This is a genomic window from Phocaeicola plebeius (assembly GCF_003437535.1).
Lineage (GTDB): Bacteria > Bacteroidota > Bacteroidia > Bacteroidales > Bacteroidaceae > Phocaeicola > Phocaeicola plebeius_A.
Genome location: NZ_QSQT01000017.1, coordinates 1 through 57,671 on the forward strand (window position 1 = coordinate 1; position 57,671 = coordinate 57,671).

55 protein-coding genes and 1 pseudogene (1 of these 56 running past the window's edge) are annotated in these 57,671 nt (G+C 45.6%); 47 read left to right on the top strand and 9 right to left on the bottom strand.

Annotation, left to right across the window (positions count from 1 at the left end; genetic code table 11):
- The 4 genes and pseudogenes from DXD04_RS09795 to DXD04_RS09810 all read left to right on the top strand — a co-directional run.
- Positions 1–322 (top strand): annotated as a pseudogene (locus DXD04_RS09795) (hypothetical protein); the annotation flags it as partial.
- A complete protein-coding gene (locus tag DXD04_RS09800; RefSeq protein WP_117672997.1) occupies positions 319–1,512 on the top strand; it encodes a DNA-methyltransferase in 1,194 nt (397 codons plus the stop codon). The pseudogene DXD04_RS09795 and the gene DXD04_RS09800, both read left to right, overlap by 4 nt.
- Before the next feature lie 389 nt (positions 1,513–1,901).
- On the top strand, positions 1,902–3,554 hold the full coding sequence (locus tag DXD04_RS09805; protein WP_117672999.1) for a hypothetical protein: 1,653 nt from the start codon (positions 1,902–1,904) through the stop codon (positions 3,552–3,554).
- Between the two features lie 137 nt (positions 3,555–3,691).
- Positions 3,692–4,678, top strand: coding sequence for a M28 family metallopeptidase (locus DXD04_RS09810; RefSeq protein WP_117673047.1), 987 nt, complete (start codon positions 3,692–3,694; stop codon positions 4,676–4,678).
- Positions 4,679–4,682: 4 nt separating this feature from the next.
- Here DXD04_RS09810 and hcp read toward each other — a convergent pair whose 3' ends face one another.
- The gene (hcp, locus tag DXD04_RS09815) at positions 4,683–6,335 is read right to left on the bottom strand and encodes a hydroxylamine reductase (protein WP_117673001.1); all 1,653 of its coding nucleotides are present in this window, start codon (positions 6,333–6,335) and stop codon (positions 4,683–4,685) included.
- 114 nt (positions 6,336–6,449) lie between these two features.
- Between hcp and DXD04_RS09820 the strand changes: the two genes are divergently transcribed.
- A complete protein-coding gene (locus tag DXD04_RS09820) occupies positions 6,450–7,073 on the top strand; it encodes a Crp/Fnr family transcriptional regulator (protein WP_117673003.1) in 624 nt (207 codons plus the stop codon).
- 3 nt (positions 7,074–7,076) lie between these two features.
- Here the strand turns inward: DXD04_RS09820 and DXD04_RS09825 are convergent, their stop codons facing one another.
- Positions 7,077–7,835: a PP-loop family protein gene (locus DXD04_RS09825; RefSeq protein WP_117673005.1), complete on the bottom strand. Its 759-nt coding sequence runs from the start codon at positions 7,833–7,835 to the stop codon at positions 7,077–7,079.
- A gap of 233 nt (positions 7,836–8,068) precedes the next feature.
- Between DXD04_RS09825 and DXD04_RS09830 the strand changes: the two genes are divergently transcribed.
- From DXD04_RS09830 to DXD04_RS09890, 13 genes are all read left to right on the top strand, one after another.
- Positions 8,069–9,487 carry a tetratricopeptide repeat protein gene (locus tag DXD04_RS09830; RefSeq protein WP_117673007.1) on the top strand — a complete coding sequence of 473 codons (1,419 nt, stop codon included), beginning with the start codon at positions 8,069–8,071 and terminating at the stop codon, positions 9,485–9,487.
- A gap of 15 nt (positions 9,488–9,502) precedes the next feature.
- A complete protein-coding gene (locus DXD04_RS09835; RefSeq protein WP_117673009.1) occupies positions 9,503–9,967 on the top strand; it encodes an NfeD family protein in 465 nt (154 codons plus the stop codon).
- A 42-nt stretch (positions 9,968–10,009) separates the two neighbouring features.
- On the top strand, positions 10,010–11,011 hold the full coding sequence (gene floA / locus DXD04_RS09840) for a flotillin-like protein FloA (RefSeq protein WP_022052745.1): 1,002 nt from the start codon (positions 10,010–10,012) through the stop codon (positions 11,009–11,011).
- A 47-nt stretch (positions 11,012–11,058) separates the two neighbouring features.
- A complete protein-coding gene (locus tag DXD04_RS09845) occupies positions 11,059–11,937 on the top strand; it encodes a nucleoside phosphorylase (RefSeq protein ID WP_117673049.1) in 879 nt (292 codons plus the stop codon).
- Positions 11,938–12,009: 72 nt separating this feature from the next.
- On the top strand, positions 12,010–12,501 hold the full coding sequence (locus DXD04_RS09850; RefSeq protein WP_117673011.1) for a GAF domain-containing protein: 492 nt from the start codon (positions 12,010–12,012) through the stop codon (positions 12,499–12,501).
- A gap of 72 nt (positions 12,502–12,573) precedes the next feature.
- A complete protein-coding gene (gene mnmE, locus DXD04_RS09855) occupies positions 12,574–14,004 on the top strand; it encodes a tRNA uridine-5-carboxymethylaminomethyl(34) synthesis GTPase MnmE (protein WP_117673013.1) in 1,431 nt (476 codons plus the stop codon).
- A gap of 388 nt (positions 14,005–14,392) precedes the next feature.
- On the top strand, positions 14,393–15,898 hold the full coding sequence (locus DXD04_RS09860; RefSeq protein ID WP_117673015.1) for a class I SAM-dependent DNA methyltransferase: 1,506 nt from the start codon (positions 14,393–14,395) through the stop codon (positions 15,896–15,898).
- A gap of 10 nt (positions 15,899–15,908) precedes the next feature.
- Positions 15,909–16,640 carry a hypothetical protein gene (locus DXD04_RS09865; RefSeq protein WP_117673017.1) on the top strand — a complete coding sequence of 244 codons (732 nt, stop codon included), beginning with the start codon at positions 15,909–15,911 and terminating at the stop codon, positions 16,638–16,640.
- Positions 16,641–16,644: 4 nt separating this feature from the next.
- Positions 16,645–17,808 carry a restriction endonuclease subunit S gene (locus DXD04_RS09870; RefSeq protein WP_117673019.1) on the top strand — a complete coding sequence of 388 codons (1,164 nt, stop codon included), beginning with the start codon at positions 16,645–16,647 and terminating at the stop codon, positions 17,806–17,808.
- Between the two features lie 225 nt (positions 17,809–18,033).
- Entirely contained in the window at positions 18,034–19,356 is a 1,323-nt protein-coding gene (locus tag DXD04_RS09875) for an AAA family ATPase (RefSeq protein WP_117673021.1), read from the top strand.
- 6 nt (positions 19,357–19,362) lie between these two features.
- A complete protein-coding gene (locus DXD04_RS09880; protein ID WP_117673023.1) occupies positions 19,363–20,016 on the top strand; it encodes an RloB family protein in 654 nt (217 codons plus the stop codon).
- A gap of 4 nt (positions 20,017–20,020) precedes the next feature.
- Entirely contained in the window at positions 20,021–23,149 is a 3,129-nt protein-coding gene (locus DXD04_RS09885; protein WP_117673025.1) for a type I restriction endonuclease subunit R, read from the top strand.
- Positions 23,150–23,182: 33 nt separating this feature from the next.
- The gene (locus tag DXD04_RS09890; protein WP_117673027.1) at positions 23,183–23,524 is read left to right on the top strand and encodes a hypothetical protein; all 342 of its coding nucleotides are present in this window, start codon (positions 23,183–23,185) and stop codon (positions 23,522–23,524) included.
- Positions 23,525–23,765: 241 nt separating this feature from the next.
- Here the strand turns inward: DXD04_RS09890 and DXD04_RS09895 are convergent, their stop codons facing one another.
- The 3 genes from DXD04_RS09895 to DXD04_RS09905 form a co-directional block, all read right to left on the bottom strand.
- Positions 23,766–25,133, bottom strand: a complete 1,368-nt coding sequence (locus DXD04_RS09895; protein WP_181977478.1) for an MATE family efflux transporter — start codon at positions 25,131–25,133, stop codon at positions 23,766–23,768.
- Positions 25,134–25,257: 124 nt separating this feature from the next.
- The gene (locus DXD04_RS09900) at positions 25,258–26,436 is read right to left on the bottom strand and encodes a MalY/PatB family protein (protein ID WP_117673031.1); all 1,179 of its coding nucleotides are present in this window, start codon (positions 26,434–26,436) and stop codon (positions 25,258–25,260) included.
- A gap of 12 nt (positions 26,437–26,448) precedes the next feature.
- Positions 26,449–27,315, bottom strand: a complete 867-nt coding sequence (locus DXD04_RS09905) for a DUF3737 family protein (RefSeq protein ID WP_117673051.1) — start codon at positions 27,313–27,315, stop codon at positions 26,449–26,451.
- A gap of 257 nt (positions 27,316–27,572) precedes the next feature.
- Between DXD04_RS09905 and DXD04_RS09910 the strand changes: the two genes are divergently transcribed.
- From DXD04_RS09910 to DXD04_RS10045, 28 genes are all read left to right on the top strand, one after another.
- Positions 27,573–28,703 carry a site-specific integrase gene (locus tag DXD04_RS09910; RefSeq protein WP_004310193.1) on the top strand — a complete coding sequence of 377 codons (1,131 nt, stop codon included), beginning with the start codon at positions 27,573–27,575 and terminating at the stop codon, positions 28,701–28,703.
- 133 nt (positions 28,704–28,836) lie between these two features.
- On the top strand, positions 28,837–29,610 hold the full coding sequence (locus DXD04_RS09915; RefSeq protein ID WP_004310192.1) for a hypothetical protein: 774 nt from the start codon (positions 28,837–28,839) through the stop codon (positions 29,608–29,610).
- A gap of 176 nt (positions 29,611–29,786) precedes the next feature.
- Positions 29,787–30,185: a helix-turn-helix domain-containing protein gene (locus DXD04_RS09920; protein ID WP_004322056.1), complete on the top strand. Its 399-nt coding sequence runs from the start codon at positions 29,787–29,789 to the stop codon at positions 30,183–30,185.
- Positions 30,163–31,269, top strand: coding sequence for an AAA family ATPase (locus DXD04_RS09925; protein WP_005777412.1), 1,107 nt, complete (start codon positions 30,163–30,165; stop codon positions 31,267–31,269). Before DXD04_RS09920 ends, DXD04_RS09925 begins: the two co-directional genes overlap by 23 nt.
- Before the next feature lie 106 nt (positions 31,270–31,375).
- The gene (locus tag DXD04_RS09930) at positions 31,376–32,263 is read left to right on the top strand and encodes a toprim domain-containing protein (protein ID WP_004310189.1); all 888 of its coding nucleotides are present in this window, start codon (positions 31,376–31,378) and stop codon (positions 32,261–32,263) included.
- 235 nt (positions 32,264–32,498) lie between these two features.
- On the top strand, positions 32,499–32,951 hold the full coding sequence (locus DXD04_RS09935; RefSeq protein WP_032497462.1) for a hypothetical protein: 453 nt from the start codon (positions 32,499–32,501) through the stop codon (positions 32,949–32,951).
- Between the two features lies 1 nt (position 32,952).
- Positions 32,953–33,276: a DUF4134 domain-containing protein gene (locus tag DXD04_RS09940; RefSeq protein ID WP_004310187.1), complete on the top strand. Its 324-nt coding sequence runs from the start codon at positions 32,953–32,955 to the stop codon at positions 33,274–33,276.
- Positions 33,277–33,336: 60 nt separating this feature from the next.
- Positions 33,337–33,714: a DUF4134 domain-containing protein gene (locus DXD04_RS09945; RefSeq protein ID WP_004322059.1), complete on the top strand. Its 378-nt coding sequence runs from the start codon at positions 33,337–33,339 to the stop codon at positions 33,712–33,714.
- Between the two features lie 11 nt (positions 33,715–33,725).
- Positions 33,726–34,019, top strand: a complete 294-nt coding sequence (locus DXD04_RS09950) for a hypothetical protein (protein ID WP_004310185.1) — start codon at positions 33,726–33,728, stop codon at positions 34,017–34,019.
- Positions 34,020–34,129: 110 nt separating this feature from the next.
- Positions 34,130–36,841, top strand: coding sequence for a TraG/VirB4 family ATPase (locus DXD04_RS09955; RefSeq protein ID WP_004310184.1), 2,712 nt, complete (start codon positions 34,130–34,132; stop codon positions 36,839–36,841).
- Entirely contained in the window at positions 36,841–37,479 is a 639-nt protein-coding gene (locus tag DXD04_RS09960; protein ID WP_004322062.1) for a hypothetical protein, read from the top strand. The genes DXD04_RS09955 and DXD04_RS09960 overlap by 1 nt, the downstream gene beginning before the upstream one ends.
- Positions 37,480–37,483: 4 nt before the next feature.
- Positions 37,484–40,015, top strand: a complete 2,532-nt coding sequence (locus DXD04_RS09965) for a hypothetical protein (RefSeq protein WP_004322063.1) — start codon at positions 37,484–37,486, stop codon at positions 40,013–40,015.
- Entirely contained in the window at positions 40,012–40,737 is a 726-nt protein-coding gene (locus DXD04_RS09970; protein ID WP_004322064.1) for a hypothetical protein, read from the top strand. Before DXD04_RS09965 ends, DXD04_RS09970 begins: the two co-directional genes overlap by 4 nt.
- Before the next feature lie 210 nt (positions 40,738–40,947).
- Entirely contained in the window at positions 40,948–41,718 is a 771-nt protein-coding gene (locus DXD04_RS09975; RefSeq protein WP_004310179.1) for a DNA-methyltransferase, read from the top strand.
- Between the two features lie 68 nt (positions 41,719–41,786).
- On the top strand, positions 41,787–42,557 hold the full coding sequence (locus DXD04_RS09980; protein WP_117673033.1) for a DUF5045 domain-containing protein: 771 nt from the start codon (positions 41,787–41,789) through the stop codon (positions 42,555–42,557).
- A 14-nt stretch (positions 42,558–42,571) separates the two neighbouring features.
- Positions 42,572–43,705 carry a hypothetical protein gene (locus tag DXD04_RS09985; protein WP_117673035.1) on the top strand — a complete coding sequence of 378 codons (1,134 nt, stop codon included), beginning with the start codon at positions 42,572–42,574 and terminating at the stop codon, positions 43,703–43,705.
- A gap of 29 nt (positions 43,706–43,734) precedes the next feature.
- Positions 43,735–44,124: a hypothetical protein gene (locus DXD04_RS09990; RefSeq protein WP_004310176.1), complete on the top strand. Its 390-nt coding sequence runs from the start codon at positions 43,735–43,737 to the stop codon at positions 44,122–44,124.
- 6 nt (positions 44,125–44,130) lie between these two features.
- Entirely contained in the window at positions 44,131–44,745 is a 615-nt protein-coding gene (traK, locus tag DXD04_RS09995) for a conjugative transposon protein TraK (protein ID WP_004310175.1), read from the top strand.
- A gap of 12 nt (positions 44,746–44,757) precedes the next feature.
- Entirely contained in the window at positions 44,758–45,129 is a 372-nt protein-coding gene (locus DXD04_RS10000; protein WP_004310174.1) for a hypothetical protein, read from the top strand.
- A gap of 14 nt (positions 45,130–45,143) precedes the next feature.
- Positions 45,144–45,626 (top strand): DNA N-6-adenine-methyltransferase, encoded by a 483-nt coding sequence (locus DXD04_RS10005; RefSeq protein ID WP_004310173.1) that lies wholly within the window; start codon positions 45,144–45,146, stop codon positions 45,624–45,626.
- Positions 45,627–45,636: 10 nt separating this feature from the next.
- Entirely contained in the window at positions 45,637–46,782 is a 1,146-nt protein-coding gene (traM, locus tag DXD04_RS10010; protein WP_004310172.1) for a conjugative transposon protein TraM, read from the top strand.
- A 12-nt stretch (positions 46,783–46,794) separates the two neighbouring features.
- On the top strand, positions 46,795–47,130 hold the full coding sequence (locus tag DXD04_RS10015; protein WP_004322067.1) for a hypothetical protein: 336 nt from the start codon (positions 46,795–46,797) through the stop codon (positions 47,128–47,130).
- 49 nt (positions 47,131–47,179) lie between these two features.
- On the top strand, positions 47,180–47,779 hold the full coding sequence (locus DXD04_RS10020) for a hypothetical protein (RefSeq protein ID WP_004310171.1): 600 nt from the start codon (positions 47,180–47,182) through the stop codon (positions 47,777–47,779).
- A gap of 12 nt (positions 47,780–47,791) precedes the next feature.
- Positions 47,792–48,637: a conjugative transposon protein TraN gene (traN, locus tag DXD04_RS10025; protein WP_004310170.1), complete on the top strand. Its 846-nt coding sequence runs from the start codon at positions 47,792–47,794 to the stop codon at positions 48,635–48,637.
- Positions 48,634–49,146 (top strand): hypothetical protein, encoded by a 513-nt coding sequence (locus DXD04_RS10030; RefSeq protein ID WP_004310169.1) that lies wholly within the window; start codon positions 48,634–48,636, stop codon positions 49,144–49,146. Before traN ends, DXD04_RS10030 begins: the two co-directional genes overlap by 4 nt.
- A 21-nt stretch (positions 49,147–49,167) precedes the next feature.
- Positions 49,168–49,824 carry an Lcl C-terminal domain-containing protein gene (locus DXD04_RS10035; protein WP_004310168.1) on the top strand — a complete coding sequence of 219 codons (657 nt, stop codon included), beginning with the start codon at positions 49,168–49,170 and terminating at the stop codon, positions 49,822–49,824.
- A gap of 13 nt (positions 49,825–49,837) precedes the next feature.
- The gene (locus tag DXD04_RS10040; RefSeq protein WP_004310167.1) at positions 49,838–50,575 is read left to right on the top strand and encodes a DNA-directed RNA polymerase subunit alpha C-terminal domain-containing protein; all 738 of its coding nucleotides are present in this window, start codon (positions 49,838–49,840) and stop codon (positions 50,573–50,575) included.
- Between the two features lie 3 nt (positions 50,576–50,578).
- On the top strand, positions 50,579–52,765 hold the full coding sequence (locus tag DXD04_RS10045; protein WP_004310166.1) for a type IV secretory system conjugative DNA transfer family protein: 2,187 nt from the start codon (positions 50,579–50,581) through the stop codon (positions 52,763–52,765).
- Positions 52,766–52,882: 117 nt separating this feature from the next.
- Here the strand turns inward: DXD04_RS10045 and DXD04_RS10050 are convergent, their stop codons facing one another.
- The 4 genes from DXD04_RS10050 to DXD04_RS10075 all read right to left on the bottom strand — a co-directional run bounded on the left by DXD04_RS10050 (position 52,883) and on the right by DXD04_RS10075 (position 56,076).
- Positions 52,883–53,239 (bottom strand): hypothetical protein, encoded by a 357-nt coding sequence (locus tag DXD04_RS10050; protein WP_004310165.1) that lies wholly within the window; start codon positions 53,237–53,239, stop codon positions 52,883–52,885.
- A 33-nt stretch (positions 53,240–53,272) separates the two neighbouring features.
- Positions 53,273–53,545, bottom strand: coding sequence for a hypothetical protein (locus DXD04_RS16690; RefSeq protein WP_004310164.1), 273 nt, complete (start codon positions 53,543–53,545; stop codon positions 53,273–53,275).
- Between the two features lie 7 nt (positions 53,546–53,552).
- On the bottom strand, positions 53,553–53,828 hold the full coding sequence (locus DXD04_RS10060; protein ID WP_004322070.1) for a hypothetical protein: 276 nt from the start codon (positions 53,826–53,828) through the stop codon (positions 53,553–53,555).
- A gap of 508 nt (positions 53,829–54,336) precedes the next feature.
- Complete coding sequence (locus DXD04_RS10075) at positions 54,337–56,076, bottom strand: ParB/RepB/Spo0J family partition protein (RefSeq protein WP_181977477.1); 1,740 nt, start codon at positions 56,074–56,076, stop codon at positions 54,337–54,339.
- 554 nt (positions 56,077–56,630) lie between these two features.
- Between DXD04_RS10075 and DXD04_RS10085 the strand changes: the two genes are divergently transcribed.
- On the top strand, positions 56,631–57,671 hold the 5' portion of the coding sequence (locus DXD04_RS10085) for an ATP-binding protein (RefSeq protein WP_005777343.1). The gene runs 279 nt beyond the window's last position; 1,041 of the gene's 1,320 nt are visible here — the first part of the coding sequence; its start codon is at positions 56,631–56,633; its stop codon lies beyond the right edge, outside the window.

Genomic DNA, 57,671 nt, shown 5'->3' on the forward strand with positions numbered 1-57,671 from the left:
GACTGAACGGATATCACCGGAAATGCTGAACGGGTATCCGCCGGAATATGCAGATGAAGAAGCGCTTTTTGATGCTTTATTGCATACTCCAGCACATTTTATTCTTTCAACATGGCATCATAATGAATATAGAAATAATGAAATGATTAACAGATTCTGGAATCATTTTAATGTGGAAACAAAAGATCACTTTTACCACGGAGGAGGACGTTTGGAAAACCGCCATGCCATAGTTGAAGCATTAGTTTTTAATTTTGAACTTCAAGAGCATGCTGAAGTTCAAATAGAAAATGCACAACAGGAACTAAATTTTGCCGTATGATGAATAAGAATCTAACAGAAGAATATAAGGATTTTATTTTACTCCATGGTGATAACCTAGAGCAAATAAATCAGATTAACCACAAAGTGGATATGATTTTTGCAAATCCTCCCTATTTTCTTTCTAAAGGATGTTCATTACAAATAAATGGAATATGGAAAAATTTTGAAAAAGGAGAATGGGATAGAGAGCGAGATTTCGAAGCAATAAAAGCCTTTAACTACAAATGGCTATCTGCATATCGCAAAGTCTTAAAAGATGACGGAACTATATGGGTATGTGGTACCTATCATAATATATTCTCCGTAGCATCTTGCATGGTCGAACTTGGTTATAAAATTCTTAATATAATAGTATGGCAAAAATCCGATGCAAGGCCCACACTTTCTCGAAACTATTTTAATTTTACGACTGAATATATTGTGTGGGCAAGAAAGCATAAGCATATTCCTCACTATTTTAATTGTAATTTGATGGAGATGTTAAACGGGGGAACTCGTATGTCAGATGTATGGAAAATACCGTTTGTTGCTTCTTGGGAAATGCAATGTGGTGCACATCCTACACAAAAGCCTCTTCGCCTTCTTTATCGTATCATTTTGTCTTCCACCCGTGAAGGAGATACCATACTTGATCCTTTTGCCGGTAGTTGTACAACGGGGATTGCGGCAAATCTGCTTAATCGTAAATTCATTGGTATAGAACAAAATAAAGATTTTTTGAAATTAGGCATACGCCGTAAGGAAGAAATTAATTCTCCATTAACTGCTGACAAATTTCTAAAGAAAATGGCAGAAAACCCGGAAGAAATTATGGTAATGATAAACCATGCACGAAAGGAACTGAAGCAAAAAATGATAGAAAAAGGAATTTGTTACCTTCGTGCGGGCGATTCTAAAGGTTCATTGCTTGTCACCCCTGGATTTGAACGCATGCAATACGTTTTGCTTCATACCAATGGAAAAGATTGTCAGCTTTTTAAATTAAAAAACAGAGGAACATTTCAAATTTGGACAGCTGATACATTGCGTCAATATGGCTTTTCACCTACACATGCTCCATATTATGTTGTACTTTTTTTCAATTCTAAGAATCCGATAAAAATTATACATCAGCCAAACCTGAAGGAAGGCTCTTTTACTTACAAAGCAAAGATTCGTCCGCTAAGTGATTTTATCGGCATTAAATAGAGGCCGCTTCCCCTCAAAAAGACAACTTAGTTCTACTTGCTATTTTTACACTTCCGAAATCGTCATTTCGGAAATGGTGATTTGGCTGCGTAAATATGCAATACCTGAAAGCACTTTCCACAATTCTTTCCGTCAGGCTAAGGATGTATAGGCAGAAGATGTAAGCGTCCATCGTCAACGGCTACTTATTTCCTCAAAAGGCCGATGACTTTTCATTTTCAGATCTCTGATAATAGATTTCAAGGCAAGATGTTAAAGCATATAAAAACGAGTGATGTGATTTAAACAATTTACAACTCTAAATTGTAGATTATTTAAGATTGAAACTCTTGTTCGATTTATTTACCTCACTTCAGAGAATAATCACTTTTATATGAATTAATATCAGTATGAAAATCTCAAAACAAATTTCCTATTTTTGCGTTTTAACCGTTATTTTGATTGCATGTCACAGAAACATAGAAGATGAATTCACCACGGTTACCCCAGATGAATTATATTCGCTATTTAGTTTTGACACACAAAAAGATGTATATGAGAATTTACAGTTACTCAATTCTTTTAGCACAGAAAAACAGTATCATGTAAACCGGAAAACCATAGTTGTCAGCAACTGCATACCAGATAACATTGATGCATCACAAGGTCGATTCAGCTTAACTGTGACAGGTACGGTAAATTACACACCATTTCAAGAGATACTGAATTTTAAAGGATTTAAAATAGAAACTCCAGATGAAAGGAATAAGAATGAAGATGAAAAAAATGAGAGTGATGATAAAAGGAATGAGAGCGAAAATGAGAGCGGGAACAGTGAAGACGCTCAGACGGCAAGCCATACTATCACAAAGGAAGAACTCAAAAGTATTTTTATCTTCGATACAAATCAAACTGTGACAGTTGTGCTGGCCGATTTGGAACAGTTTAACGGAGAAAAACACATCAATGGGAAATCGATTTTTATCGATAAAATTATAGTCCAGCAGCAGGATACCCAGTCAGGCACTTTTACCTTGTTGGTTACAGGTAATGTAAATGGCCAGAAAGATTTTGAGGAAACACTTGATTTTGCCGGGTTCGCCCTGGAGAAGAAAGAAGAACCTGTTAACAAGCCGACTGACTACAACATGACAAAAAGAGCAAGTATACAAATTGCTCATGACAAAAATATTTATGAATCAAACTTTGACACATTCTATCGGGAAAATAATTCCGATGAGTTTGCGCTTCAACTCAAGGACTTTATAACTATCAGTTCTTCAAATAACGACGGAATACCATATGCATATACCCAGGATGACATGCAAAACACTTTGCTCACTGATATAAGATATGATTATCGGGATAAGAAATTATGCCTCAAGGTAAAATATAAGAATGATATTAGCCCGGAACTGTATATACCTTTTGATTGTAACGAATATTATAAGACTTTTGTTACTGTCAACCAGTCAGAAGCAAGGAAGTATTATCAAAGTGGTATATTGCATTATTTGGAAGAAATAGGTGATGGAGGATATTTGTTCAGCAAATTGTTAATTGCACGGACAGGCTTTCTGGTTCAATACCAATCAGCTTCGGCTTTTAGTCAAGGTATTAATTATACTGCCAAACTGCTAAGCTCCAACCATCAGGAACTTGCCCAATTTGATATGGTAATCAGTGGATTCAGGGATTTGAATAATTTGAAGAATGAATTGATAATCACCGGAGGAGAATACTCCGATTTTATTCAAGAAAGACTCAAAAGAAACGCAAATCTGGATGAATTAATAAGGAATACGTTCAAAAACAATATAAGCAATCTTCATTTTCTTATTAATAACACCCGACTGCTTTATTCCGATTCCGACCATTCATTATACAATAATGAAAACAAGCCACTCTACTTCAATGATGTATATATAGAATATCAATCAATTGTAAAAGAAACAGATGGCAGTTTTACGATGCTTGTAAAATTGTCATCGGTAAACGGAAGGATCCTTGACGAAATCATTCCAATAAAGCGTTTCTTATTAAGCAGTGACTTAAATAACTAAGAAGGATTTCATTATTGAAACAACACGCCGGGTATTTCTAGATAAATAATAAGATTGTTCGAAAGCGTTTGTGAAATTCAGAAGTTCTGCCTATTTTTGCTCTCATTATGAAAAAGACAGTCACTTCTCTCCTACTGATGTGGGCGATAGGCTCATGCAGTACATCTTTCCTTCAGGCACAGACCGCCGTAGAAAAAGGTCTGAAGAGTATCAATCGCCCTTCTGCCGAGGCCATTGTAGGCTTTCTGGCCGATGATGCGCTGCAAGGACGTGAAGCCGGCATGATTGGCTCGCGCGTGGCAGCCCGCTACCTGGTTTCCTGTCTTCAAGAAGCTGGCATCGCTCCTCTGTATGATGATTCATATTACCAGCCTTTTGAAGCCTGTGCCAAGGAACGGCAGCAGAAAGGCCGTTGGCAGGTACACCCTGATTCCATTGCCCAGTTGAAGCAGGGTACGCACCGCTCGCTCCGCATGGCTAATGTGTTAGGTATGATTCCGGGAGAACGGACCAATGAGTACGTAGTGGTAGGCGCGCATTTCGATCATCTGGGTATTGATGAAACACTGGCAGGTGACAAAATCTACAACGGAGCCGACGACAATGCGTCGGGTGTATCGGCCGTGATGCAGATTGCCCGTGCTTTTCAGACCAGTGGCAAAAAGCCCCTGCGCAACGTCATCATCGCATTTTGGGATGGAGAAGAGAAAGGACTTTTAGGCTCTAAGTATTTCATGCAGCACTGCGATTTTGTAAAGGATATCAAAGGTTATCTGAATTTCGATATGATTGGCCGGAACAATCGGCCGGAACAACCTGAGCACGTGGTGTACTTCTATACGGAAGCACATCCGGCACTGGGTCAGTGGCTCAAGGATGACATTGCCCGTTATGGGTTGAAACTGCAACCGGATTACCGCCCGTGGGACCGTCCGGTGGGAGGAAGCGACAATGCTTCGTTTGCTGTACACGACATTCCCATCATCTGGTATCACACTGACGGACATCCGGATTACCACCAGCCTTCTGACCATGCCGACAAGCTGAACTGGGAGAAGGTGGTGGAAATTACCAAGGCTTCTTTCCTCAATGCCTGGAACCTGGCTAACGAGAAATCGTATTAAGCCGTCATCCTATACCGAACAGTTTCATGTCCGCTTCGGGGGTAGTAATGCCTCCGATGCCGAACTGTTCTACCAGCACTTTGGCTACGTTGGGCGAAAGGAAGGCCGGAAGCGTAGGACCCAGGTGGATATGCTTCACGCCCAGGCTCAAGAGGGCCAGCAGGACGATGACCGCCTTTTGTTCGTACCAGGCAATGTTGTACATGATGGGGAGTTCGTTGATGTCGTTCAACTGGAAGACTTCCTTCAGCTTCAGGGCAATGACGGCCAGTGAGTAGCTGTCGTTACATTGTCCGGCATCAAGCACACGGGGAATTCCTTGAATATCGCCTAACGGAAGCTTGTTGTAACGGTACTTCGCGCAACCGGCCGTAAGGATGACCGTATCTTTCGGAAGTGCCTGAGCAAAGTCGGCATAGTAGTCGCGGCTCTTCATGCGTCCGTCACATCCGGCCATGACCACAAACTTGCGAATGGCACCGCTCTTTACAGCTTCTACTACCTTGTCAGCCAATTGCATTACCTGATTATGAGCAAATCCGCCGATAATCTCTCCCTGCTCCAGCTCTACAGGCGGCTGGCATTGTTTGGCCAGTGCGATGACCTCTGAAAAATCCTTGTGGCCGTCGGCATCCGTGGCAATATGCTTGCATCCGGGATACCCCGTCGAATTGGCCGTAAACATCCGTTCCTTATAAGTCGCATTTTCCAGTGGCGGCACGATACAGTTGGTAGTAAATACGATCGGGCCGTTGAATGCCGTAAATTCTTCGCGCTGCTTCCACCAGGCATTTCCATAGTTCCCTACAAAATGCTTGTATTTCTTGAAAGCCGGATAATAATGCCCCGGGAGCATTTCACTATGCGTGTACACGTCTACTCCCGTACCTTCAGTCTGACGCAAAAGCTCCTCCAGGTCGTGCAAGTCGTGTCCGCTGATCAGGATACCCGGATTCTTCCCTACTCCGATGTTTACCTTTGTCAGTTCCGGATGTCCGTAGCGGGTGGTGTTGGCACGGTCCAGCAAGGCCATTACCTGTACTCCGTGCTGCCCGGCCTCAAGTACCAGAGCCACTAGCTCATCCGCTCCCATTGTCTGTGTGGTGATACGCGCCAAAGCCGATTGCATAAAGGCATGAATGGCCTCGTCGGCAAATCCCAGACGCATGGCATGTTCGTGGTAAGCTGCCATTCCTTTCAGTCCGTACATCAGCAGTTCTTTCAATGAGCGAAGGTCCTCGTTCGGTTCTCTCAACACTCCTACGGAAGCTGACTTGGACAGGTATTCTTCCTCCTTACCGTTCCATGTCAGTTCATCCGCTTCCGGTAGGACGATACCTGCTTCCACGGCACGTACCTTCAAACGATCGCGCAGTTCCAGTCCCTTTCTCACACGAGCCAGGATACTTTCATCGTCAAAATTGGCATTGGTAATTGTAGAGAAAAGTGCGTCGGTGACAAACTCATTCGTACCGGCTTCCACTTCGTATCCCTTCGTGCGCAAGGTATCGGCAGCCACCGATACGCCACGTACCACAAAGAGCAACAAATCCATGTAGCGTGCAGTGGTATCTTTCTTTCCGCATACTCCTCTCAACACACATCCAGTGCCTTTAGCCGCTTCCTGACACTGGTAACAAAACATATTTCCTTCCATATTCTTTCTTGGGTTATTATTGATTTTTCATTAAGTTTGCGCAAAGATGAGGAATCCTGCAGGGGATTTCTGTCACCTATGTGACACACAACCCAAAGAAAAGTTAAAAGAAAGATGCATACCGAAATTTTGAACCGAATGAGCCTGTTTGAAGGCTGTGACCCGGAGGCACTTTATCAGTTACTCCGTGAAGCCCCAAACAGTCTGCGCACATATAAGGAAGGAGAATTCATTGCCCGCCAGGGTGACGTGTGCCGTTCCTTGTTTATTCTGATAAAGGGACACGTGAGGACACAAATGGAGAATGCCGAGGGCAAGCAACTCACTATCGACTGGATTAAGGCACCCGATATTTTAGCACCGGCTTTTATCTATGCTTCAGAGAATCGCTTTCCGGTGAATGTGGAAGCCACGGAACTTTGTGAGGTACTTGTCATGGACCGGACACGTTTTGAGGAGTTCATGCATGCCCAGCCGGCTGTGATGCGGAATTTTATTGCCACGATATCCGATCGGAGTCTGTTCCTGAGCCGAAAACTGAACGAGTTTGCCTTGCAGAGCTTGAAGTCACGCCTGCTGAACTACCTGAAAATGCACGGAGGCATCCACAACCAGCAGGAAGTAGCCTTTATTTTAGGAGTGGCACGTCCGTCACTAGCCCGTGCCTTGTCAGAACTGATTGCCGAAGGAAAAGTCACCATGTCCGGCAAACAGGTGATTCTTCACTCTACCGACTGACATTTATTTGAGTGAATCGTCTTCCTCTACCGGAAGCATATCGTGCTGGATGTTGTTCATGCTTCCCCACAAGCTATAGCGAGCCTCCGGATTCATGGCTTCCAGGCGTGCCAGCACCTCTTTCATATCCGAACGGTGAGAATCTTTCTCGTACGGGCAGTTCTTCACCTGCTTGCGGAAACCACGGAGAGCGGCCATCTCCTTTAGGTCGGCTTCGTGTACCAGACACATGGGGCGGATAATGGTCATGTCAAACTTGCGCATCACCAGGCGCGGCGGCATGGTGCTGAATGCTCCCTGAAAGGTCATGTTCATCAGCAGGGTTTCCAATATGTCGTCCATGTGATGTCCCAAAGCGATTTTGTTGCATCCCTGCTCTTTGGCCACAGTGAAAAGAGCCTTACGACGATTCCATGAGCAGAGAAAGCATGGCGACTTCCGTGTATCGGTCGACGGATCGAATTCCGTTTCATAACACACGTAGGGCACTCCCAAACTTTCGGCATATTCGAGCAGGTAAGTCTGGTCGGATTCGTATGCAATGTTCTTCATCACCACGTGCGCCGCCACCACCGAAAACTTAGGCTTGTAGATGCGCGAACGCTGGGCCAGCAACTCCAACAAGGCCAGCGAATCCTTTCCTCCCGAAAGGCCCACCAGAATACGGTCGCCCTCCTCTATCAGCTTGTAATTCATCACTCCTTTCATAAACCGCTGGTTGATGCGGCGCATCAGGCGGTCTTCTTCCGTCATTTTTCCCATATCGTATGTTGTTAAAACGGCGACGAATTTACGAAAAAACGCCCGAACCGCAGGTCCTCGTTACAGATTTTTATCAAGTCAGCCGGATCGTACGCTTTGACAATAGCACATTATTTACTACATTCGCAAAAATAAACACACAAAAGTTCTGACTGAATAAAAAATAGCGGAACAGAAAATGGCATAATTCCAAGAATATTCCTACATTTGAGAAACTTTTAGACACAGAAACGATGAAAAAAAGATATTTGCTTCCTCTGCTGGCTCTTTGTTGCGCAGGAGGAACTTCTGCCCAAAGCTTAAGCCAGGCCCAGAAATGGTTCAACAATAAAGAATTCGATAAGGCCAAACCCGTGTTCAAGCGCCTGGTGAAACAGTCCCCTTCGAATGCCAATTACAATTTTTGGTACGGCGCATGCTGTTACGAGACCGGCGAACTGCAGGAATCACTTCCTTATCTGGAAAAGAGTGCCGAACGTAAAGTAATCAACGGTTATCTTTACCTGAGTAAAGCGTATGCCGACCTCTACCGTTTCGACGAAGCCATTGAGAATCTGGATGAACATATCTACTGGCTGGAAAGAAAGAAACGTGACGTTTCTGAAGTGGAAGGCTTGATGGAGCATTACCGCATGGGCTCCCGCATGATAAGAGGTGTAGAGAATGTAGCTGTTATTGATAGTTTTGTAGTTGATAAAGCGAATTTCCTTGAAGCTTATAAAATTCACGAAGAATCCGGAAAAATCGGTCTGACAGGAGAAAACGACTGTACGGAATTTACTAACGGTATGAAGGATAAGAAAATCCTCTCCCACCGTTTGCCGGGAACCAACCAGAAAGTGCTGTACACCAGTGCTACATTAGGTGGCGACTGGAGTGTTCCTGAAAAGGTCAAAGGACTGGAAGACCTGGATACTGACCTGAACTATCCGTTCATGAACTCCGATGGTATTACCTTGTATTTTGCAGCCAAAGGTGAAGCCAGCTTAGGCGGATACGATATTTTCATCACCCGCTATGATGCAGAGGATGGAAGCTACCTGAAACCCGATAACATGGGATTCCCGTTCAACTCTCCTTTCAACGATTACATGTATGCCATCGACGACTTCAACGACTTAGGCTGGTTTGCTTCCGACCGCTATCAGCCGGAAGGAAAAGTCTGCGTGTACGTGTTTGCCCCCAACAATTCCAAACGGGTGTACGACTATGATACGACCGACCCAGCTTTGCTGACCAATGTAGCTATGTTGAACGGTATCCGCCATACGTGGAACGATGCCGATAAGGTACGTATCGCTAAACAGCAATTGGCACAGGTGATGTACGGAGGCAATGAAACTCAAAAAAAAGGTGATTTCCGTTTCGTGGTGGACGATAACGCCATCTATCACACCCTTGGCGATTTCCGTTCGGCCGATGCACGGAAGAAATTTCAGTTGCTCCAGCAGAAGGAAAAGGATTTGGATACGATGATTGATGCACTTGACAGAGTACGGGCCAAGTACGCTTCTGGTAATCAGAGCACAAAAGGCCAGCTGACTCCCGGCATACTGGACCAGGAAAAACGGGTGAAGGAATTGCGCGAGGAGATAGATCGTCTGACCCTCGACATCCGGAACACGGAAATCCGCAAGCTCAAGAATCCTTAATATATTCACATAACCATGGAAACACTGATTATCATTGCACTCATCGTAGGCGGATTGATACTTTTTGCCATAGAGGTCTTCCTGATTCCCGGCATCAGCATAGCGGGAATCGGGTCGGCGGTATGCGTTCTGTATGCCATCTATTCCGCTTTTACATCGCTCGGTTCGGAGGCTGGATTCATTACCTTAGGAGTTTCCCTGTTGGGCATCATCGGCGTGACGTGGTGGTTCATGCGCTCTAAGACCGTAGACCGCCTGTCGCTGAAGAAAACGCTCGACTACCGCCCCTCACCTTTTGAAGGAATGGACCTGAAACCAGGTGACAAAGGCATAAGTGTTACCCGCCTGACCCTGATAGGTAATGCCGACTTCAACGGACACATCATCGAGGTACAATCGGCCGACGGATTCATCGATGAAAAAACGCCGGTAGAAATTGTCCGTATCAACGAAACTACTGTTTACGTGAAGCAGGCCTAATCCCCTTCTCCCTTTTTGTATTCACTTTTAAATCTAAGTTATATGATTAATCCCGCTTATCTTCCGTTTATACTGGCCGGAGGTGTCATCATCTTTCTGGTCATATTCTTTCACTACGTGCCTTTCTTTCTCTGGCTTTCGGCCAAGGTGTCGGGTGTAAAGATTTCGCTCATCCAATTGTTCCTGATGCGTATCCGTAACGTGCCGCCTTACGTCATCGTGCCTGCCATGATTGAAGCCCACAAGGCCGGACTGAGCACCATTACGCGCGACGAGTTGGAAGCTCACTATATGGCCGGCGGACACGTGGAAAAGGTGGTACATGCGCTGGTATCGGCATCAAAAGCCAACATCGACCTGTCTTTCCAGATGGCCACCGGAATCGACCTGGCCGGACGCGACGTGTTCGAAGCTGTACAGATGTCGGTTAACCCGAAAGTAATTGACACCCCTCCTGTGACCGCTGTAGCCAAAGACGGTATCCAGTTGATAGCCAAGGCTCGTGTAACCGTACGCGCCAACATCCGCCAATTAGTGGGTGGTGCCGGTGAAGACACCGTACTGGCCCGTGTAGGCGAAGGTATTGTCTCCTCCATCGGTTCCTCCGAAAACCACAAATCGGTACTCGAAAACCCCGACTCCATCTCCAAACTTGTGTTGCGTAAGGGACTGGATGCCGGTACTGCCTTCGAAATTCTTTCCATTGATATTGCCGACATCGATATAGGCCGTAACATCGGAGCTTCCTTGCAGATAGACCAGGCCAACGCCGACAAAAACATCGCTCAGGCAAAGGCTGAGGAACGTCGTGCTATGGCTGTTGCCCTGGAACAGGAAATGAAAGCCAAAGCTGAAGAAGCTCGTGCTAACGTGATTCAGGCAGAAGCAGAAGTGCCTAAAGCCATGGCAGAAGCCTTCCGCACCGGCAACCTCGGTATCATGGACTATTACCGGATGAAGAATATTCAGGCCGACACCGACATGCGGAGCAGCATTGCCCGCCCTGATTCACACCCGGCCGGACATGAACCTATCGGCAAATAAAAAGACAGAAACAAAACACTTAACTTGCTAACTAAAAACAAATGCGTATGAAAAAGTATTTTCCTCCTTCAGAACTGATCATCAATGAAGATGGTTCGGTGTTCCACCTCCACGTGAAACCAGAACACCTGGCAGATAAAGTCATCCTGGTAGGCGACCCCGGACGTGTAGCTCTCGTAGCCTCTCATTTCGACACCAAAGAATGCGAAGTAGAAAGCCGTGAGTTCCGTACCGTGACCGGTACCTATCAGGGCAAACGCATCACGGTAACCTCTACCGGTATCGGATGCGACAACGTAGACATCGTAATGAATGAACTCGACGCACTGGCCAACATCAATTTCCAGACCCGTGAAGAAAACGAAACCTTCCGTCAGTTGGAAATTGTGCGTATCGGTACCTGCGGCGGTTTGCAACCTTATACGCCTGTAGGCACCTACATCTGTTCCGCTATCTCCGTGGGATTTGACGGGCTTCTGAACTTCTACGAAGGACGTAACGCGGTGTGCGACCTGCCCATGGAACGTGCCCTGCTCAACCACTTAGGTTGGACGGGCAATCTCTGTGCACCGGCTCCCTATGTGATTCATGCTAACGAAGAACTGGTAGACCGTATCGCCGGTACAGACATGGTACGTGGTGTGACAGTAGCCTGTGGCGGTTTCTTCGGTCCGCAAGGACGCCAGCTCCGTATTCCACTGGCCGACCCGCACCAGAACGAGAAAATCGAGAGCTTCGAATATCAGGGTCGCCGCATCACCAACTTCGAGATGGAAAGTTCCGCACTGGCCGGACTGGCACGTCTGCAAGGCCATAAAGCTACCACCGTGTGCATGGTCATTGCGAACCGAGTAGCCAAGGAAGCCAACACCGGATACAAGAACAAGATTGACGATCTGATTAAAGTCGTACTTGAAAGAATATAACAAACTTATTATGAATCAACAGGTTCTCTTCTTCGGGAGAGAACCTGTTTTTATGTCTGAAAACTCACTCATATGGAAGCAAGTTTTAAATCCACCCTTACCGACAAGCGTCAGCGATACGCTCAGTTCCTCGAACAGTTCGCCCCTCTGATTGAAGGCGAGAAAAACGAAATCAGCGTACTGGCCAACACCAGTGCCGCCCTGAAAGAAGCCTTCGGATTCTTTTGGGTAGGCTTCTACCTCGTACACGAAGGCGAACTCCACCTTGGCCCGTTTCAGGGCAGCGTGGCCTGCTACCGCATCAAGAAAGGACGCGGCGTATGCGGCACCGCCTGGGCTGAAGCCCGTACCCAACTCGTGCCCGACGTAGATAAGTTCCCCGGCCACATTGCCTGCAGTTCCCTCTCCCGTTCCGAAATCGTCGTGCCGATGATAGTCGCAGGAGAAGTGCGGGGCGTGCTCGACATCGACAGCGACCAGCTGGCTACATTCGATGAAACGGACCGTGAATACCTCGAAAAAGTAGTCGACCTGCTGGTGAAAACCCTCTACCAGCCCGCATAAATCTGTCGGCTACGCTTCCGGATGTAACTCGAAAACCGTATCTTTGCAAGGATTTTAAAAAGACATACACACGTGAACATATTACAAACTGAAGATACCATCTGTGCCATTGCCACCGCTCAGGGTGGAGCCATCGGCACCATCCGCGTGTCGGGGCCGGAAGCCATCACCCTCACCGACCGCGTCTTTAAGCCCGTTTCCGGCAAACCATTAGCCGGACGCGCACCTTATACTCTCACCTTCGGCTATATCCTCACGCCCGAAGGAGAAATCATCGACGAAGTGCTGGTCAGCCTTTTCCGTGCCCCCCACTCTTACACTGGTCAGGATTCCACGGAAATTTCCTGCCACGGATCGAGCTATATCCTCCAGCAAGTGATGCAGCTCCTTATCCGCCAAGGATGCCGTGCCGCAGGACCGGGTGAATATACCCAGCGTGCCTTCTTGAATGGCAAGATGGACCTGAGCCAGGCCGAAGCCGTGGCCGACCTCATTGCATCCACTTCCGCCGCTACCCACCGCATGGCCATGAACCAGATGCGTGGCGGATTCAGCCGTGAACTGGCTGTCCTGCGTGACAAGCTGCTCCACCTCACCTCCCTCATGGAACTAGAACTCGACTTCAGCGACCACGAGGAACTGGAGTTTGCCGACCGTTCGGAACTGGAAGACATCGCCCGTCAGATTGAGCAGGTTATCCATCACTTGGTAGATACGTTCAGCGTGGGCAATGCCCTGAAAAACGGAGTGCCCGTGGCTATCGTCGGCGAAACAAATGCCGGTAAGTCCACCCTGCTGAATGCCCTCCTGAACGAAGAACGTGCCATCGTGAGTGACATCCACGGTACCACTCGCGATGTAATTGAAGATACCATGAACTTGGGAGGTATCACCTTCCGCTTCATCGATACCGCCGGTATCCGCGAAACAACCGACACCATCGAAAGCTTAGGCATCGAACGAAGCTTCCAGAAGCTGGATCAGGCCGACATCGTGCTTTGGGTTATTGATGCCACTTGTGCCGAAGAGCAATACCGTCAGTTGGCCGACAAGATTCTTCCTCGCTGCAAAGGTAAGCACCTGGTGATTGTGCTCAACAAAGCGGACTTGCTTTCATCGGCTGATTCTTCAGCAGATAAACAACTCGCTCGCCTGAAAGCGGCTCTCCCCGACTTGCCGGAGGATGCTTGTGTGCTTTCCCTTTCGGCTAAGCAGAAAGAGGGACTTTCTCAGCTTCAGAAGCAGTTGGTGGACTTTGCCGCCCTGCCTGACCTGTCGCAGAACGATGTAGTGGTGAGCAACATCCGCCACTATGAAGCACTGAGCCGTGCGCTGGAAGCTATCCACCGCGTACAAGACGGGCTGACCATGCAACTCTCCGGTGACCTGGTTTCACAAGACCTTCGCGAATGTCTTTATCACTTGGGGGAAATCGTGGGCGGCACAATTGAGACGGATGAGGTGCTGGGGAATATTTTTAAGCACTTTTGTGTGGGTAAGTAATTGTCTGTTTTCAAGCGAATATAGATATAAAGGCTACTGATTTCCAGTAGCCTTTTATCATTTAGAAAGAAGAGTTGATATAATCAAATCACTTTTCAAAAAACAAACTCCTGTATATTCTTTAAAATATAGTTAAATTTACCTCGACACGTACGTGACGAGGTCTTGACACGTTCGTGCTGATGTCTCGTCACGTTCGTGTCGAGACCTTGACAGCTACGTGTCGAGGTATTTGGGTATAGGCGCAATCACATCTGCGTCTATGGCACATAAAATCTTTTATCCTATCTTCTTCAATGTGCCATAATATTTTTACCTTTGTATGGTTTACCTGCACATTGAGCGCAGACATGAAAAATTTTATCACCGAAAAAAATAATACAACCTTATGGCAAAGAAAAATAATACAGCAGATATTGGCTTTGAAAAAGAAATATGGAAAGCAGCCGATTTACTACGAGGAAACCTCGATGCTTCAGAATATAAATCCGTAGTTCTGGGACTTATTTTCCTGAAATACATTTCTGACCGTTTCGAGGCCAAATACAATGAGCTTGTAGAAGAAGGCGACGGCTTTGAAGAAGACAAAGATGAATACACTTCCGAAAACATTTTCTTTGTACCGCAGGAAGCACGCTGGGCTGTAGTAGCAGAAGCCGCACATACCCCCGAAGTAGGTACAGCCATAGACAATGCCATGCGCCTGATTGAAAAAGAGAATCCACGCCTGAAAGGCATTCTGCCCAAAAACTTTGCCCGCCCCGAGTTGGATAAAAGACGACTGGGCGATGTGGTAGACCTTTTCACCAACATTCAGATGAAAGAACACGGCGATTCAAAAGATATTTTGGGCCGTACATACGAATATTGTCTTTCAAAGTTTGCCGAGGCTGAAGGCAAACTGGCCGGAGAGTTCTACACCCCTGCCTGTATTGTCCGCACGCTGGTAGAAGTGTTGCAGCCCTATAGCGGCCGCGTATACGACCCCTGCTGCGGTTCTGGCGGTATGTTCGTACAGTCTGCCAAGTTTATCAATGAACACCAAGGAAACATAAACAACATCTCTGTATTCGGACAAGACAGCAACCCTACCACATGGAAAATGGCACAAATGAACTTAGCCATTCGCGGTATAGAAGCCGATTTAGGCAAGTTTGCAGCCGATACCTTCTTCGATGACCAGCACCCTACCCTTAAAGCCGATTACATCTTGGCCAATCCGCCTTTCAATTTGAGCGACTGGGGAGCCGATAAGTTGCAGGATGATGTACGCTGGAAATACGGTATTCCCCCTTCAGGCAATGCCAACTTTGCATGGATTCAGCACATGATTCATCACCTCTCCCCCCACGGACGCATCGGCATGGTGCTGGCCAATGGTGCCCTTTCTTCGCAATCAGGCGGTGAAGGCACAATCCGTGAGAATATCATCAAGGCAGATTTGGTAGAATGTATTGTGGCAATGCCTTCTCAATTATTCTATACCACCGGTATCCCCGTATCCCTCTGGTTCCTCAACCGCGCCAAGAAGCAAACGGGAAAAATTCTGTTCATCGATGCCCGCCAGATGGGAACAATGGTGACCCGCAAGCTGCGTGAACTGACGGAAGAAGACATTCAGCGTATCGCTAAAACGTACAATGATTTTCAGGCAGGAGTATTGGAAGATGAAAAAGGATATTGTGCAGCAGCTACCCTTGATGAAGTAGCCAAGCAGGACTACATACTTACCCCGGGACGTTATGTGGGCATAGCCGAAGCGGAAGACGACGGCGAACCGTTCCTGGAAAAAATGGAGCGACTCACTTCAGAATTGTCTGAAATGTTTGAGAAGTCGCACCAATTGGAGGAAGAGATTAGAAAGCAGTTGGGGAGTATTGGGTTTAAGATTTAATAGCTAGCCTATGAACTTGGATTTATGTACGATTGATTGGACTGCTATCGGTTCAATAGCTACTGTTATAGCCATGATTATAGCCTACCGAACTATTTATATATCGGTGAAGCAAAATAAAGACAACCAAAAGTTTCAAACCTTGTTGGTTCAACGTGAAATTGAGCAAAAAAGATTAGACGAACTGGTTGACAACATTATGATAATCAATGACTCTATACAGCCCATTGTTGTTGCTGATTATTCAGTGAAATTAACAAAAGGGATTTTCACAGAAGACGACAGACATTTTATAGATGAAATGGCAGCAAATGATATATCCAACAATAATAGGCTTAGTGTTCAATTAATCAAGTATGATAGAAATGAATCTGCGAAAAAAGTATTGATGATATTAAGTAATATGCGTCAGAAATATGGTGAATGGGTTAGAGATTTATCTATTCTCAATTTGTACAAAACAAATTACATAATTTTCCCGGATGAATTAAGAAGAATAATTCTAACTATGGCTAATATGTCAAAAGAAATTGCACCTAAGTATGAAAAAGATATTCATTTTATAATTAATGAGAAAAACAATGACTTGAACAAGGCAATAAACTTAATGAATATTTTCTGCTATACTATTTCTTCTTATTTAAATGAACAGAAAAAAATATTTGAAGATGAGTTATGTGCGTTTGTCAAGGAAGAACAAAAAAGAATAGATAGTATGATTTTTCATGATTTAATAAGATGAATAAATGGAAGAATGGAAAGAATATAGATTGGGTGATATTGCAACTATAAAAGGAGGCAAACGACTGCCTAAAGGAGTAAACCTAATTAAGGCTCCTAACAATCACCCATATATAAGAGTTCAGGACTTGGGGCATGAAAAAACTTTAGAGTTAAACTCATCTTATGCATATGTTGACGATGAAACTCAAAAGTTTATCTCAAAATATATAGTAAATACAGGAGATATTATCATGTCAATTGTAGGAACAATAGGTTTAATTGGCATAGTAGGAAATACATTAAACAACGCAAATCTTACAGAAAACTGTGTTAAAGTAGTTAATGTATCCAATATTGAGAAAGAATATCTTTACTATTTCTTGATTTCAACATATGGACAATCAGAGATGAGCAAAGGCATTGTTGGTGCAGTTCAGTTAAAATTACCCATAAAAAATATACAAAATATTAGTATTAAGGCTCCTAATTTAATAATACAAAAGAAAATCTCAAATATCCTACAATCTCTCGATGAAAAAATTGAACTAAACTGCCGCATAAATGAAAATTTAGAGCAACAGGCACAAGCATTATTCAAGTCTTGGTTTGTAGATGGGACAAATATTGAACTTAATTATCATGAACTGGGAAATATAACATCTATAACAGCAGGAGGAGATAAACCATCTATTTACTCGAAAGAATTAACAGAAAAATACTATACACCAATATATTCTAATGGAATCGAAAACGAAGGTTTATATGGCTACACAGATTTTGCTAAAATAAATAGTTCAAGTATAACTATATCTGCAAGAGGTACAATTGGGTATATATGTTTACGAACAAAACCTTATGTTCCTATAGTTCGATTAATTTCAGTCATTCCGAAAAAAGAAGAACTATCGGCTGAATATTTATACCTATGGGCATTAAGACAAAACTTCAGTGCTACTGGAACAACTCAACAGCAACTGACTGTTCCTAATTTAAAAAAAATATCAATTGGAATTCCGGCAAAAGAAATACTAAAAAAATTCAATAACATAGTGATTCCTATTTTTCAGTCAATAGAAAAGAATAAAGATGAGAATAAGAACCTTGCTCAGCTTCGTGACACCCTTCTCCCCAAACTTATGTCAGGTGAACTAAAGCTCAGTGAAATAAAAACGAAATTATATGAATGAACAAATACATTACTACATTTCTTTTGTGGAATGTTTTGAAAAACTATTAATAAAGGATTTTAATTCATAGTAAATATAAAATATTCTTCGACTTTTCACATTCAATCGAGCAGTATAACCACGTCATATATTACAAGTTTTTTGAAATAATTTGACAAGGACGCTATTTTAAACGAATTAAATTTCTATATTTGCATATAAAAATTGATATAATTCGTCAGATCCATGATACTAAGAGTAACTATAGAAAATCTGTATTCTTTCATGGAAGAAACTGAAATCAGTTTTGTAGCCGGCAAGAGTACACTACATTCAGAACAAGTAAGCAGGGCAGAAAAACGTGATGACATTTCTGTATTGAAGGCAGGTATCATTTATGGAGCCAACGCTTCAGGTAAAAGCAACATCATTAAATCTGTTTCCATGATACAGAAAATTGCTTTGTCTGGTATTCCTAAAAAGTATGTAGAGCCATTTAAACTGACAGCAACCAACAACAGGCCATCAAAGGTAGAACTTGAATTTAAGGTCGGGAAAAAGTTTTTTGCGTATGGAGCAGAATTTACCATAAGGGGAATAGTGGAAGAATGGCTTTATGAAATTACAAGCCGTGCGGACAGAGAGATTTTCACACGAAAAGTTACAGCAGAAGGGAATGAATTTACATTCGGAACGGTTAACGGTGATACAGAGACTTTACAGCTGCTGAAATTTATCAGCCAAAGTACACCGATAACAGATAGTTTTCTGTCTGAATATATAAAGCGCAACGGAAAAGGATTGCCTCTGATAAACGACGTATATGGCTGGATGAAAGAAAGTCTGAAAATTATTTTCCCGGATTCACGTTATGAAGGTATATCTATCCGTGCGGAAAAAGACAAGGACTTTGCTGTGGCTACAAAATCTTTACTGGAGTATTTCAATACAGGGATTGTAGATATTCGTCGTATAAAGGTCAGTAAAGAGGATGTGGATTTGCCAAAGGAACTGATAAGTGAACTTTTATCGGAAGCAGAACCTAATAAGAACTTTGTAATAGCATCGCCAACGGATTCTACCATTTATTTCTTTGAAACAGACTCGGATGGAATAACCGTTATATACAAGCAGAATGCGATACATAGAACAGAGAACAATGATGAAATTCCGTTCGAAATGAGTGAAGAATCGGATGGCTCTATCCGTTTGTTGGATTTCATTCCCATGCTGATTGACCTGCGTTTGAACGAATCGGTTTATCTGGTTGATGAGATAGACAGAAGTATGCATCCTATGTTGTCAAAGAAACTATTGGAATATTATTTCAAACATCTTTCCAATGAGCGTGACACACAATTAATATTCTCAACACATGAATCAAACTTACTGGATTTGGATTTGATTCGTGCTGACGAAGTATGGTTTGTGGAAAAAGGACATGAAGGAGCATCTCACCTCACTTCGCTTGCCGAATACAAGCCCAGAGAAGATATTCGTAAAGGTTATTTACAAGGCAGATATGGTGCAATACCTTTCTTTGCGCCTGTCAGCAGTCTAAAATGGTAAACAACCATGAGAAAACGAAAAGATTTTAAAAGGCGTGAAGGCGTAAAGTCTGCAAGGTTAGTGGTTATTGCAGCCGAAGGCAGGAATACCGAGAACATTTACTTCGAGTCTATGAAGGTATCATTGTGTACCTCTGATGTTCATGTGGAAGTTCTGCATCGCGACTCCAACGAATCAAGTCCGGAGAATGTTTACGAACAGATTCGTAAATTTATGTCGGAGTACAACATTGAAGATGACGACCAGTTATGGATTGTGGTAGATAAGGATAAATGGAAAGACAAAATGCTATCAGCTGTAGCACAATACTGTACTCAAAACGACAATTTACGTTTTTGTGTCAGCAACCCATGTTTTGAACTGTGGCTACTATTGCATATAGAGAATATTGCTACATATAATGAGGAAGAAATGGCAGCTCTAAAAATGAATAGAAAAGTCAACACCCAAAATACATGGCTAAAGAAACGACTGAAAGATTTGACCGGACATTATCGCGAATCAGATTATGATGCCATGGCTCTTTTGTCGCATGTTGATATAGCCATAGAAAGGGCTGAAAAATTAGATACAACCCCTACAGATAGGTGGCCTCAAAGTGTTGGTACCAGGGTTTATTTATTAGCGAAAAGTATAATAGGTAGAAAAGACAATATATAAAGCCATGTCATTCACAGAAGACAATTACGAAAAAGCCGTGACAGCTCTCTTCGAACAGATGGGCTATACGCATCTTTATGGTCCTGACATAGAGCGTGATTACTATGTGCCGTTCTATGAAGAACAGCTTATGGAAAGCCTGAGCAATGTGAACAGAGGAAAGCCACAAACGGCAATAAATGAGGCTGTAGCCAAACTGAAGAGCATTGATACCGGAAGTCTGACACAGAAAAACGAGCTGTTTATGGACTATCTGCAACATGGCATAGAAGTTTCCTATTTTGACGGTAAAGAGCAACGGAATGACATTGTCTATCTGATAGACTTCGCACACACTGAGCGCAACGACTTCCAGGTGGTGAACCAATGGACTTTTGTGGAGTACTCCGAAAAGCGGGCAGACATCATCATCTTCATAAATGGACTTCCCCTTGTGGTTATGGAACTGAAGTCTCCTTCACGCGAAGAAACGGATGCATCGGAAGCCTATTTACAGCTACGCAATTACATGAAAGAAATTCCATCACTCTTCATCTATAATGTGTTCTGTGTAATGAGTGACATGGCATGCTCAAAGGCCGGAACGCTGACAAGCAAGGAAGACCGCTACATGGAGTGGAAGACCAAAGATGGTGATTATGAAAGCACGGACTTTGCCGATTATGATACTTTTTTCGAAGGCATCTTCCAGAAAGAGCACCTTTTAGATATTATCAAGAACTTTGTCTGCTTCTCGAAAGACGAAGCAGGAGCCGCAAAAATTCTTGCCGGGTATCATCAGTATTTTGCAGTAAAGAAAGCTATTGAGCGAACGAAAATCGCTGTACAGAATGACGGTAAGATTGGCGTGTTCTGGCATACGCAAGGTAGCGGAAAATCGCTTTCCATGGTGTTCTATGCTCACTTGTTGCAAAGTGAACTCTCCCAGCCTACCATCGTGGTAATTACAGACCGCAACGATTTGGACGCCCAGCTCTATACTCAGTTTGCCAAGTGTAAGGATTTCTTGCGCCAAGTGCCCGTACAGGCCAAAAGCCGCGAAGACCTGAAGGCTCTGCTGGCCGGGCGTGAAGCAAACGGAATTGTATTCACCACCATGCAGAAATTTGAAGAATCGGCCGAGCCTTTGTCGCTCAGGAAAAACATTGTGGTGATGACCGACGAAGCACACCGCGGACAATACGGATTTGAAGAGAAAATCCGCATGACCAAGAATGAGAAAGGAGAAGACATTGCCAAGCATGTCATAGGTACTGCAAGGATTATTCATGACTGCCTGCCGAATGCATCGTACATTGGTTTTACAGGTACGCCCATATCTACAAAAGACAGGGATACGGTTGAGGTTTTCGGTAACTATATCGATGTGTACGACATGACTCAGGCGGTGGCTGATGGCGCCACTTGTCCGGTATACTATGAATCGCGCGTAATCAATCTGAACCTGGACGAAGCCACATTGAGAGCCATTGACTCGGAATATGATTTACTTGCCGAGGAAGGTGCTACGGATGAACAGATTGAGAAGAGCAAAAAGGAAATGTCGCACCTGGAAGAGATTTTGGGTGCTCCGGAAACAATCGATTCGCTGTGCAGGGACATTCTGAAGCATTACGAAGAAAACAGACAATATGAGCTGACGGGCAAGGCTATGATTGTGGCCTATTCACGCCCTATCGCAATGAGTATTTACCACAAACTGCTTGAACTGCGTCCTAACTGGACGGAAAAGGTGAAGGTGGTAATGACCGGCAGCAACAAGGACCCTGAAGAGTGGCATGATATTATCGGTAACAAACAGTATAAGAAGGAACTCGCCAAGCGTTTCAAAGACAATGAGGACCCGATGAAGATTGCCATTGTAGTGGATATGTGGCTAACCGGTTTTGACGTACCATCATTGGCTACAATGTACGTGTACAAGCCCATGAGCGGACATAACCTGATGCAGGCCATTGCCCGTGTAAACAGGGTGTTCAACGGGAAAGCGGGCGGACTGGTGGTAGACTACATCGGCATAGCTAAAGCTTTGAAAGAGGCTATGCACGATTATACCCGTCGAGACCGCAAGAACTTTGGAAATCCAGATATTAAGGAAACGGCCTTACTTAAATTCAGGGAAAAATTAGAGGTTTGCCGCGATTTATTCCACGGCTACGATTACAGCAATTTCCAAACAGCATCCGATCTGGAATGTGCTCAAATCATAAAAGGCGGGGTGAACTTCATCATGTCGCCAGCCAAGCAGGAACAGCACCAGATGTTCCTGAAAGAAGCACTGCTTCTGCATAACTCTCTTACCCTGTGCCGAAGCTTGTTAGACGAATCACAGCGATACGAAGCGGCATTCTTTGAAGCAGTCCGTACCCTACTCTCACGAATGACGGGAAAAGGGAAGGTATCCAAACGCGAAATTAATGCAAGAATTGGAGAGTTGCTCAAACATAGCATCAAGAGTGAAGGAGTGATTAATCTTTTCTCTGATGTAAAGGCTGAATTCTCTCTGTTTGATGCGGCATTTCTTGACGATATATCCAAAATGAAGGAAAAGAACATAGCCGTTGAACTGCTGAAAAGGTTATTGGCAGAACGAGTGACCTTGTATCAGAAAACCAACATCGTGCAGGCTGAAAAGTTCTCTGACCTGCTGAATCGTTCCTTATCGAACTACCTGAAAGGACTGCTTACGAATGAAGAGGTAATACAAGAACTTTTGAAATTGGCAAAAGAAATTTCATCCTCCGAAGCTGCCGGAAATGACCTTGGGCTGACACGTGAAGAAAAGTCTTTCTACGATGCCTTGACCCAGCCTCAGGCCGTACATGATGTATATACCAATGAGGAACTGGTGGCCATGACCAAGGAACTGACGGAAATTCTCCGGAAGAACCGTACCATTGACTGGCAGAAAAAGGAATCAGCCCGTGCCGGCATGCGCAAAATGATCAAGCGTCTGCTGAAGAAGTATCATTACCCACCTGAAGAAGCAGCAAATGCGCTTGAGACCGTTATTCGCCAGTGTGAGCAATGGACAGACAATGAAATGCCTGCAAATGAGCCGAAAGTATATCACTTTCATGAGAGTGATTATCCTATGGCTGCGGAAGAAAGGGTGGAATATAATAAAAAATAAGATTTTACCAAACACAATAAAAGACGACTAAATATGAAATGGATTACATCTACAACTATCAAACAATGGGCAGATACAAGGTCTGCACAAGGATTGTTACCAGAATTAATATTACGATTGATAAGAGCAACCTTAACCAACACAAGTAATATTAGATTTTCCAATGGAGACGCAGTTCATTTAACAGGTTGGGACGGCGTAGTAGAATCGGCTGATGCAATCTTTAATATTTCTCCCGGAATTTCACTTTGGGAATGTGGGGTTAACGCAAATCCCCTTCAAAAAGCGAATGAAGATTATAATAAACGGACAAAGGATCCATTAAAATATGACAAAGCATCTGCCACATTTGTATTCGTAACACCACGAATATAGGATAAAGCTACTGAATGGGTACAAGAAAAGAAGCAATCAAAAGAATGGAAAGATATAGTTCACATTTGCCCATTTTGAACGAGAATAACAGGCAAACAAAAAGACAAGAAATGAAACCGACCACCGGATACGACTTTACCATATTCCGATGATCGGTGTTTTTTTTGATATAAAGTCTTCTGAGAACTGATGCCACAGCCTTGTCGTTTACCTGGGTTGCCGGTTCGGTAATTCTCATCAATTACGTCTTATCGCATTTCAGCCATCGTCCACGTTTCAGACGTACAAGGAAGATAAATCCACGAAAACACAGTTCTACGCACATGGCAATCCATACGCCTTGCAGTCCCAGTGTCGGGGCGAGCCAGGCAGCCAGAGTCAGACGTACAGCCCAAATGCTGAATAAGTTCATCAGGCATGGAACCAGTGTATCGGCTGCTCCGACAAAGACACCGTATGCAACAATAGAGGCCGCAAACATCGGCTCAGCAAAAGCTTCGATGCGTAAAGCCATTACCCCCAGCTGACGGATTTCCTCCACAGGAGTCATCATCCCGATAATCTGAGGGGCGAACAGATACATAAGGATACCCATTACGCCCATGATGGCCATTCCCATCAGTACGGTAATATGGGCAAAGCTGCGGGCCAGCTTCTTCCGCCCGGCTCCGATGCTCTGGCCGACAAGAGTGGTGGCCGCATCCGCAATTCCGTAGCCGGGCATATAACAAAGACTTTCGGCCGTAATGGCAAAAGAATTGGCTGCAATGGCAAAGACTCCGAGTGGCGCTACAATGACTGTCGTCAGAATCTGTGCCCCGCAAATGACCACATGTTCTATTCCCATCGGGAAACCGATACGGAGTGCTTTCCTGAACGTGTCAGCTTTCAGTCGGAAATGGCTTTCCCGGATGTGGCAGCTCAGTTTCTCTGAGCGTGTCAGCAGATACCAGAGCAACACACTGGCGACGACGGTCTCTGCGGCAGCCGTACCCAGGGCAGCACCGCTCACACCAAGTCCGGCTCCCGGGATAGTGAATTGCATGCCTGCTATGCTACATCCGCGTGTCGGGAAAATCAGAAAAAAGTTGAATACCACATCCAGTACGCACATGATGACGCCCAACAAACTGGGAATGCGCATATTTCCGCTACAACGCAGCATGCCGCCTGCCAGAAAAATCATTTGCAGGACAGGCAGGAAAATAGAAAATATGAAGAAATAAATGGAAGCATCCCGACGGATGGAAACATCGCCTCCCAGCCATGCCGGCAGTGAGGAGCTGATGCTCGCGCCCAATATGGCCAGCAGCAGACTGAAGACCAGTGTGCCGGCAAGTGACTGCAGCAGAATCATACGTGCTCCCTTCAGGTCGCCTGCTCCGACTTTGTGGGCCACCTGTACAGAGAATCCGGTAGCGGCAGCCGTACAGAGTCCCCAGAAAAGCCATGTAGTGGTCGATACCAGTCCGATGGAAGCAGATGCCTCTGCACCGATACGTCCCACCATGGCTGCATCGATATACTGCATGATGATGGAAGACAGCTGTGCTATAATGGCCGGAACGCTGAGTTCTACGGTCAGGCGCAGCTGCTGTCGCAAGGTCATCGGACGGCCGTCACGGATAAGGTCAAGCAACACATCTGTTTTCTTTTTTGCAGCCGGATGCTCCTTGGATTGCTCCGGTAAGGCTCCATTTGTGTCCGTTTCAGGTAAGTTACGTTTCATCGGGTCATTCTTCTGTTGTTAAGGCATCGACAAAGCCCTTGAAACGCGACAGGGCATCCTGTAATACCGAACGCGGACAGGCAATGTTCCAGCGCAGGAATCCTTCTCCTTCGGCTCCGTACATGGTACCGCTGTTGAGCCAGAGTCCGGTAGTTTCCAGCAGACGGGTCTGCAAGGTATCAGACGGCAAATGCAGTGCCCTGCAGTCTGTCCACACCAGATAGGTTCCTTCCAGCTTTGTCACCGGTATTTCAGGCAGGTGGGTACGGAAGAATGCACACAGATAGTCATAGTTGCCCTTCAGATAGTCCAACAACTCAAGAAGCCAGTCCTCACCTTCATTATAAGCGGCGATGGCAGCCTCAACCCCGAAAGGATTGACATCGCACACCTCGTTAATGTTGATGGCACGGTCTATCCGCTGGCGCACGGTCTCATCGCGGGCTATAATGCTGGCTATCTGCAATCCTGCAATATTAAAGGATTTACTGGGTGATACGCAGGTCACGGAATTCCACAAATGCTCCTCACTGACAGATGCATACGGTATATAGGTATATCCGGAGAAAACAAGCTCACAATGTATCTCGTCCGATAGAACGGTCACATTATTCTGCAGACAAATCTCTCCTATCCGGCACAGTTCCTCACGGGTCCATACACGTCCTGCAGGATTATGCGGGTTGCACAAAAGCAGCAACTTTACGCCCGGTTCTTTCACTTTACGTTCCAGGTCGTCAAAGTTGATATGGTAGGTACCATCTTCGTATATCAGAGGATTGGTGACAACGCGGCACCCGTTGTTACGGATGGATGAAAAAAAGCAGTTGTACACAGGAGTCTGCACAACTACACCGTCTCCAGGTTGGGTCAAAGCCTTGATGACAGCAGATACGGCCGGAACTACTCCGGAAGTGTATATCATCCACTCTTTACGGAAAGTCCAGTGATGGCGCCTTCCAAACCAGCGGGTTACTGCCGTATAGTATTCATCGGGGACACGCACATACCCGAATATGCCGTGCGCTACACGTCTGGTTAGTGCTTCAGTAATTGCCGGCGCCGTACGGAAATCCATGTCGGCTACCCAAAGGGGAAGTATATCTTTATCCGCCGGCAGACTGTCCCACTTGTAGGAATTGGTTCCCCGGCGGGAAATAATTGTATCAAAGTCGTATTTCATGGTCCTCACATTTTAGTCGGTAAAGCAGGTACGTTCATCTCTAAGCCGGATTTCGCAGTCGGCAGGAGCCTTGATGTTCTCGTCAATGGTTATGGAGCCGTACTCGTCGGCTACGATACGTCCCGATGTAGGATTCTTAATGTTGGTTATGGCACCACGGATATCGGCATTCAGCGTGCTGTACTCAAAGGCACGGTCGCAGTCTGGCCCAAACGTACAGTTTTCCAGTATAAGGTCGTGTGCATAGCAAAGCGGCTGCTCGCCCGTGATGTGGCAGTTCACCAGACGGAGGTTTCTGGAGTGCCAGCCAAGGTATTCGCCGTTAAGCTCTGAATCGTAGATAGTCACATTCTCCACTTCCCAGAAAGCATCCTTGGTGGTAATCTTGGCATTGTGAATCTCCACATTCTTCACATACTGGAAAACATACTTGCTGTCACTCTCCAGTCCGTCCACATAAATGTCATTGCTGAACATGAAGGGATAAGTTCCTCCATGCAACTTAAGGTTTTTAATACGGATACCGTTGCAACGCCAGAATACCTCATCAGCATCGTTCATCGTGACGTTTTCAATGTCAACCTCACTCATCTCGCGGAACATTTTGGGAGCGTCAATCACGGTATCCCTCATCTGCAGATGGTCGGAATACCATAACGCCGAGCGTCCTCCCACATCGAAATAGCAACGCTCAATCTTAAAACCGTGAACTTGCCAGAAAGGGTAATTCCCCTCAAAACGGCAATCTACTGCCTCAATGTTGCTGCACTCCTTGATGGCCGATTCTCCGGCACGGATTATTACGTTTTCCAAACGCAGATTATGCGACTCAAACAAAGGGCGTTCGCCCCCGAATTCTGAATTTCTGATAACTTCCATATAATTTTCTCCTCCAATCATATCTGTTACTTACCAATAATCATAAAGACATATATAAAATGAAAACAAGTTCCAAATAAATATAGATAAATCATCTATATATCAATAATTTATATACGAGTTTTTATTTTCAGTTGTTTTCTACGTTTTCTGTTGCTTTGCTTTTTTTAGGTGCATTTTTGTTTCTTGTTTGTTTCTTGATTTCGTTTTTTATTTGTACCTTTGTGATAGGAAATAACGAATAAAAGGACACAAATATGCCAAGGACCAGAAAGCCAATAAAAGTAAAGGAGCCGATTCGTCTTCGGACGAAGGAGTTGGCCAATGGCAGCAAGAGTTTGTATCTGGATATATACCGAAATGGTAAGCGGACATACGAGTATCTGAAAATGTATCTTATTCCGGAAACGGATCGTAATGCCCGCCAACAGAACGAAACGACAATGGCTGCCGCAAATGCAATCAAATCGAAGCGTATCATAGAGTTGACAAGTGGTGAAGCCGGTATCATGAATCACAAGGATAAGGTTTATCTGCTGGACTGGATGCAACTCTATAAAGAGGAACAGAAGAAACGTGGTAAGAAAAACATAGGCCAGATAAAATCTGTTACCGATATCTTGAAAGAGTATGCAGGAGAAAGATTCACATTAAATCAGATTGACCTCACTTTTTGCCACGGCTATATCGACTATATGCTGACAAACTACCGTCCCAAAGGAAAACCCATCTCGGCTTCTACGCGTAATACCTATTACCAGATTTTCAACGGTGCGTTAAATGCCGCTGTCCGTGCGAAACGGATCTTAAAGAATCCATTCAACGAAATGGAAAAATCGGAGAAGCCCAAGATGCCGGAAAGTGTGCGTTCGTATATGACTATTGAAGAAGTGAGATCATTAATCGCTACACCAATGCAGAACGAAGGGGTAAAAAGTGCCTACCTGTTCTCCTGCTTCTGTGGACTACGTATCAGTGACATTATCGGATTGCAATGGAAAGATGTGTTTATTGACAACGGCCAATACCGCTTGGCAGTAGCCATGCAGAAGACGAAAGAACCGATTTACCTTCCGCTCTCCAATGAAGCGTTGAAGTGGATGCCGGAACGTGGGGACAAGACAGCAGACGACCATGTGTTCGATTTGCCTTCTGGTATCAACCAGCTTATCAAACCATGGGCCAAAGCCGCCGGAATTTCCAAGCGATTCACCTTTCATACCGCCCGCCACACGTTCGCCACAATGATGCTGACATTGGGGGCCGATTTGTACACTGTATCTAAATTACTCGGTCATACATCTGTAAAGATGACCCAAGTGTATGCCAAAATCGTCAATAAGAAAAAAGACGATGCAGTAAATCTGACCAACGGTTTATTCGATTGACAATGCAATGAACATCAGATATGTAATCACTTATAAGGGTGTTGTTCCGACAGGATTCTCTTTCGGGAGCAACACTCTTATAATATATCATATAAATCCAATTTAAAATATTTCATCATGAAAAGACCTAACAATGGCTCTCTCTCTTTTTGGAGGGAAAAAACATCTGCACCATTTTGTTGCAGAACAGGATGTAGCGAAAGAATTATTCGCATTGCTCGTTGAAGCAAAAACAATGTATCTCCGTGATGTCGTGACGGGCAATAAGCAGTACTACCGTTACGTGGAGGATTTCGTAAACAGCCACCGGTATATCGACTGTGACCATGCGGTCTGCCGGAACTGCCATGAAATGAACATTCATATCGTCAAGGGGCTATTAAACGATTGCTCCCATCTTATCCGAGCATTTTTTACCGAAGCAGACTTCTCGTTCGAGAAGTGTATGGAACTGAAACGAACGTATGATACGTTTGTGCCACCATCACAGTCCGTCACGTGCTGCAAAGATGGACCGACAAGAATTTATCCTCTTTCTTTTGGATGCAATCTCACTCGTAAACAGATGATAGGTATTACAGCTTGTGCCAATGCTTATCATCTGTTTTGCGTTTCTACCCTACACGTTGAAGATATGGAAGCCCTGCTTTCCTGTAAAGAAGGATTCTGTATTCGTGTAAACAATATCCGCCATGTGGCCATCCTGTTTGATACACTCCTTGAGCACTCGTTTATCCAAGCCAAATGGCAGTCCGTTCTCAGTAGTGGGCGGTTCTTGCAAACCAAGGATGGAAAAGGATTCGTTTCAGCTTCAAGCCTTTCATCCGCTCTGTCTGCCTTGCGTAACAACATGACATCAACAGGTTACGGTATCAGACGAGCCATTGATGAACTGAGAGAGTGGTAAGAAGTGCCAATAAGCGAAGTATGTGAAAGGTAAAAGCGTGACAGTTGCCGTGATACGTGGTTACTATCACGGTACAAACTCACGCTGACCTTTTGGGTTGCCCTATCTTTGACCTCCGTTAGCGCGCTACATAACGGAGGATATACTTCATTGTCTAAATTTATAATAACTCATTTATGCAAAATAATAGATTGACATTCATGGAACGGCTGAGTGAACGGCTTACAAGCGTCGAAGCCATCCTAAAGAAATTAGATCCGATAGAAAGTCTGTTGGAACGCATCGCATTGCTGGAAAAAAATATATATACCACCAAACAGGTGTTTACCTTCCAAGAGGCTTGTATGTATATCGGAATATCCGAGAGTATGCTGTACAAGCTAACATCAGGCAAGGAGATTCCGCACTACAAGCCACGTGGCAAAATGATATATTTCGCCAAAGAAGATCTGGACGAATGGCTTTTGCAGAATTATGAACCAACCGTAGATGAAGCAGCACGTATGGCAAACGAGGCCGCTGCCACACAACCTTTCTTTAATCAAAGACGCCATGGAAAACGAAAGAAGAACTGAATATAATGTGGATATGAGGCCGGAGGAGGATTTCTTATCGGATATCCTCTCCGCCTCGCAGATTCGGGCGACGGATACCTATGAAACGCCGCCACAGATTATCTGGATAGACAACTCGACCATTGCTACGCTCGGCAACTTCAGCGCATCAACCGGCAAGGCGAAATCAAAAAAAACATTTAACGTTTCGGCCATTGTCGCTGCATCGCTGGCAGGGAAACAAGTGCTGAACTACCGGGCGCACCTCCCGGAAGGTAAACGCAAGATTCTGTACGTGGACACGGAGCAGAGCCGCTTCCATTGTCACAATGTACTGGAACGCATCTTGCGGCTTGCCGGACTGCCCACTACAACCGACAGTGAAAACCTCGACTTTATTTGCTTGCGCGAATACTCTCCGGCAATACGCATTGGGGTCATCGACTACGCCTTACGTCAAAGAAAAGGATACGGACTTGTTATCATCGACGGTATCCGTGACCTGATGCTTGACATAAACAGTACCGGTGAGTCCGTGGAAGTCATTAACAAGATGATGGAATGGTCATCAAAGTATGACCTGCATATCCACTGTGTGCTACATTTGAATAAAGGAGATAACAATGTGCGCGGGCATATCGGTACGGAAATGAGCAACAAGGCGGAGACTGTACTGGTCATCAGCAAAAACAATGATTGTCCCAACATCAGCGAGGTCCATGCGTTACATATCCGTGAGAAAGAGTTTAAACCTTTTGCTTTCACTGTCAATGAGGGTGGGCTCCCGGTTCTCGCAGAAGGGCATTTGTTTGAGAATGCCCCACATCAGAAACCGAAACAACGGACGGGTTTTATGGAACTAAGCATCGAACAGCACCGTGAAGCCCTTTCCGCTGCGTTTGGAGACAAACCTATCCGTGGGTTTGAAAATATGCTGCAAGCCATGATGACTGCTTACGAGGCAATCGGATTTAAGCGTGGGAGAAACGTAATGGTCAAACTGCTGCAATATCTGACTGACACCTTAAAACTGGTTATCAAACGAGATAAACTTTTTTATTATGACATGACACAGGCAGAAACCATGCTTTTCGATGAAGAATGAGAGCGGGCGCGGGCCTATATAATTCAGTTTAATTTAGTATTTATATATATAGGGGCGCAAACTAAACTAAACCGCTTTTGTACAAACAAGTGAAAAGAAATTTAATATGACCATAGACGAAGCAAAACGAGTGCGTATCGTGGACTTTTTGGCCCAGCTCGGCCACCGTGCGCAGTATATGAAATCAGAGCAATATTGGTATCTTTCGCCTCTCAGGAAAGAGGTGACGCCATCGTTCAAAGTCAATGACCGGCTGAATGAATGGTATGATTTTGGTGAGGCCACCGGAGGCGACCTTGTGGAACTGGGTAAGTACCTTTGCGGAACTAAAAGTGTGAGTGAAGCATTAGCATACATCAAACGGTATGTCAATGGTGTGTCGCTGCCGAAAACCCGGGCGTTGCCCGCAACCTCTCGACCAGTGGAAGCCGACATGAAGAATTTGATTATCGTGCCGCTGCGACACCACGCACTGCTCTCATATCTCCATTCACGTATGATTGATTCGGATATCGGACGAATGTTCTGCAAGGAAGTCCATTACGAACTGCGCCAGAGACGTTACTTTGCACTGGCCTTTGGCAATATATCCGGTGGATACGAGGTACGAAACCCTTATTACAAAGGATGTATCAAGAACAAGGACATTTCCTTGATACCCCAATCGCGTGGTGAGGCACAGAGCCGTGTCTGCCTATTTGAAGGATTCATGGACTTTCTGTCCTATCTAACCCTAAAACAGACGGACGATAGTGCCATTTGCATTAATGCCCCCTGTGACTACCTTGTTATGAACTCGGTCAGTAATCTGAAAAGGACATTGACGTATTTGCAAAAATACACGTATATTCACTGTTACCTTGACAATGACCTTGCCGGACAAAAGACAGTGGAAACCATAGCCGGGATGTATGGCAGATGCGTCTATAACGAATCAAACTGTTATGCCGGTTACAAAGACCTGAACGACTACTTACGTGGGAAGAAACAATGAAAAAACCGCTCCCTAAGCCCTCCTTCATCACGGAGGGCTTTTTTTTATATCCCGACTTTTCCTGTTTTCTTATCCAAAATCATATTTGAATATGATTTTGAAATATGATTTTTAGATTTTGAAAAAATATTATATTGAAACGATACGTTTTATAATCAATAATTTTATCTTTCAAATTATCCATTCTTATTTTGCACACACAACCAAATATAAAAATCATATTATACAAAAATATATGAAATCATATTTTATTTTCACCATTGTCCTGACGGTTGCCTATCTCGTCTATTATGCAGTTATCATCGTGCAGGACCTTTATGGAAAAAAAGGAAATGGCAAGCCGGAAGAAGAGGTATTTGACCTCGGTGCGCCAGAAGATGAACAGAGTGTGTACGTGACGGAGAGCGATACGGGATTCAATGTGGGTAATGAGAAATATGAAACAGATGTTGCCCCTACCGCTTCGCCTGCACCACAGGAGACGGAAACCGCAGACAATAATGGCGAGATAGCCGTGGCGGAGAAGCTAAAACGCCTGAAAGCCCAAGCGGAGGAACAGATGGAAGAAACCGAGACCTACCTGTCGGACGCATACACGGCAGACGAACTGTACAAAGCGATGCTTGCCAAAGGAAAGACGGGCAACCGTCCGGAACTGGTGTGGAAACCTCTCAAAGACCGATTGTAAAATGTCGAAAGCAAAAAAAATATTATGTGCATTGTGCTTTGTCCCTTATGCGGCATTCGCCAAAAGTGGCAGCGTAAACTACAGTTGGGGTGCAGACGCACTGGCAACGATGCACGACTTCGTGGTGACGATGATGCTGTACGTGCTGTACATCTGCTACGCTGTCGCCTCGGTTTTCGTAGTCGTTGCCGCGCTCCAGATCTATATCAAAATGAACACAGGCGAGGACGGCGTGGTGAAGTCTATCGTATCACTTGTCGGTGCGTGCCTCTTCATCATTGGAGCTTCAATCGTGTTCCCTGCTTTCTTCGGCTACCGCATATAGGTGGCTGATAGAAGTGTAAAATAAATTCAAAAACAAGAGTACCACAAAAATGTAATAAATATGTTTCAGAAATTTAAAAGAATGTGCCGAAAGGCAAAGAAAACTATCATGCAAGTTTCCACCAAAGTAAGAATGTTAATCATTGCCCTGTTGGGAGGCATACCTGCTATGGCTCAAAGTACGGCAGGCGATTACTCGGCCGGTACGACAGCTCTATCAACCGTAGCGGAGGAAATTGTGAAATACGTTCCTGTCATGGTCAAACTCTGCTATGCCATTGCTGGTGTCGTGGCCATCATCGGAGCCATTTCGGTGTATATCGCCATGAACAACGAGGAACAGGATGTCAAGAAGAAGATTATGATGGTAGTTGGGGCGTGCCTTTTCTTGATTGCGGCAGCCCAAGCATTACCTCTGTTCTTCGGAATTAACGCATAAACAGTCAAGAAATGATTAATGACGGACGTTATCCGGATTATCCGCTGTTCAAGGGGTTACAACGGCCTTTGGAGCTGATGGGATTACAAGGTCGCTACATCTATTGGGCGGCAGGCGTGGCTGGTGGAGCCATTGTGGGCTTTATCGCCGCCTACTGTCTTATGGGCTTTGTGGCCGGACTGGTCGTATTGGCAACTGTCTTATCTGCGGGAATCGTGCTTATCATCCTCAAACAGCGAAAAGGGCTGCACAGCAAAAATGTAAAACGTGGAGTGTATGTGTATGCCTATTCGCACAAAGTATGACTATAAGAAAAACCATCACGGCAATGTGTGTGGCTGATTGATTGTTGAACGCGGGCGGGTTCGCCTCCAGCCGAGGCAGACCTGCCCCTATTTAATGAACGCATATCGGAATGACCCTATATATCATTTTATTTTTCATCGCCCTATGTACGGGTATGGCCTTGTCAGTCTATACGTTCGGTACGGGCGGCAAGCGCAAGCACATCTTTCAGAATATCTATTTCTCTGTGGAAGATACAGATGGTGTGGGTGTGCTGTACACCAAGACGGGTGAATATTCCGCCGTCTTAAAAATCGAAAATCCGGTACAGAAGTATTCGGCGGACATTGACAGCTATTACGATTTCACGCATCTATTCTCTGCCCTTGCGCAAACACTGGGCGAAGGATATGCCTTACACAAACAGGACATCTTCGTGAGAAAACAGTTCGCGAAGGAGCCGGAGCATAATCAAGAATTTCTTTCGGCATCGTACTTCCGTTATTTTAATGGGCGTCCGTACACGGACAGCCTTTGCTATCTGACTATCACACAGGAAGCCAAGAAGAGCCGTCTTTTCTCTTACGATAGCAAGAAATGGCGCGATTTCCTCGTGAAGATTTATAAGGTTCGAGACCTACTACGCGACAGCGGTGTACAAGTGAAATTCCTGAACAAAGCCGAGGCAAGCGAATATGTGGACCGTTACTTTGCGATGAACTTCAAAGACCGTACGGTCTCGATGACGAATGTCAAGTCTGACGACGAAACGGTATCTATGGGTGATAAACGCTGTAAGGTGTACAGCCTCGTGGACGTGGACTGCGCCGCACTCCCCTCGCTGATACGTCCCTATACCAATATCGAGGTGAATAATACCGAGATGCCAGTGGATCTTGTCTCGGTGGTGGATAATATTCCGAACGCAGAAACGGTGGTGTACAACCAAATTATTTTCCTGCCCAGTCAGAAGCGTGAACTGGCATTACTCGACAAAAAGAAGAACCGGCACGCAAGCATCCCCAATCCGAGTAACCAAATGGCCGTAGAGGACATCAAGCAGGTACAGGACGTAATAGCCCGTGAAAGCAAACTGCTCGTGTACACGCACTTCAACATGGTGGTGGGCGTGCCTGCCGACACCGACCTTCAAAAATGCACGAATCACTTGGAAAACGCTTTTGGGCGCATGGGCATACATATCAGTAAGCGTGCATACAACCAACTGGAACTGTTCGTCAGTTCATTTCCGGGCAACTGTTACAGCCTGAACGAGGAATATGACCGTTTTCTGACCCTCTCCGACGCTGCGGTATGCCTGATGTACAAGGAACGGGTGCAGCATAGTGAGGAAACGCCGATAAAAATTTATTATACTGACCGTCAAGGTGTTCCGGTAGCTATCGACATCACGGGAAAAGAGGGAAAGAACAAGCTGACCGACAACTCGAATTTTTTCTGCCTGGGGCCTTCGGGCAGCGGAAAGAGTTTCCACATGAACTCCGTCGTGCGCCAGTTGCATGAACAGGGGACGGACGTGGTAATGGTCGATACGGGTAACTCATACGAGGGGCTATGCGAGTATTTCGGCGGCAAGTATATCAGCTATACCGAGGAACGGCCCATCACGATGAATCCGTTCCGCATCAATCGGGAAGAGATGAACGTAGAAAAAACGGGATTCTTGAAAAACCTCGTCTTGCTTATCTGGAAAGGTACGCAGGGAACGGTCACAAAGACGGAAGACCGTCTGATAGAGCACGTCATCACGGAATATTACGACGCCTACTTCAATGGTTTCGAGGGCTTCACACCCCAACAGCGTGAGGACTTGCGTAAGAGCCTCGTTATTGATGACCGCAACAGCAGTGAGAAGCGGCACGAAAGCGAACGGGAACGCGCGGTCCGCATCGAGGGTATCATTGACGAGATAGAGGGCCGACGCAAGGAACTGAAAGTGGAGGAACTGTCATTCAACTCTTTCTATGAATATTCCGTGCAGCGCATCCCGGATATCTGTGAGGAGAACCGTATCACGGGCATCGACCTCTCGACATACCGCTATATGATGAAGGACTTCTATTTGGGCGGCAACCACGAAAAAACGCTGAACGAGAACATGGACAGCTCGCTGTTCGACGAGACGTTCGTGGTCTTCGAAATCGACAGCATAAAAGATGACCCGCTGCTTTTTCCTTTGGTCACGCTGATTATCATGGATGTTTTCTTGCAAAAAATGCGCATCAAGAAGAACCGCAAAGTCCTTGTCATCGAGGAAGCATGGAAAGCCATCGCCAGCCCGCTGATGGCGGAGTACATTAAATTTATGTACAAAACAGCGCGTAAATTCTGGGCCAGTGTGGGCGTGGTGACACAGGAAATACAAGACATCATCGGCAGCGAAATCGTGAAAGAGGCCATCATCAATAACTCGGATGTGGTGATGCTGCTTGACCAGAGCAAATTCAAGGAACGTTTCGACACCATCAAGACGATTCTTGGCCTAACGGACGTGGACTGTAAGAAAATTTTCACCATTAACCGCCTTGAAAACAAGGAAGGACGCAGCTTCTTCCGCGAGGTGTTTATCCGTCGGGGCACGACCAGCGGTGTTTATGGCGTGGAAGAACCGCGCGAGTGCTACATGACTTACACGACCGAACGAGCGGAGAAAGAGGCTCTGAAGCTTTACAAGCGCGAGTTACAATGCAGCCACCAAGAGGCTATCGAGGCATATTGCCGCGACTGGAATACCAGCGGTATCGGCAAGGCATTGCCGTTTGCGCAGAAAGTTAATGAAGCGGGATGTGTACTGAACTTAACCACTAAAATAACATCATAATGAAAACGAAAAGGATTTTAATCACCCTGTCACTGGGCTACGGGATAAATATGATGGGGTTTGAAAGCAGCTTGACGCGCGAACAAATCTCTGTCAGCAATCCGGAACTCACTGTTTTGTCCCTCCGGGAGTTTTGTATGCTGTCCAAGGAGAACCTGCTCCGCATGGATGACATGACACCGGACAAAGTAGCCGCCATCGAACGGTTGTTGGCAGAGTATTCCCTTCGGTTGGGTATGTCCGATGTAGAACTGGAAGCGTATTTGAACCGGTATTATGAAGAAAACCCCAAAGAAAAGGAGTTTTACGATATGTGCGACAGGCTATGTAACAGCAAACCTGTCTTCGATGAAAACAGGTTTCGAGAAGAACTATTCAGGGAACTGAACAGTAGTCCGATGAGTGAAAAAAGACTAAGTGACTTGGGATGGCTACGTTATCAGACCGTGCGCGAAACTTATCTAAACCAGCCTTTCTTTTTGAGATGGTTCGGCTCCCAAGAAGCCCGGATCAAAAGGGCCATCAAGGATACTACCATCATACATGATATGTTCTGCCGACTTGTCACGGAGAATTGTATCGAATCTGAACGGTGGTATTTCAATCACAAGGAACCGGAATACATAAAAGAGGTCTGAAACGATGAAACGGCTGTTTATCTTTTGGGTTATCCTATTGCCTGCCCTGACACAGCACGTTCACGCACAATATTACAGCGTGAACTATGACGCTCGTACCGTGGCGGCCATGGCCGCAGCATTCGGCACGGAGGCAGTAGCCGAAAGCTACTACCGCGAGCAGGTGGATGATATTCTGAAACACTATACGGCGGCAGAAGTGGCGGCAGCAGGGATATTTTCTTCCAAATTTTTGGAACACAAGGCTCTGTCCGACCTTGGCATCTGGTGCAGCAGCACGGAAAATTACTACTATCGTCGAATTTACCACATGGTGGCAGAAAAAATCATGCCGAAAATATGGGTGGTGGCGAAGCTGATGCTGCGCTCACCACAAACAGCAATCCACTGGGGCAGCTACCTGATGAAAGTGTGCGACGATACGAAGAGCCTGTGTATGCAGTTCGAAAGTGTGGTGACAAACAGCACGCTGTCGTTCTCGGACATCGCTTTTCTGGAAATTGACCGCGACATTGCCACCTTGCTGAACCTCGCAGAACTGGGCGGTACCGATTGGCAACGGATGTTGGACAACTTTACCAAAGTGCCGGGCAATTTCACGATTGAGAACTTAAAGGGCGACATTGACAACCTTTATAACATGGGCGTAGGGCTGGCAACATCAGGTATGGAGAACCTCGGTGACGCTCTACTGCAAAGTAGTGCGTTCCATGACCTGTTGGGTGGCAAAGTCAATGAAATCGGCAACCTGTATGAACACTACGGTACTCTCTTCGAGCAGGCGGAACATGACATCGGCAGTCTGCTAATCGACATGGTGGGCGGTCAGGATAGCGTGGCCGCATTGTTCAATTTCAGCAATTACGACCTCACATCGTGGATGACCGACTATATGGACAATGCTGTCGGGAACTATTACACGCAACGGTGGTATATCGCACGGCGTGATCAAGGAAGCATTTCTCTATGCGACTACTACCCACCGACAGACGACAACAGCATATTGAACGGGGGTGCATGGACACGCTTTAACACGAGTGATCCGGGATTTTATCCGAACGCTTCGCAACGGGAGCAGGCCCTCGCCAATTCAGAACGGTATGCCGGATGGTCAAGAAGTCGAGTGCAACAGCTCAACAATAGCAACGATGGCTACACCTATACTATCAATACCCGACAACAGGCCTATATCATCAGTAAGGGTAACAAACAGACAAAGAAGGCATACGCCTACGAGATACACGTGACACAGAGTTGGAATCGGACGGAGGTGGTCTATGAGGATGTCTTCGACTCCTATTCGATGGATTTGAATACGTTCAAAGCGCAACTCAATGCCCGCCTCTCGGAGTTCAATGACAACGAGGAAGGCTATGTCTATTACATAGCATCCGATGCACGGAACTATTATCAGGCGACGGACGCCGCAAAATTGCAGGGATGCGAAAGCGTGACCATCAGTGTAACCTGTTCAGACGGGGCGACGCTGGGGCAAGGCTCGACACAATACAAGTGTCGCAAGTGTGGCGGCTCACTGGATGCCCACTCCAAAGAGTGTGTCATGCAGACCTCGGTAACGGAGAACGAACTGGACCTTTCAGAACTGGACGCACTGATACGGGAAGCGGACAATCAAGTCGCCGTTCTTCAATCTCAGATTAGTGCCTTGGAAAAGGAAAACGCCGACCTTCTGAAAAAAATTGCCGAGGCGAGCGTGGAAGACGCAGCAGCTTACCGGCAACAATATAACTCCAACCGGACACGTATCGAGGAACTGAAAAGCGAACTTGCCGAGTGGCAACAAAAACAGAAGGAGTACGCAGATGCGAAGCAGGAAGCGGAAGCAGAGAACGATGTGCCGACAGATGATTACTACCGCCTACCGGCTATCATGCAGGATTGCAAGACAGCCTATAGCCTCACTTGGCAGGACGGAGGTACATGGAGCGGCTATACGTTCGTCCGTAAAGCGACGATGCCGAACATCAATGGTATCATTACGTTCCGTGCGACTATTTCTATCGCACGGAAGCCGAAATACTTTCTGGGTATCAAGATTCACCGTGCCATTATCCAAATCAGTTGGGAATTGACTTCGGCATACACAGACACGCACGTTGCCGATGTACTGACACTCGATCCGAACCTGTCGAACGAGGAAAAGACTAAAATCGCGAATAATCGCATATCGGAAATCGCACGGGAATATCCCAACTGTAAAATCACTACCGAGTATGCCCGTACAGAACCTATGGAAGAAGTACCGAACAGCGACGTGTACCACCTGCTTTGGTCAAGTGACCGCCTCGAAATCGCACGAGAAGTGGATTCACGTATCACGAAAATATACGCCGACCTCATATCCTTGGAGAAGATGATGCACTACAAGCGGAACATCATCGACGTACTGAAGGATGTGCTACCGGAACTCGATACGGACGAGGGTCGTAGGCTGACACTCGTGGAAGAGTGCCATGACCGCTGGGTAGAAAACGCACGGACATCCCGAAGTGGCAGAAAGGAGGTACGGCCATGAAACGCACTATACTGATAGCCATTACGTTGCTTGCGCTACTACCCGATGTCGCCAAGGGCCAATGGACATTCGATATCGTGTCGGTGGAAGCGTACATAAATGACCACAAAAAACAACGCAGCCTGTTGCTGGCCCGAAGCACGCTGGAATACAGCAACCAACTGCTGCACGAGTACAGCCGTGAGGAGACGGGCAAATACAAGGAAGTAAATATCGACCTTGACCGCTATACCCGTGCCTTTGATGTCATCGACGTGATGTACCAGTCCCTGCGGACGGTGCTGAACGTGAAGGATACCTACAGCTCGGTAAGTGACCGTATCGGTGACTATAAGACCATGCTGGAGGCTTTCCATGAGAAAATCCTGAAACATGGGAACATCGAGCCGTCAGACGCATTGATACTGACTATCAATGAAAAAGCAATACGGGACATCGCCAACGAGGGAGAACACCTCTATAAGTCGGTGAGCGACCTCGTGCTGTATGCCACGGGCGCAGCGGCCTGCTCGACCAGCGACCTGCTGATGGTACTGGAGTCCGTGAACAAGTCGCTGGACAGCATTGAGCAACACTTGAACCGGGCATACATCGAGACATGGAGATACATACAGGTACGTATCGGCTACTGGAAATCGAAGATTTACCGGGAACGTACCAAACGGGAAATTATCGACGGTGCTTTCGGACGATGGCGCAATGCGGGACGACTGGATTATTGACGGTAAAAGAGGAAGGAGGTAAATAATGCCATAATGATGATTATGACTTCTATATACCGAAATTGATAAGGAATATCTTAAAACGCAGGAAAAGCGTTTCGTCCTGAATGTTCGGAGAAGTACAAACAGAGAAAGAAACTTTAAGTACAAACAAGTCTATCTGGCCTATAACCAAGAGGCAAATGGACATTTGGATTAATAAAAGATGTAATGAAAAAGATCGTTTTTGAAAAAGACATTACGCTATATAAAGCCGATTGCCTTGAAGTAATGCCTCTTCTCCCAGAATCAAGTATTGATTTAGTTCTATGCGACCCACCTTTCGGAATTACAGCTTCGCAATGGGATAAGATAATACCATTCTCGAAAATGTGGGAGGAGATTAGAAGAGTGAGAAAGGATAATGCGCCTACGGCTTTATTTGGCAGCGAACCGTTCAGCAGCCTTTTACGCTGTGGCAATTTAGCCGAATTTAAATATGACTGGGTATGGGAAAAGTCAAAAGCAAGCAATTTCCTTCTTGCTAAAAAGCAACCTCTAAAAGCGCATGAGCTAATCAGTATCTTTTGTAACGGCAGAACTCCTTATTATCCAATCATGGAGGAAGGTGAGCCTTATGAGAATCGTACAAAGAGAGGAAGTAACTGGACAGGAGTAAACAAGGTACCAAATCCTACATTCAGAAATGAAAACAAAGGAACGAGATACCCACGAAGTGTGAAATATTTTAAAACTGCGGAATCAGAGGGCAAAACGATTCATGTTAATCAAAAACCAGTCGCATTGTTGAAATATCTGATAAAAACATACACGAAAGAGGGTGACACAGTCCTTGATTTTGCCTCTGGAAGCATGAGCACTGCAATCGCCTGTATTCATACGAATAGAAAATGTATTTGTATTGAAAAGGATGATATGCACTTCTTGCGGGGAGAGGAAAGGATTAGAAATGAATATAATATAAAAAGAAATGTGGAATAATCCTGATGATTAACTGATTGAAACACATTGAGTATTAAAAGATTAATAACAAATAACCGAAAGTAAATATGGACAGAATACTCTTACTCGTGACGGTTACAATAATTGCAACCACGGCGGCAAAGGCACAATCCGTGACCTATAACCACGATTCGCCGAAACAAAACCAAGTAACAGTAATGGAAACCGGTACGGGAGCACTCTCGCCCGACCTCTACTATTCCATACTGCACAACAAGTATAAAAAGTCGGCAGCAGTCAAGAACAAACTGTCGTTCCGCACACTGGCGGGCGTCAACCTATACAACCAAACGGACGAAGCTGAAGCCATCGACTCGGCATTGGTGAGCCGGGCAAAGATAGAAGCCTTGAACGTGGCTGACCGTCAAGCGGACATCGCATGGGTCGCTGAAGGCGATAAGGTCAACGGACAGATGGTACGGCTCAAACGAAACATAGACCGCATCTTGCCTGTCGGGGGGACACCGGAGGATAAAGACAGATGGACGGAATATTACCATATCTACCAGTGCGCCATTGATGCAACGAAAGATGCCTATATGCCCAACGCACAGCGGAAGAAAGAGTATCTGCGCATCTACGAGGATATAACTCGACAGAACGAAATCCTTGTCGGCTACCTTGCCAAACGGCAGAATACTACGATAACAAGTACGCTACTGAATGCTACCGCTGACCGTACTCTGGATAAGGAGAGTATTGTCCGCGATGCGGTGAACCGATGGCACGAATCGCGCTTTGCCGTGCGCGGCCCGCAATCAGGCAATAACACGGGTGGCAACGGCGACGGAGATGAAACAGTAAACAAAGGGAACTGAAAAAACAAAAACGTATGGCAGACGGAAATATACTCTCGGATTTCGGTATTAATATCCTTGAAGAAGAAATTGACGATGTGATTTTTCAAACGAACGAGTTCCTGACTGATGCGACTTTTACCGGCTCGCAGGGACCGTTCTGGTGGATACTACAAATGTGCATGGCACTGGCTGCCCTGTTCGCTATTGTGATGGCAGCGGGAATGGCGTACAAGATGATGGTGAAACATGATCCACTGGATGTGCTGAAGCTGTTCCGTCCTTTGGCTGTTTCAATCATCCTCTGTTGGTGGTATCCGCCAGCAGACACGGGTATGGCTGGCAGTGGGAGCAGTTGGTGTTTCCTTGACTTCCTGTCTTACATCCCGAACTGCATCGGCTCGTACACGCATGACCTGTACGAGGCAGAAGCCACCCAAATAGCGGACAAATTCGAGGAAGTGCAGCAACTTATCCATGTACGTGACACGATGTACCAAAGCTTGCAAGCACAGGCAGATGTCGCTCACACGGGTACCTCCGACCCGAACCTGGTAGAAGCGACCATGGAACAAACCGGAGTGGACGAAGTGACGAAGATGGAGAAAGACGCAGCCGAACTGTGGTTTACCTCACTGACGGCAGGAGTCATCGTAGGTATCGACAAAATCATCATGCTTATCGCTCTGATTGTGTATCGTATCGGATGGTGGGCGACCATCTATTGCCAGCAAATCCTACTGGGCATGTTAACAATATTCGGACCTATACAATGGGCGTTCTCGCTGTTGCCCAAATGGGAAGGTGCATGGGCGAAGTGGCTTATAAGGTATCTGACAGTACATTTCTATGGTGCAATGCTCTACTTCGTCGGCTTCTATGTGCTACTGTTATTCGACATTGTACTGTGCATACAGGTAGAAAACCTGACGGCAATCACAGCAAGCGAACAGACAATGGCGGCCTACTTGCAAAACAGCTTCTTCTCCGCCGGCTACTTGATGGCGGCAAGTATCGTGGCACTGAAATGCCTAAACCTCGTGCCGGACTTGGCAGCATGGATGATACCTGAAGGCGACACGGCCTTCTCTACACGGAACTTTGGAGAAGGTGTGGCGCAGCAGGCCAAAATGACGGCTACGGGCGGTATCGGCTCGATGATGAGATAATGATAAACCTAATATTAAATATCCAAAAGATGAATGTACAACAGAAAATTGAGAAATGGTGCAGGAACGAGCGTTTCGTGCACTATGCAAATGAACGCATAAGCGAAGAACTCGTTTATGCACCTAACCACCGAATTGATCCGGAATATGAAGAACTGGACGAAGCCATTACATGGGACAACCGATATATTGTCCCTATGATGACTTACCTTACCTATCGTCTGCAACTGGTCAAATTGCAGAAAAATGCCAAGAATCGAAACCGCCGTGTCTGGTGGATATTCGTGCATGTAATCATGCGGGAAGATTACACACAGCTTTTTGACGGGAAGTTCGAAAAATTTCTGACGGAGTTGCATGATACAGTCATGACAATGTTACATGACGAATACACACGATTGTCTAACAAGAAAAAATAAAGGTATATGGTCATCAAACATTTGGAGAATAAAATCCGACTGGTGGGCATCATCTGCACTGCTTTTCTTGCAGGGTGTATCATCATCAGCGTATCAAGTATCTGGACTGCCCGGACAATGGTGACGGACGCGCAGAAAAAGGTGTATGTGCTGGACGGAAATGTACCTATACTCGTAACCCGCACGACGATGGACGAAACACTGGACGTGGAGGCCAAGAGCCACGTAGAAATGTTCCACCATTACTTTTTTACTCTCGCACCGGACGACAAATACATCCGCTATACGATGGAAAAAGCGATGTACCTGGTCGATGAGACGGGACTGGCACAGTACAATACCCTCAAGGAAAAGGGATTTTACTCCAATATATTGGGTACGAGCGCGGTGTTCTCGATATTCTGTGACAGTATCTCCTTTGACAAAAAGAATATGGAGTTCACCTACTATGGTCGGCAGCGAATCGAGCGCCGGAGTAATATCCTGATGCGCGAACTGGTTACGGCAGGGCAACTTAAACGTGTGCCGAGAACGGACAATAATCCGCATGGACTGCTCATAGTAAACTGGCGCACATTGCTGAACAAAGATATCGAGCAAAAAACAAAGAGTAACTATTAAATCACCAAAGATATGAATATCAAAGGATTCAAACGGATGTTGTTCGGCGAGAAGATGCCGGACAAAGATGACCCGCAGTACAAGGAACGCTACGAGCGAGAGGTGCAGGCCGGGCATAAATTCGCCAAGGCGACACGCATCGACCAAGCGGCGGCCAAGGTGCAGGGCTTTGCCAACGCACACCGGACGCTGTTTCTGGTCATCGTCTTTACATTCGTCATCGGAGCTTTCGTATGGAACGCCTACCGCTTGGTAACTGTGTACAGACACAGTCCGGTAAGTCGCACGGCGACGGAAAAGCAGGATTCAGTGCTTCGGGAACGGCACAAGCTGTTGCAGGAAGTCGAAATAAGGGAACATAAAAACAGAGGGGACAAACCATAGTAAAAAGAGTACTTATGAATACACGGCTTGAAAAATCAGTCCGTTCGTCAGACGAATGGTACACGCCAAAGGAGATACTGGACGCATTGGGCAAATTCGACCTTGACCCTTGCGCTCCCATCCATCCGTTGTGGCCGACTGCCGAGGTCATGTATGACCAGAACATAGATGGGTTGTCCCAGATATGGGAAGGGCGTGTGTGGCTCAATCCTCCCTATTCGCGTCCTCTTATCGAGCTATTCGTCCGGAAATTGGCAGAACATGGCAACGGCATTGCATTATTATTCAACCGTTGCGATTCCAAAATGTTTCAGGACGTCATCTTTCCAAAAGCGACGGGAATGAAATTCCTACGCCACCGCATCCGATTCTACCGACCAGGCGGAGCACGAGGTGACTCTCCCAGTCGCGGTAGCATCCTATTAGCTTTCGGAGAAGACAACGCAGAGATACTGAGAAATTGTGCCATTGAAGGCAAATATGTACAACTCAATTAAAAGATGTATAATGAAGATATTGGAGAAAATCAATTTTCGCCAGCCGAAATATATGCTTCCCGCCATCCTTTATTTCCCCCTGCTCGGCACGTCTTATTTCATCTTCGACCTGTTTCAGACAGAAACGATAGAAATACAAGACAAGGCGTTGCAGACGACGGAGTTCCTAAACCCCGAATTGCCGGGGGCACAGATCAAGGACGATGGCATAGGCAGCAAATACGAGAATATGGCGAAATCATGGGGTAAGATACAAGACTACTCCGCTGTAGATAACATAGACCGGGAAGAACCCGATAAAAACAAGGAAGAGTATGAATCGAAATACACGCAGGACGACATCGACCTGCTCACGGAAGAACAACAGGAAAAAGCTGCGGCAGCGGAAATTGCCTCTGCCAAGACACGAGAACAGGAAGCACTTGCCGAACTGGAGAAAGCACTCGCAGAGGCGAGACTGAGAGGGCAAAACGCGACTGTACCCCCGGCAGAAACGGACACGGCCAACATTGCTCCACCACAAGGAGCAGCAGCCTCCGGAACCATCAACGAAGAGAGCCGGGCTGTGAAAACGCCATCAGCGGACGAACCGCCCAGCGAGGTGGTACGCAAGGTGAAGACAACCTCGGACTACTTTAACACACTGTCGAAGAATGTCCGTGAACCGAAACTCATCCAAGCCATCATTGACGAGAACATCAAAGCGGTGGACGGCTCGCGCGTGAGGTTGCGCCTGCTTGACGATGTGGAGATTGGCGAGTGTGTGATAGCAAGGGGAACATACCTGTACGCTACGGTAAGCGGATTCTCATCCGGGCGCGTGAAAGGTAATATCAGCAGCATCCTCGTGAATGACGAATTGGTGAAAGTGAGTCTCTCACTCTATGATACAGATGGCATGGAGGGGCTGTATGTGCCCAACAGCCAATTCCGGGAAACGAGCAAGGATGTAGCAAGCGGGGCAATGTCGGGCAATATGAACATGAGTATGGGAAGTACAACAGGAAACAGCCTTGCACAATGGGGGATGCAGGCGGTGAACAATGCCTACCAGAAAACAAGCAATGCCATTAGCAAAGCTATCAAGAAAAACAAAGTCAAGTTGAAATACGGAACTTTCGTGTATTTAGTGAACGGACAGGAAAAAAGGAATTAAAACGATGATGACATGGAAACAGATTTATCAGAATATCACAAAGGTACGGATGGGCTTTATTATGCGGACTATATAGCCCCAAATAAAGCCGAAACATTTATCGGAAAACTTGTGAGTACCGAATGGTGGCATCACAGAGGGCAGTTTGCCCTAATATGCAACTTCCGAACAGAAGACAGACGGAGGATTGCCTTATTCGCTTTTCAAAAACATACCGGTTTTTACGGACCAAGATACGGGAATGTTAATTTCAAAACAGTGGAGAAGGGCACTCTTTGGCAATGTGAAATCCAAATGACCCGGACGGGACGTTGTACTTGGGCGCGTGCCAGGCAAATAAAGAAATGAAGCGAAATAGGGAAAAGAAATCAATATAAATATTTTTAATCATGTGCCTATGAAATCTTCAAACTACTTAAAAAAAATATACGGGAATCCGACAGATGAAAAATATACACCGGGATATGGTGTATTACCCATTATCAAATATATACCTGAAGGCAAGATAGTCTGGTGTCCTTTCGATACGAAGCACAGTGAGTTTGTGCAGAAATTCAAGGATGCCGGTTTCCATGTCGTGTATTCCCATATCTATAACGGACAGGATTTTTTCAACTATGAACCGTCCCAATGGGATATACTCGTATCCAATCCTCCTTTCAGCCGGAAAGTGGAAGTCTTCGAACGCTGTCTGAAACTCGGAAAACCATTCGCCTTGCTGATGTCCAACTATTGGCTGAACAACGTAACACCCTGCCGACTTTTCCAGAATACTGATCTGGAATTACTCATGTTCGATAAACGTATTCAGTTCGGAAAAGGGAAAAACGTACCGTTCAACAGCAGCTATTTCTGCCATAAAATACTTCCGAAACAAATCATATTCGAACAGATAGATGTTACGGACAAATCTCCAAGTTGTATGCAGGATGACATCCCAGATAAGGCAAATATCAATCCGCAAGAGAATAAAGCAATCATGAATTTTCAATTATAACTCTGTATTTCAATGAAAAGGAATTTATTTGGCATTATGCTTCTATCAGGTATTTCCATTTTACCGAAAGCTAACGCACAAACTACCTACGAAGAAATGGAACAACTGACGGTGAACGAACAGATAACAACTGTCATCACGGCATCGGAACCGGTGCGTTTCGTGGATATTTCCACTGACAAGGTGGCGGGCGATCAGCCCATTGACAACATCATTCGCCTAAAGCCCAAGGAAAGCGGACACGAGGATGGTGAAATACTCGCCATCGTCACCATTGTGACGGAACGATACCGCACACAATACGCACTGATTTATACCACAAGGATGAAAGAGGCAGTAACGGATAAGGAGATATTGCTGCAAGAGCGTAATGCGTACAACAATCCGGCAGTCTCAATGTCCGCTGCCGACATGACACATCATGCACGGCGCATCTGGAACTCACCTGCAAAAATCCGCAACGTAGCTACCAAAGCACACCGCATGGTGATGCGTCTGAACAATATCTACTCGGTGGGTGACTACTTCTTCATAGACTTTTCCATCGAGAACAAGACGAACATTCGTTTTGACATTGATGAGATACGGATAAAGCTGACAGACAAGAAACTCGCCAAGGCAACCAACGCACAGACTATCGAACTGACACCTGCCCTGGTTCTGGAATCGGGCAAGACATTCAGACACGGCTATCGGAATGTGATTGTCGTGAAAAAGATGACCTTTCCCAATGACAAGCTACTGACCATCGAAATGACGGAGAAACAGATTAGTGGCCGTAACATCAGTCTGAACATCGACTATGAGGATATACTGGCGGCAGATTCGTTCCATGCAGATTTATTGGAGGAGGAATGACTATGAAAAAGACAATCATCGTGATAATTACCTGCGTGTGTATCGCTGCAAGTGCAAATGCACAACAAGGTAGCGGACGCCTCTCGCTTGGCACAGGGCTACTCTACAAGAACGGCATGGATATAACGCTCGCCTACGAACACGAAATGAACTATCGCCATACGTGGGAGTTCTTCGTCAACGGCTATCTACAATGGGCAGAGTGCGCTTCGTGCGGGCATATCTGCCCGGAATCATTTTGGCGAAACTACCGCAGCTACGGTTTTGGCGTGGCCTACAAGCCGTGCATGACGCGGGGACGCAACCACTATGGCAGTCTGCGTATCGGAGCTTCAGCCGGAAGCGACATGAATAAGTTCCTCGGTGGCCTGCACTTCGGTTACGAACACAACTATGTGCTACGGGCCGGATGGACACTGTATTGGCAAGTGAAAAGCGATGTGATGATAAAAGGTGCGGACGTGCTGCGAGCAGGTGTCGTGCTGGGTGTGAAACTACCTATAAAATAGGGAAACAAAAAAGAAAGCAATATGATACGAAAGATACATTTGGTGGCAGCGGCAACGGCTGCCGTGCTTTGCGCTGCCTGTGACACGCATATAGACGTACCCGATACAGCAGTTCGTCCAGGACATATCCTCTGCGAGGATGGAACAGCCTTGCCTTACGCACAATATGAACAATCGGGGAAAAAAGCGATAGCGGTTGTCTTCGATACCGAAAAACGCGGAGATACGGAGGGGGACGGTTATGCAGTTTACCTGTGGGACATTGCTCCACAGGCATTCGCCGACAGCCTCGGCATCGCACAAGGCACATCGGCTGACATCATGGCTTATGATGGCAATGAGAATACATTCGCACTGTATGATACACAAGAAACCGCTTCGCCAATGGCAGAAGCGGTTTTCGACCTATGGCGGTACGGGCAGAGTGCCTATGTACCGTCCGTGGCAGAGATGCGGCTGCTCTACACCATGCGAAAGATAATCAACCCTGTCATCGAACAATGTGGCGGTGAGCCGTTACCACTGGATGAAAACGACTGTTGGTACTGGACATCCACAGAAGTCGAAAAGCAACAGACAGCCAAGGCATGGCTCTATTCCATGGGGAGCGGCGCAATGCAGGAAACACCTAAAGTACAGGCGCACAAAGTACGCCCTATAATTACCATAAACGAATAAAAGATAGAAAGATATGAAAGATACGGATATATTTTTCAGCATAGCATTGATGATATTGGGAATTGTCCTCATGTATAAGTCCATGAAAGGTAATTCATGCCGACAAATACTGGCAAAACTCGCAGATTCCATAGCATCGGATAAAGAAGATATTAATTTTCAAATTAAAAGGTTCGGCTACCTTTTGGACGAAATGACTGCCGATAATGAAAAAAATTCAATCTTGAAGCGTCATGCCGACAGACTGGAGGAACTTGTCACGCAATTAGACCGCACACGAAACGAGCTTGAAACAAGTAATCTGTCAATGGCGGATATTAACGGAGAGTTGAAAAGAAGTAATGCCGAACTTGTAAAGAGAGCAACCCAATTACGCAATGAGATACAGCAAGACGAGCTTGTCATCCAAAAGATGCAAGAACGCCTTGATTCTCTCAAAAGAATCAAAGTGGGGCTTGAAATAGCCCTGAATAACATTCAGGCAGAAGAAGTACACTATCTCTCGGAACCGGTATTCAGTTTGGGTATTACCCCATCCATCAAAAGCCATCTTGAATCTCATGGAATATTATATATCGGAGACCTGATTCATCTTAACGAGCAATATCTCATGGAAATCTGGGGTATCGGTCCGGTAACACTTGATAAGATAAAAACAAAACTGAACGAGAATGGTGCATGGTTCGGTATGGATGTAATCAGAGTAGGTAATCATTGGTATCGTAGAAAACAAGGACTAATAACAGACTGACTTATGGAAGAAAGTAAGGAATTGCAAGGGTTCTATAAAATATTCCGCACAGTGGTATATGTGTCCGTGCTGCTGGAGTTCTTTGAATATGCCATTGACCCTGCAATGCTCGACCACTGGGGCGGCATACTGACCGACATTCACGGACGCATCAAACAATGGATGATTTACCACGACGGCAATCTTGTGTACAGCAAAATCGCAACGGTACTGCTTATCTGCATCACTTGTGTCGGAACGCGGAACAAGAAGCATCTGGAGTTCAACGCACGCCGGCAGGTGGTGTATCCATTGACGAGTGGGTTATTGCTGCTCGTACTCTCCGTATGGCTGTTCGGCCATACGATGGAAACAAGGCTTTATACCTTACCTCTGAATATCATTCTCTATATGATTGCCTCCATTGCTGGCGTAGTACTGGTACATATCGCATTAGACAACATTTCAAAGTTCATCAAGGAGGGATTGATGAAAGACCGTTTCAACTTCGAGAATGAAAGTTTTGAACAATGTGAAGAAAAAGTCGAGAATGAATACAGCGTAAATATCCCCATGCGATACTACTATAAGGGTAAATTCCGTAAGGGGTGGATTTCTGTAAGCAACTGCTTTCGAGGAACATGGGTAGTTGGAACACCGGGATCGGGTAAGACTTTCAGTATCATAGAGCCGTTTATCCGACAGCATTCGGCCAAAGGTTTCGCCATGGTGGTGTATGACTACAAGTTTCCTACATTGGCGACCAAGCTCTACTACCATTACAAGAAGAACGAGAAACTGGGCAGAGTACCCCAAGGGTGCAAGTTCAACATGATTAATTTTGTGGATGTGGAGTACAGCCGTCGGGTGAATCCAATTCAGGCAAAGTACATCAACAATCTTGCGGCGGCCAGCGAAACGGCGGAAACATTATTGGAAAGCCTACAAAAGGGTAAGAAAGAGGGAGGCGGCGGAAGCGACCAGTTCTTCCAAACCTCGGCGGTAAACTTCCTTGCCGCTTGTATCTACTTCTTCGTGAATTATGAACGTGAACCCTACGATGCCAACGGCAAGCCTCTATATGCGGAAAGACAGCAAGATCCGCAGACCAAATTCTGGAAACCGACAGGTATCGTGCGCGACCGTGAAGGCGGCAATATCGTGGAACCTGCCTACTGGCTGGGAAAGTATTCGGACATGCCACATATTCTGTCATTCTTGAATGAAAGTTATCAGACGATTTTCGAGGTACTGGAAACTGACAATGAGGTTGCTCCGCTGCTTGGTCCATTCCAGACAGCTTTCAAAAATAAGGCAATGGAACAATTGGAGGGTATGATTGGCACGTTACGTGTTTATACCTCGCGTCTGGCAACCAAAGAGAGCTACTGGATATTCCACCGGGATGGCGATGACTTCGACCTGAAGGTGAGTGACCCGAAGAATCCGAGTTACCTGCTGATTGCAAATGACCCGGAAATGGAATCCATCATCGGTGCATTGAACGCTCTTATCCTAAACCGTCTCGTTACCCGTGTGAATACCGGGCAGGGGAAAAATATTCCTGTGAGTATTATAGTGGACGAGTTACCGACACTCTACTTTCACAAAATAGACCGTCTGATAGGTACAGCGCGAAGCAATAAGGTGAGTGTAACGCTCGGCTTTCAGGAACTACCGCAACTGGAAGCCGATTATGGTAAGGTAGGTATGCAAAAGATCATTACGACGGTAGGTAATGTGGTAAGCGGCTCGGCACGTGCCAAAGAAACGCTGGAATGGTTGTCCAATGACATCTTCGGCAAGGTGGTCCAGGTCAAAAAAGGCGTGACTATTGACCGGGACAAAACAAGTATCAATCTCAATGAGAATATGGATAACCTTGTGCCTGCCTCGAAAATCTCGGATATGGCAACCGGATGGATATGCGGTCAGACGGCACGGGACTTTGTGAAGACGAAAACAGGTATGGGCGGTTCAATGAATATTCAAGAATCGGAAGAGTTCAAGACTACAAAGTTCTTCTGCAAAACAGATTTTGATATGGCAGAAATCAAGAAAGAAGAAGCGGCGTATGTGCCGCTGCCGAAGTTCTACACTTTCAAGTCGAGAGAGGAACGGGAGCGCATCCTATATAAAAACTTCGTACAAGTGGGGCAAGATGTGAAAGAGATGATAAAAGACGTTCAAAATAAGCGCAACGCGAAATAAAAATCCGGCTGTCTGACATATAATGTAAATAAAAACAACAAAAACCGTCAGTACAATCGTACTGGCGGTTTACTACTAACTAATCTCTTCTTCTGGTTTATCAGGTGAGCTACCTGCTTAATAATTGGGTGAGTTGCTGATGGCAATTTTTTCGTATTCCTCTTTGTCAGTACCGCATTCAATTGCCCTGTCAATGACATCCCCTAACTCGTTGTAACAAACTTCTTCATTGACACACTCTGCATCTTTGCCTTTCAACAGATATACCTCATAATAGTCCGACCCATTAAGTGCAATAATGACGTATCCGGTGTGTAACAGTCCGTTTACTTTGATACGAAGTGCAGGCAGGTCTTTGAAGATGGTGGCTGCAAACTCTGCGATACCCCATGACATGAGGACGGGCATAGGGGTAAGTCCTATCAACTGCTCTTGAATGGTCTGTGCTATTTGTATTACATACTCTTTTTCCATAACTATGCTATTTTTAAGATGATTATTGTTTTTTTATTCGAACCATTCCGGGTTGTCCTTTTTCAGTTCGGCAACCAATTCTACGTCTGTCAGTCGCAGGTTTGCCATGTCGGTAAAGAAGAAAACCTCGTCATAGATTCTTTCGGCTTCCTTGCTTGCGAAGCCTTCGTTTTCATCGTTGAAACTACCGGGCTGAAGGGCATCAAGCAAGGTAATCGAGCCGATAAGGAGTTCTTCACCCTCGTTGGATTCCACCACACGGCAAGGATAGTTATTGCCGCCAAATTGTACTTCTTGTGTTTTCATACGCTTGTTATTTTAATGGGATATGCTTTCCATTTGTCTTGAGGTATTCCATAAGACACTTTGCTTCTTCATGTGACGCACGATTGCGGTCATCATAGCGACGTGTCTCATCCGCCATCACAATGATGCACTCCTTAAACAATCTATAGAGGCTCTGTTGCAGTGTGGGGTGCATATCAGGTATAGCGGCTGCAAAACGCTTGGGATTGAAACTAAAACTATTCACTGCCATTTCCCATTCTTTGGCAAGTTTGTACTCTTTGCTTTCTTTGATGTTGTCCATTGTCATGAAATTTTAATGATTTATTTTTCTTCCCTCTGTTCGGTTCTATATTCTGTCTGAACCGCTTGGGATTTACAGATGCTTTACAGGACTGACGAACAAGCTACTTCCAACGCTTTTTTTGGAAAATTACTCTTTCACAGAAAGGAAGAATTTTATAAAAATGCACTTCAAAGCGATGGAATCAAGCGCGGCAGTCCACCTTCGCGTCTGGAAAACCAACCGGCGAGGACAGGAAGGAACCGGAGAAGGAATAAGATGGAAAAGATAAAAAGGAGGAAACTGATAGGTATAAATGAAGACGGGTGGCGGCGGGGTATCGGGAGGTAGCTATAAATGGGATAGAAAAGGCATAATCGCGCGGATGGCGGGTTTGCCCGGCAGACGCGCCGCCCGACAACGGTTTGGAGCAGTTGTCCGTGAACATCTTCACCTTAATCTAATTACAAATTAGGAACGAATAGAGGACAGATTACTCCACCCTCTATTCGTTGGTTACTGATTATGGTTAAGCTGCAATATCTTCCTCTTGTGGCTGTTCTTCGGTCTGCATCCCTACTTCGGATTGCTGTTTGTCAGATTGCTCCGCTTCCTGCTTTGCTTGTTCCTGCACCAAAAGAACGGCTTTTTTCTCTTCGATACGTTGGTGACGCTTCTCATACACTTCATTATGTCCGTTCTTGATGTCTGCCAACAGGTCGGGCATATGTTTTTGTGCGAAGTCAAGCAAGAGGGATGCAATGGCATTGTTGCCGTATGCGTTCTTGAAATTAGCAATTAGAAAATCCCTGCGAATAATCGCTTTCTGCTTGCTCGTGAGGTTGGCAATGATGTTTATCTTTTCTTCATCTGTAAGGTAGGAATAAGGCTTTTTTTCCTCGATACCTACCGCTTCGAAATGCTCTTTGCGGAGGGATGATAGCAAGAAGAAATAAATCATCTTGTCCTCGTCTTGCCCAAACTTGCAATCGGACATATCAACCTCCAAAATCTGTTTTTTTGTGTCCTCTACAGTCTTTTCAAGGGCAATTTCCTTGTTGCGTTTGTCTTGCTTTTCCAACTTCTCTACCGGTGAAAGCGTCTGCTCCTGTTTTGTGTCATTGGTAGTACAGGTAACTTTCGGAACATAACAGAGTACGATGTCCTTGCTCTCAATACGGAAATAAAGGATGATTTCACCTGCTTCACTTCGGGTACGGATTTCTTCGCATTCTTCCGTGTAATCGTTCAAATCCTGTTCGAACTCGCTCTGTGCCTGTTCGTATTCTTCGGTGGTGTCGTACTCATCTTTTCGGGGTGCTTCAGGCTGTTCGGGATATGCCTTTGCATAATAGTTAAGGCTTTCCACTTCGTAACCCATGGCGGTAAGACGTTCTACTACGGCTTCATTGCTGTTGAAACTTTCATAGCAGAGGGATACCTCAGGGCGTTCTTCCATAAGGCGCACGGCTTTCTCCGTGAGATATGCTGCATTCATTTCAGCAAGGCAAGTACGATTGGCGCAATTTCCGCAACCACCCTCGCAAAATAACATCATATTATTTGTATTGTGAGGACACGACAGACAGAGGGTCTTGTCAAATGCGTATCGCTCCAAGTCGGTGGTATATTGCCGTTCGATGTTCCGTGCAACATCAGAGGCTTTCATTCCTCGCCAACTATTGTACTGCACCCCCTCTTTAAGATGCTTGTTGTACACCTCTTTCTGAATATCTTCCCCATAACGGCAAATTTCGCTCGCTACGCTGATTGTGATTTCGTCCTGTTCCAAAAGCTGTGCGATTTCGGGCATTAAGGAAACGAATTTAAGGCGTGTGCGGATATAGCTTTCGTTTTTACCGAACTGCACCGCCAAAGACTGCACATCGTGGCGACCACTATCAATGAGCTTTTGGTAGGCATTTGCTTCCTCTATCGGGGTAACATCCTTGCGCTGGAGGTTTTCAGTTACCGCCATTTCTTCGGCAACTTCGTCTGAAATTTCCATAACGACAGCCGGAATGTCTTCCAATCCTGCCATGAGGGAGGCACGATATCGGCGTTCTCCAAAAACAATCTCAAAGCGGTTGTCTTCTATTGGGCGTACTCCAATAGGCTGTAACACACCCTGCTGACGAATACTCTCGGAAAGTTCTGCAAGGCTCGCTTCGTCAAAATTCTTACGTGGGTTGTAATTGTTCGGCTGCACGTTTGCCAATGCTACCATTGTGATGTTTTTCTCTACTGATTGAATTGCTGTTGCTTCCATAATCATAAAAATTTAATTGGTTTTAATATTTAATTTTTTATTTTCCCTTTGTTCGGTTCTCTTTTCTGCCTGAACCGCTTGGGATTTACAGATGCTTTACAAGGACTGACGAATAAGCGATTTCCGACGCTTTTTCCGGAAAATTACTCTTTCGCAGAAAGGAAGAATTTTATAGGAAATGCACTTCAAAGCGACGGAATCAAGCGCGGCAGTCCACCTTTGCGTCTGGAAAACCAACCGGTGATGGCAGGAATGGACCGGATGAGTGGCATTAAAAGAATATAGAAAAGGAAGAATACGCTGAAAGGCGGATGGTAAAACGGATGGAACTATAAAGGGATGATTAACGATACAACGGGACAAGCGGAAGGACGTAAGACCAGACGGTGTAAAACAGGAATGGAACTTACCAGATAAAAATCCTTTGAGCCATTTCGCTAAATAAATCTGTATCAATTGCCTGTTTTACCAGAAATTTGCAGTATTTTTGCAGTAACGAAACAGCTGTTTCGGAAACAGCCGTTTCGGAAATGGCAATAAAAAAGGATAAGGATATGAGATTTTTTGACAGGACAGAAGAAATAGCCTCTCTTCGCAAGATTCGCGAAATGGCCAAAAACAATGCTCAGTTTACAGTGGTAACGGGACGTCGCCGTATCGGTAAGACATCACTCGTGTGGAAGGCATACGAGGACGAACCGATTCTCTATTTCTTTGTTGCCCGGAAAGCCGAAGGCGATTTGTGTGAGGATTACCGGCTTGAAATAGAGAACAAGTTGGGAGTCCCAACCATGGGGCGGGCCGAACACTTCACCGATGTGTTCGAGTACCTGATGAAACTTTCGGCAGAACGTCCCATCACACTCTTTATCGACGAGTTCCAGGAGTTTTTCCGTGTGAACAAATCGGTGTTCAGCGATATGCAGCGCATCTGGGATCTATACAGCCCGAAGTCCCGTATTAACCTGATTGTCTGTGGTTCGATTTATTCCATGATGACAAAGATATTCAAAGATAAGAAAGAGCCGTTGTATAACCGGCAGTCGCGCTTTATGACTGTGCGTCCGTTTACCCCAACTGTTCTGAAAGATATTCTTTCGGAATACAATCCCGGCTACACGGCGGAAGATCTGCTGGCCTTGTACGCTTTCACGGGCGGTGTGGCGAAGTATGTACAACTACTCGTGGATGCAGGAGCAACAACCAAAACGACTATGCTCGACCAGATTATAAAGGCCGACTCCATATTTTTGGGCGAGGGTAAAGCGATTCTTATCGAAGAGTTCGGCAAGGATTACGGAATCTATTTCTCCATACTATCGGCCATTGCACGAGGAAAAACATCCCGTTCGGAAATTGAAAACGTGGTAGGCAAGGAAATCGGCGGTTATCTTACCAAGCTGGAGAAAGAATACGAAATCATATCGAAGAAGCAACCGCTGTTCGAGAAGAGTTCCGCCAAGAATGTCCGGTATGTCATCGAGGATAATTTTTTCACGTTCTGGTTCCGCTTCATCTACAAGTACAGCTATATGCTGGAGATAGAGAACTATGGAAGTGTGAAGATGATTATAGGTCGGGATTATGAAACTTTC

Bases quoted from the DNA above. Each gene is read 5' to 3' on its own strand.
- DXD04_RS09800 (WP_117672997.1), top strand. From the start codon at position 319: ATGATGAATAAGAATCTAACAGAAGAATATAAGGATTTTATTTTACTC.
- DXD04_RS09805 (WP_117672999.1), top strand. From the start codon at position 1,902: ATGAAAATCTCAAAACAAATTTCCTATTTTTGCGTTTTAACCGTTATT.
- DXD04_RS09810 (WP_117673047.1), top strand. From the start codon at position 3,692: ATGTGGGCGATAGGCTCATGCAGTACATCTTTCCTTCAGGCACAGACC.
- hcp (WP_117673001.1), bottom strand. From the start codon at position 6,335: ATGGAAGGAAATATGTTTTGTTACCAGTGTCAGGAAGCGGCTAAAGGC.
- DXD04_RS09820 (WP_117673003.1), top strand. From the start codon at position 6,450: ATGCATACCGAAATTTTGAACCGAATGAGCCTGTTTGAAGGCTGTGAC.
- DXD04_RS09825 (WP_117673005.1), bottom strand. From the start codon at position 7,835: ATGGGAAAAATGACGGAAGAAGACCGCCTGATGCGCCGCATCAACCAG.
- DXD04_RS09830 (WP_117673007.1), top strand. From the start codon at position 8,069: ATGAAAAAAAGATATTTGCTTCCTCTGCTGGCTCTTTGTTGCGCAGGA.
- DXD04_RS09835 (WP_117673009.1), top strand. From the start codon at position 9,503: ATGGAAACACTGATTATCATTGCACTCATCGTAGGCGGATTGATACTT.
- floA (WP_022052745.1), top strand. From the start codon at position 10,010: ATGATTAATCCCGCTTATCTTCCGTTTATACTGGCCGGAGGTGTCATC.
- DXD04_RS09845 (WP_117673049.1), top strand. From the start codon at position 11,059: ATGAAAAAGTATTTTCCTCCTTCAGAACTGATCATCAATGAAGATGGT.
- DXD04_RS09850 (WP_117673011.1), top strand. From the start codon at position 12,010: ATGGAAGCAAGTTTTAAATCCACCCTTACCGACAAGCGTCAGCGATAC.
- DXD04_RS09860 (WP_117673015.1), top strand. From the start codon at position 14,393: ATGGCAAAGAAAAATAATACAGCAGATATTGGCTTTGAAAAAGAAATA.
- DXD04_RS09865 (WP_117673017.1), top strand. From the start codon at position 15,909: ATGAACTTGGATTTATGTACGATTGATTGGACTGCTATCGGTTCAATA.
- DXD04_RS09870 (WP_117673019.1), top strand. From the start codon at position 16,645: ATGGAAGAATGGAAAGAATATAGATTGGGTGATATTGCAACTATAAAA.
- DXD04_RS09875 (WP_117673021.1), top strand. From the start codon at position 18,034: ATGATACTAAGAGTAACTATAGAAAATCTGTATTCTTTCATGGAAGAA.
- DXD04_RS09880 (WP_117673023.1), top strand. From the start codon at position 19,363: ATGAGAAAACGAAAAGATTTTAAAAGGCGTGAAGGCGTAAAGTCTGCA.
- DXD04_RS09885 (WP_117673025.1), top strand. From the start codon at position 20,021: ATGTCATTCACAGAAGACAATTACGAAAAAGCCGTGACAGCTCTCTTC.
- DXD04_RS09890 (WP_117673027.1), top strand. From the start codon at position 23,183: ATGAAATGGATTACATCTACAACTATCAAACAATGGGCAGATACAAGG.
- DXD04_RS09895 (WP_181977478.1), bottom strand. From the start codon at position 25,133: ATGACCTTGCGACAGCAGCTGCGCCTGACCGTAGAACTCAGCGTTCCG.
- DXD04_RS09900 (WP_117673031.1), bottom strand. From the start codon at position 26,436: ATGAAATACGACTTTGATACAATTATTTCCCGCCGGGGAACCAATTCC.
- DXD04_RS09905 (WP_117673051.1), bottom strand. From the start codon at position 27,315: ATGGAAGTTATCAGAAATTCAGAATTCGGGGGCGAACGCCCTTTGTTT.
- DXD04_RS09910 (WP_004310193.1), top strand. From the start codon at position 27,573: ATGCCAAGGACCAGAAAGCCAATAAAAGTAAAGGAGCCGATTCGTCTT.
- DXD04_RS09915 (WP_004310192.1), top strand. From the start codon at position 28,837: ATGGCTCTCTCTCTTTTTGGAGGGAAAAAACATCTGCACCATTTTGTT.
- DXD04_RS09920 (WP_004322056.1), top strand. From the start codon at position 29,787: ATGCAAAATAATAGATTGACATTCATGGAACGGCTGAGTGAACGGCTT.
- DXD04_RS09925 (WP_005777412.1), top strand. From the start codon at position 30,163: ATGGAAAACGAAAGAAGAACTGAATATAATGTGGATATGAGGCCGGAG.
- DXD04_RS09930 (WP_004310189.1), top strand. From the start codon at position 31,376: ATGACCATAGACGAAGCAAAACGAGTGCGTATCGTGGACTTTTTGGCC.
- DXD04_RS09935 (WP_032497462.1), top strand. From the start codon at position 32,499: ATGAAATCATATTTTATTTTCACCATTGTCCTGACGGTTGCCTATCTC.
- DXD04_RS09940 (WP_004310187.1), top strand. From the start codon at position 32,953: ATGTCGAAAGCAAAAAAAATATTATGTGCATTGTGCTTTGTCCCTTAT.
- DXD04_RS09945 (WP_004322059.1), top strand. From the start codon at position 33,337: ATGTTTCAGAAATTTAAAAGAATGTGCCGAAAGGCAAAGAAAACTATC.
- DXD04_RS09950 (WP_004310185.1), top strand. From the start codon at position 33,726: ATGATTAATGACGGACGTTATCCGGATTATCCGCTGTTCAAGGGGTTA.
- DXD04_RS09955 (WP_004310184.1), top strand. From the start codon at position 34,130: ATGACCCTATATATCATTTTATTTTTCATCGCCCTATGTACGGGTATG.
- DXD04_RS09960 (WP_004322062.1), top strand. From the start codon at position 36,841: ATGAAAACGAAAAGGATTTTAATCACCCTGTCACTGGGCTACGGGATA.
- DXD04_RS09965 (WP_004322063.1), top strand. From the start codon at position 37,484: ATGAAACGGCTGTTTATCTTTTGGGTTATCCTATTGCCTGCCCTGACA.
- DXD04_RS09970 (WP_004322064.1), top strand. From the start codon at position 40,012: ATGAAACGCACTATACTGATAGCCATTACGTTGCTTGCGCTACTACCC.
- DXD04_RS09975 (WP_004310179.1), top strand. From the start codon at position 40,948: ATGAAAAAGATCGTTTTTGAAAAAGACATTACGCTATATAAAGCCGAT.
- DXD04_RS09980 (WP_117673033.1), top strand. From the start codon at position 41,787: ATGGACAGAATACTCTTACTCGTGACGGTTACAATAATTGCAACCACG.
- DXD04_RS09985 (WP_117673035.1), top strand. From the start codon at position 42,572: ATGGCAGACGGAAATATACTCTCGGATTTCGGTATTAATATCCTTGAA.
- DXD04_RS09990 (WP_004310176.1), top strand. From the start codon at position 43,735: ATGAATGTACAACAGAAAATTGAGAAATGGTGCAGGAACGAGCGTTTC.
- traK (WP_004310175.1), top strand. From the start codon at position 44,131: ATGGTCATCAAACATTTGGAGAATAAAATCCGACTGGTGGGCATCATC.
- DXD04_RS10000 (WP_004310174.1), top strand. From the start codon at position 44,758: ATGAATATCAAAGGATTCAAACGGATGTTGTTCGGCGAGAAGATGCCG.
- DXD04_RS10005 (WP_004310173.1), top strand. From the start codon at position 45,144: ATGAATACACGGCTTGAAAAATCAGTCCGTTCGTCAGACGAATGGTAC.
- traM (WP_004310172.1), top strand. From the start codon at position 45,637: ATGAAGATATTGGAGAAAATCAATTTTCGCCAGCCGAAATATATGCTT.
- DXD04_RS10015 (WP_004322067.1), top strand. From the start codon at position 46,795: ATGGAAACAGATTTATCAGAATATCACAAAGGTACGGATGGGCTTTAT.
- DXD04_RS10020 (WP_004310171.1), top strand. From the start codon at position 47,180: ATGAAATCTTCAAACTACTTAAAAAAAATATACGGGAATCCGACAGAT.
- traN (WP_004310170.1), top strand. From the start codon at position 47,792: ATGAAAAGGAATTTATTTGGCATTATGCTTCTATCAGGTATTTCCATT.
- DXD04_RS10030 (WP_004310169.1), top strand. From the start codon at position 48,634: ATGACTATGAAAAAGACAATCATCGTGATAATTACCTGCGTGTGTATC.
- DXD04_RS10035 (WP_004310168.1), top strand. From the start codon at position 49,168: ATGATACGAAAGATACATTTGGTGGCAGCGGCAACGGCTGCCGTGCTT.
- DXD04_RS10040 (WP_004310167.1), top strand. From the start codon at position 49,838: ATGAAAGATACGGATATATTTTTCAGCATAGCATTGATGATATTGGGA.
- DXD04_RS10045 (WP_004310166.1), top strand. From the start codon at position 50,579: ATGGAAGAAAGTAAGGAATTGCAAGGGTTCTATAAAATATTCCGCACA.
- DXD04_RS10050 (WP_004310165.1), bottom strand. From the start codon at position 53,239: ATGGAAAAAGAGTATGTAATACAAATAGCACAGACCATTCAAGAGCAG.
- DXD04_RS16690 (WP_004310164.1), bottom strand. From the start codon at position 53,545: ATGAAAACACAAGAAGTACAATTTGGCGGCAATAACTATCCTTGCCGT.
- DXD04_RS10060 (WP_004322070.1), bottom strand. From the start codon at position 53,828: ATGGACAACATCAAAGAAAGCAAAGAGTACAAACTTGCCAAAGAATGG.
- DXD04_RS10075 (WP_181977477.1), bottom strand. From the start codon at position 56,076: ATGGAAGCAACAGCAATTCAATCAGTAGAGAAAAACATCACAATGGTA.